Annotated in this window: 56 protein-coding genes, 2 tRNA genes and 1 pseudogene (2 of these 59 running past the window's edge); 38 read left to right on the top strand and 21 right to left on the bottom strand. The window is 71.4% G+C overall.

Annotation, left to right across the window (positions count from 1 at the left end; translation table 11 throughout):
- The 4 genes from D0D15_RS36895 to D0D15_RS04660 form a co-directional block, all read right to left on the bottom strand.
- Positions 1–245, bottom strand: the 5' end (the start) of a protein-coding gene (locus D0D15_RS36895) for a transposase (RefSeq protein ID WP_233157411.1). It extends 304 nt beyond the left edge of the window; 245 of the gene's 549 nt are visible here — the first part of the coding sequence; its start codon is at positions 243–245; its stop codon lies beyond the left edge, outside the window.
- Positions 226–636 (bottom strand): transposase, encoded by a 411-nt coding sequence (locus D0D15_RS36890; RefSeq protein ID WP_233157410.1) that lies wholly within the window; start codon positions 634–636, stop codon positions 226–228. The genes D0D15_RS36895 and D0D15_RS36890 overlap by 20 nt, the downstream gene beginning before the upstream one ends.
- 26 nt (positions 637–662) lie before the next feature.
- On the bottom strand, positions 663–1,703 hold the full coding sequence (locus D0D15_RS04665; RefSeq protein WP_094007426.1) for an MBL fold metallo-hydrolase: 1,041 nt from the start codon (positions 1,701–1,703) through the stop codon (positions 663–665).
- Between the two features lie 86 nt (positions 1,704–1,789).
- Positions 1,790–2,335: an LURP-one-related/scramblase family protein gene (locus D0D15_RS04660; protein ID WP_094007425.1), complete on the bottom strand. Its 546-nt coding sequence runs from the start codon at positions 2,333–2,335 to the stop codon at positions 1,790–1,792.
- Positions 2,336–2,514: 179 nt separating this feature from the next.
- Between D0D15_RS04660 and D0D15_RS04655 the strand changes: the two genes are divergently transcribed.
- The 4 genes from D0D15_RS04655 to D0D15_RS04640 are packed head-to-tail and all read left to right on the top strand — an operon-like array spanning position 2,515 to position 6,865.
- Positions 2,515–3,537 carry a uroporphyrinogen decarboxylase/cobalamine-independent methonine synthase family protein gene (locus D0D15_RS04655; RefSeq protein ID WP_094007424.1) on the top strand — a complete coding sequence of 341 codons (1,023 nt, stop codon included), beginning with the start codon at positions 2,515–2,517 and terminating at the stop codon, positions 3,535–3,537.
- A gap of 10 nt (positions 3,538–3,547) precedes the next feature.
- Entirely contained in the window at positions 3,548–4,249 is a 702-nt protein-coding gene (locus D0D15_RS04650) for a CBS domain-containing protein (protein ID WP_094007423.1), read from the top strand.
- An 11-nt stretch (positions 4,250–4,260) separates the two neighbouring features.
- Entirely contained in the window at positions 4,261–6,381 is a 2,121-nt protein-coding gene (gene ligA / locus D0D15_RS04645; RefSeq protein ID WP_094007422.1) for an NAD-dependent DNA ligase LigA, read from the top strand.
- On the top strand, positions 6,374–6,865 hold the full coding sequence (locus tag D0D15_RS04640) for a GNAT family N-acetyltransferase (protein WP_094007421.1): 492 nt from the start codon (positions 6,374–6,376) through the stop codon (positions 6,863–6,865). Before ligA ends, D0D15_RS04640 begins: the two co-directional genes overlap by 8 nt.
- A 66-nt stretch (positions 6,866–6,931) precedes the next feature.
- Here the strand turns inward: D0D15_RS04640 and D0D15_RS35825 are convergent, their stop codons facing one another.
- Positions 6,932–7,081 carry a hypothetical protein gene (locus D0D15_RS35825; protein ID WP_158224467.1) on the bottom strand — a complete coding sequence of 50 codons (150 nt, stop codon included), beginning with the start codon at positions 7,079–7,081 and terminating at the stop codon, positions 6,932–6,934.
- A 232-nt stretch (positions 7,082–7,313) separates the two neighbouring features.
- On the opposite strand from D0D15_RS35825, the gene D0D15_RS35820 reads away from it, so the two are divergent.
- The gene (locus D0D15_RS35820; protein ID WP_158224466.1) at positions 7,314–7,472 is read left to right on the top strand and encodes a hypothetical protein; all 159 of its coding nucleotides are present in this window, start codon (positions 7,314–7,316) and stop codon (positions 7,470–7,472) included.
- A 3-nt stretch (positions 7,473–7,475) separates the two neighbouring features.
- Here D0D15_RS35820 and D0D15_RS04635 read toward each other — a convergent pair whose 3' ends face one another.
- Both D0D15_RS04635 and D0D15_RS04630 read right to left on the bottom strand, forming a co-directional pair.
- Positions 7,476–8,351, bottom strand: a complete 876-nt coding sequence (locus D0D15_RS04635; protein ID WP_115944259.1) for an NAD(P)-dependent oxidoreductase — start codon at positions 8,349–8,351, stop codon at positions 7,476–7,478.
- Between the two features lie 32 nt (positions 8,352–8,383).
- On the bottom strand, positions 8,384–8,794 hold the full coding sequence (locus D0D15_RS04630) for a MarR family winged helix-turn-helix transcriptional regulator (protein WP_094007419.1): 411 nt from the start codon (positions 8,792–8,794) through the stop codon (positions 8,384–8,386).
- Positions 8,795–9,011: 217 nt separating this feature from the next.
- On the opposite strand from D0D15_RS04630, the gene D0D15_RS04625 reads away from it, so the two are divergent.
- Positions 9,012–11,027, top strand: a complete 2,016-nt coding sequence (locus tag D0D15_RS04625; RefSeq protein ID WP_094007418.1) for an MMPL family transporter — start codon at positions 9,012–9,014, stop codon at positions 11,025–11,027.
- On the opposite strand, the gene D0D15_RS04620 is transcribed toward D0D15_RS04625, so the two are convergent.
- Positions 11,028–11,681 carry an ACT domain-containing protein gene (locus D0D15_RS04620; RefSeq protein WP_094007417.1) on the bottom strand — a complete coding sequence of 218 codons (654 nt, stop codon included), beginning with the start codon at positions 11,679–11,681 and terminating at the stop codon, positions 11,028–11,030.
- Positions 11,682–11,896: 215 nt separating this feature from the next.
- Between D0D15_RS04620 and gatC the strand changes: the two genes are divergently transcribed.
- Genes gatC through D0D15_RS04600 form a run of 4 tightly spaced genes read left to right on the top strand, consistent with a single transcriptional unit; the run spans position 11,897 to position 15,718 of the window.
- On the top strand, positions 11,897–12,196 hold the full coding sequence (gene gatC, locus D0D15_RS04615) for an Asp-tRNA(Asn)/Glu-tRNA(Gln) amidotransferase subunit GatC (protein ID WP_017987443.1): 300 nt from the start codon (positions 11,897–11,899) through the stop codon (positions 12,194–12,196).
- Positions 12,193–13,698: an Asp-tRNA(Asn)/Glu-tRNA(Gln) amidotransferase subunit GatA gene (gatA, locus tag D0D15_RS04610; RefSeq protein WP_115944258.1), complete on the top strand. Its 1,506-nt coding sequence runs from the start codon at positions 12,193–12,195 to the stop codon at positions 13,696–13,698. The genes gatC and gatA overlap by 4 nt, the downstream gene beginning before the upstream one ends.
- Positions 13,695–15,200, top strand: a complete 1,506-nt coding sequence (gene gatB, locus D0D15_RS04605; protein ID WP_094007415.1) for an Asp-tRNA(Asn)/Glu-tRNA(Gln) amidotransferase subunit GatB — start codon at positions 13,695–13,697, stop codon at positions 15,198–15,200. The genes gatA and gatB overlap by 4 nt, the downstream gene beginning before the upstream one ends.
- 2 nt (positions 15,201–15,202) lie before the next feature.
- Entirely contained in the window at positions 15,203–15,718 is a 516-nt protein-coding gene (locus D0D15_RS04600) for a hypothetical protein (protein WP_094007414.1), read from the top strand.
- A gap of 278 nt (positions 15,719–15,996) precedes the next feature.
- Here D0D15_RS04600 and D0D15_RS04595 read toward each other — a convergent pair whose 3' ends face one another.
- Entirely contained in the window at positions 15,997–17,187 is a 1,191-nt protein-coding gene (locus D0D15_RS04595) for a PQQ-dependent sugar dehydrogenase (RefSeq protein ID WP_094007413.1), read from the bottom strand.
- 53 nt (positions 17,188–17,240) lie between these two features.
- On the opposite strand from D0D15_RS04595, the gene D0D15_RS04590 reads away from it, so the two are divergent.
- The 4 genes from D0D15_RS04590 (at position 17,241) to D0D15_RS04575 (ending at position 20,259) form a co-directional block, all read left to right on the top strand.
- A complete protein-coding gene (locus tag D0D15_RS04590; RefSeq protein WP_167481452.1) occupies positions 17,241–18,155 on the top strand; it encodes a 2-hydroxyacid dehydrogenase in 915 nt (304 codons plus the stop codon).
- Positions 18,156–18,173: 18 nt separating this feature from the next.
- Complete coding sequence (locus D0D15_RS04585) at positions 18,174–18,407, top strand: VOC family protein (protein ID WP_338024593.1); 234 nt, start codon at positions 18,174–18,176, stop codon at positions 18,405–18,407.
- 106 nt (positions 18,408–18,513) lie between these two features.
- Entirely contained in the window at positions 18,514–19,590 is a 1,077-nt protein-coding gene (locus tag D0D15_RS04580; RefSeq protein ID WP_094007410.1) for a serine hydrolase domain-containing protein, read from the top strand.
- Positions 19,591–19,638: 48 nt separating this feature from the next.
- Positions 19,639–20,259, top strand: coding sequence for a DoxX family protein (locus D0D15_RS04575; RefSeq protein WP_094007409.1), 621 nt, complete (start codon positions 19,639–19,641; stop codon positions 20,257–20,259).
- 59 nt (positions 20,260–20,318) lie between these two features.
- Here the strand turns inward: D0D15_RS04575 and ilvD are convergent, their stop codons facing one another.
- Positions 20,319–22,163: a dihydroxy-acid dehydratase gene (gene ilvD, locus D0D15_RS04570; RefSeq protein ID WP_094007408.1), complete on the bottom strand. Its 1,845-nt coding sequence runs from the start codon at positions 22,161–22,163 to the stop codon at positions 20,319–20,321.
- 315 nt (positions 22,164–22,478) lie between these two features.
- Between ilvD and D0D15_RS04565 the strand changes: the two genes are divergently transcribed.
- The 3 genes from D0D15_RS04565 to D0D15_RS04555 are packed head-to-tail and all read left to right on the top strand — an operon-like array spanning position 22,479 to position 24,847.
- On the top strand, positions 22,479–23,231 hold the full coding sequence (locus D0D15_RS04565) for a GntR family transcriptional regulator (RefSeq protein WP_233157409.1): 753 nt from the start codon (positions 22,479–22,481) through the stop codon (positions 23,229–23,231).
- Positions 23,228–24,637 (top strand): amidase, encoded by a 1,410-nt coding sequence (locus D0D15_RS04560; RefSeq protein WP_094007407.1) that lies wholly within the window; start codon positions 23,228–23,230, stop codon positions 24,635–24,637. The genes D0D15_RS04565 and D0D15_RS04560 overlap by 4 nt, the downstream gene beginning before the upstream one ends.
- Positions 24,638–24,646: 9 nt before the next feature.
- Positions 24,647–24,847 (top strand): hypothetical protein, encoded by a 201-nt coding sequence (locus tag D0D15_RS04555; protein ID WP_094007406.1) that lies wholly within the window; start codon positions 24,647–24,649, stop codon positions 24,845–24,847.
- Here the strand turns inward: D0D15_RS04555 and D0D15_RS04550 are convergent.
- Entirely contained in the window at positions 24,844–25,278 is a 435-nt protein-coding gene (locus D0D15_RS04550; RefSeq protein WP_094007405.1) for a PH domain-containing protein, read from the bottom strand. The two genes, D0D15_RS04555 and D0D15_RS04550, sit on opposite strands and share 4 nt — an antisense overlap.
- 307 nt (positions 25,279–25,585) lie before the next feature.
- On the opposite strand from D0D15_RS04550, the gene D0D15_RS04545 reads away from it, so the two are divergent.
- From D0D15_RS04545 to D0D15_RS04530, 4 genes are all read left to right on the top strand, one after another.
- Entirely contained in the window at positions 25,586–27,448 is a 1,863-nt protein-coding gene (locus D0D15_RS04545) for an acetolactate synthase large subunit (protein WP_094007404.1), read from the top strand.
- A complete protein-coding gene (gene ilvN, locus D0D15_RS04540; protein ID WP_094007403.1) occupies positions 27,445–27,951 on the top strand; it encodes an acetolactate synthase small subunit in 507 nt (168 codons plus the stop codon). The genes D0D15_RS04545 and ilvN overlap by 4 nt, the downstream gene beginning before the upstream one ends.
- 31 nt (positions 27,952–27,982) lie before the next feature.
- On the top strand, positions 27,983–28,996 hold the full coding sequence (gene ilvC / locus D0D15_RS04535) for a ketol-acid reductoisomerase (protein WP_094007402.1): 1,014 nt from the start codon (positions 27,983–27,985) through the stop codon (positions 28,994–28,996).
- A 76-nt stretch (positions 28,997–29,072) separates the two neighbouring features.
- Positions 29,073–29,315 (top strand): DUF397 domain-containing protein, encoded by a 243-nt coding sequence (locus tag D0D15_RS04530; protein ID WP_094007401.1) that lies wholly within the window; start codon positions 29,073–29,075, stop codon positions 29,313–29,315.
- A gap of 10 nt (positions 29,316–29,325) precedes the next feature.
- Here the strand turns inward: D0D15_RS04530 and D0D15_RS04525 are convergent, their stop codons facing one another.
- Both D0D15_RS04525 and D0D15_RS04520 read right to left on the bottom strand, forming a co-directional pair.
- The gene (locus D0D15_RS04525) at positions 29,326–30,150 is read right to left on the bottom strand and encodes a TIGR03620 family F420-dependent LLM class oxidoreductase (protein ID WP_094007400.1); all 825 of its coding nucleotides are present in this window, start codon (positions 30,148–30,150) and stop codon (positions 29,326–29,328) included.
- Positions 30,147–31,007, bottom strand: a complete 861-nt coding sequence (locus D0D15_RS04520; RefSeq protein WP_094007399.1) for a TIGR03620 family F420-dependent LLM class oxidoreductase — start codon at positions 31,005–31,007, stop codon at positions 30,147–30,149. The genes D0D15_RS04525 and D0D15_RS04520 overlap by 4 nt, the downstream gene beginning before the upstream one ends.
- A gap of 77 nt (positions 31,008–31,084) precedes the next feature.
- On the opposite strand from D0D15_RS04520, the gene D0D15_RS04515 reads away from it, so the two are divergent.
- From D0D15_RS04515 to D0D15_RS04490, 6 genes are all read left to right on the top strand, one after another.
- Positions 31,085–31,639, top strand: a complete 555-nt coding sequence (locus tag D0D15_RS04515) for a TetR/AcrR family transcriptional regulator (protein WP_094007398.1) — start codon at positions 31,085–31,087, stop codon at positions 31,637–31,639.
- Positions 31,640–31,711: 72 nt separating this feature from the next.
- Positions 31,712–33,310, top strand: coding sequence for a phosphoglycerate dehydrogenase (gene serA, locus D0D15_RS04510; protein WP_115944256.1), 1,599 nt, complete (start codon positions 31,712–31,714; stop codon positions 33,308–33,310).
- A gap of 110 nt (positions 33,311–33,420) precedes the next feature.
- Positions 33,421–36,729: a S8 family serine peptidase gene (locus D0D15_RS04505; RefSeq protein WP_094007396.1), complete on the top strand. Its 3,309-nt coding sequence runs from the start codon at positions 33,421–33,423 to the stop codon at positions 36,727–36,729.
- A gap of 166 nt (positions 36,730–36,895) precedes the next feature.
- A complete protein-coding gene (locus D0D15_RS04500) occupies positions 36,896–37,939 on the top strand; it encodes a 3-isopropylmalate dehydrogenase (RefSeq protein ID WP_094007395.1) in 1,044 nt (347 codons plus the stop codon).
- Between the two features lie 235 nt (positions 37,940–38,174).
- A complete protein-coding gene (cimA, locus tag D0D15_RS04495; protein ID WP_094007450.1) occupies positions 38,175–39,776 on the top strand; it encodes a citramalate synthase in 1,602 nt (533 codons plus the stop codon).
- Positions 39,777–40,147: 371 nt separating this feature from the next.
- On the top strand, positions 40,148–40,453 hold the full coding sequence (locus D0D15_RS04490; RefSeq protein WP_094007394.1) for a hypothetical protein: 306 nt from the start codon (positions 40,148–40,150) through the stop codon (positions 40,451–40,453).
- Positions 40,454–40,457: 4 nt separating this feature from the next.
- Here the strand turns inward: D0D15_RS04490 and D0D15_RS04485 are convergent, their stop codons facing one another.
- On the bottom strand, positions 40,458–40,880 hold the full coding sequence (locus D0D15_RS04485) for a GNAT family N-acetyltransferase (protein ID WP_094007393.1): 423 nt from the start codon (positions 40,878–40,880) through the stop codon (positions 40,458–40,460).
- A 64-nt stretch (positions 40,881–40,944) separates the two neighbouring features.
- On the opposite strand from D0D15_RS04485, the gene D0D15_RS04480 reads away from it, so the two are divergent.
- Positions 40,945–41,703 carry a fumarylacetoacetate hydrolase family protein gene (locus D0D15_RS04480; RefSeq protein WP_094007392.1) on the top strand — a complete coding sequence of 253 codons (759 nt, stop codon included), beginning with the start codon at positions 40,945–40,947 and terminating at the stop codon, positions 41,701–41,703.
- A gap of 397 nt (positions 41,704–42,100) precedes the next feature.
- Here the strand turns inward: D0D15_RS04480 and D0D15_RS04475 are convergent.
- A pseudogene (locus tag D0D15_RS04475) lies at positions 42,101–43,269 on the bottom strand (FAD-dependent oxidoreductase).
- Between the two features lie 138 nt (positions 43,270–43,407).
- On the opposite strand from D0D15_RS04475, the gene gltX reads away from it, so the two are divergent.
- From gltX to D0D15_RS04450, 5 genes are all read left to right on the top strand, one after another.
- Entirely contained in the window at positions 43,408–44,889 is a 1,482-nt protein-coding gene (gene gltX, locus D0D15_RS04470) for a glutamate--tRNA ligase (RefSeq protein WP_094007391.1), read from the top strand.
- Positions 44,890–45,068: 179 nt separating this feature from the next.
- Positions 45,069–45,761: an HAD family hydrolase gene (locus D0D15_RS04465; RefSeq protein ID WP_094007390.1), complete on the top strand. Its 693-nt coding sequence runs from the start codon at positions 45,069–45,071 to the stop codon at positions 45,759–45,761.
- Between the two features lie 93 nt (positions 45,762–45,854).
- Positions 45,855–45,926 (top strand) — tRNA-Gln (locus D0D15_RS04460).
- A gap of 62 nt (positions 45,927–45,988) precedes the next feature.
- Positions 45,989–46,061, top strand: a tRNA-Glu gene (locus tag D0D15_RS04455).
- 118 nt (positions 46,062–46,179) lie between these two features.
- Entirely contained in the window at positions 46,180–46,716 is a 537-nt protein-coding gene (locus tag D0D15_RS04450; RefSeq protein ID WP_094007389.1) for a GNAT family N-acetyltransferase, read from the top strand.
- Positions 46,717–46,753: 37 nt separating this feature from the next.
- Here D0D15_RS04450 and D0D15_RS04445 read toward each other — a convergent pair whose 3' ends face one another.
- Together D0D15_RS04445 and D0D15_RS04440 are read right to left on the bottom strand one after the other, a co-directional pair.
- Positions 46,754–47,353: a class F sortase gene (locus tag D0D15_RS04445; RefSeq protein ID WP_094007388.1), complete on the bottom strand. Its 600-nt coding sequence runs from the start codon at positions 47,351–47,353 to the stop codon at positions 46,754–46,756.
- A 4-nt stretch (positions 47,354–47,357) separates the two neighbouring features.
- Positions 47,358–48,068 (bottom strand): hypothetical protein, encoded by a 711-nt coding sequence (locus D0D15_RS04440; RefSeq protein ID WP_233157408.1) that lies wholly within the window; start codon positions 48,066–48,068, stop codon positions 47,358–47,360.
- A gap of 519 nt (positions 48,069–48,587) precedes the next feature.
- Between D0D15_RS04440 and D0D15_RS04435 the strand changes: the two genes are divergently transcribed.
- Complete coding sequence (locus D0D15_RS04435) at positions 48,588–49,181, top strand: Rv1733c family protein (protein WP_094007387.1); 594 nt, start codon at positions 48,588–48,590, stop codon at positions 49,179–49,181.
- 86 nt (positions 49,182–49,267) lie between these two features.
- Positions 49,268–49,582 carry an antibiotic biosynthesis monooxygenase family protein gene (locus D0D15_RS04430; RefSeq protein ID WP_094007386.1) on the top strand — a complete coding sequence of 105 codons (315 nt, stop codon included), beginning with the start codon at positions 49,268–49,270 and terminating at the stop codon, positions 49,580–49,582.
- Positions 49,583–50,563: 981 nt separating this feature from the next.
- On the opposite strand, the gene D0D15_RS04420 is transcribed toward D0D15_RS04430, so the two are convergent.
- A complete protein-coding gene (locus D0D15_RS04420; RefSeq protein ID WP_094007380.1) occupies positions 50,564–51,190 on the bottom strand; it encodes an alpha-ketoglutarate-dependent dioxygenase AlkB in 627 nt (208 codons plus the stop codon).
- A 39-nt stretch (positions 51,191–51,229) separates the two neighbouring features.
- Complete coding sequence (locus D0D15_RS04415) at positions 51,230–51,949, bottom strand: IclR family transcriptional regulator (RefSeq protein WP_027931891.1); 720 nt, start codon at positions 51,947–51,949, stop codon at positions 51,230–51,232.
- A gap of 128 nt (positions 51,950–52,077) precedes the next feature.
- Between D0D15_RS04415 and leuC the strand changes: the two genes are divergently transcribed.
- The 3 genes from leuC to D0D15_RS04400 all read left to right on the top strand — a co-directional run bounded on the left by leuC (position 52,078) and on the right by D0D15_RS04400 (position 54,960).
- On the top strand, positions 52,078–53,493 hold the full coding sequence (leuC, locus tag D0D15_RS04410; RefSeq protein WP_094007378.1) for a 3-isopropylmalate dehydratase large subunit: 1,416 nt from the start codon (positions 52,078–52,080) through the stop codon (positions 53,491–53,493).
- 16 nt (positions 53,494–53,509) lie between these two features.
- On the top strand, positions 53,510–54,112 hold the full coding sequence (gene leuD, locus D0D15_RS04405) for a 3-isopropylmalate dehydratase small subunit (RefSeq protein ID WP_094007377.1): 603 nt from the start codon (positions 53,510–53,512) through the stop codon (positions 54,110–54,112).
- A gap of 227 nt (positions 54,113–54,339) precedes the next feature.
- A complete protein-coding gene (locus D0D15_RS04400; protein WP_094007376.1) occupies positions 54,340–54,960 on the top strand; it encodes an HU family DNA-binding protein in 621 nt (206 codons plus the stop codon).
- Between the two features lie 683 nt (positions 54,961–55,643).
- Here D0D15_RS04400 and D0D15_RS04395 read toward each other — a convergent pair.
- Both D0D15_RS04395 and D0D15_RS04390 read right to left on the bottom strand, forming a co-directional pair.
- Positions 55,644–56,582: an NUDIX hydrolase gene (locus tag D0D15_RS04395; protein ID WP_094007375.1), complete on the bottom strand. Its 939-nt coding sequence runs from the start codon at positions 56,580–56,582 to the stop codon at positions 55,644–55,646.
- Positions 56,579–56,808 carry the final stretch of an RNA degradosome polyphosphate kinase gene (locus tag D0D15_RS04390; RefSeq protein WP_094007374.1) on the bottom strand. It continues 1,957 nt past the right edge of the window, so the window shows 230 of its 2,187 coding nt (coding positions 1,958–2,187); its start codon lies off the right edge, out of view — the gene reads right to left on this strand; its stop codon occupies positions 56,579–56,581. The genes D0D15_RS04395 and D0D15_RS04390 overlap by 4 nt, the downstream gene beginning before the upstream one ends.

Genomic DNA, 56,808 nt, shown 5'->3' with positions numbered 1-56,808 from the left:
GCGACGATGCCGCGGGCACGCAGATGTCCGCGGATCGCCCTGGAGGAGTAGGCCTGATCGCCGCGACCGGGCCGAGCGACCCGCAAGTGCCGCATCAGGTGTGGAAACATCGGTGCGTCCCCGGTTTGACCGGGCCCGGTCGACACCACCAGCGGCCGGCCGTTGCCGTCGACGAGGTGATGTTCTTTCGTGCTCCAGCCACCGCGGGACCGGCCGATCGCGTGATCAGGCGGCTCGGTCAGCAAATCCGTGTAATCCGACCCAGCCCCCTGCGAAGCGGGTGAGGGTGGTGGCGTGCTGATGTGCCCGGGCGATCGTGGAATCCACCGAGACCGCCCAGCCGATCTGCCCCGCGGCGTCGGCAGCGGCGAGCCGGCGCTGCAGCACAGCGTCCCAGGTGCCGCCACCGGCCCGGCGATGCCAGGTCCAGATCGTCGGCCACGGACCGAACACCGCAGGCACGTCCCGCCACGCGATCCCGCACCGATACCGATACATGATCCCCTCAACCATCGCCCGGGCATCACAGAACGGCCGGCCACGCTTACCGGTACGAACCGGAAGCAGATCGATCAACGCCCACTGAGGATCCGAGAGCAACTGAAACCGCGAAACGCCCAGCAGCGTCCCAGCCACCAGCCCCAACTTTTCTCAGACACGCCCTAGGCCACCGAGTAGCGGCGCACCCCGTCCTCGACCAGGAGCATCAGCTTGCCCTGGTGCACGAGCAGGTCGAGGTGCGCGGCGGTCTCCAGGACGGCGAGCATCTGGTTGAACACGTCCAGCTCGCCCAGCTTGCGCTGCCGCCGCGTCCAGCCCAGCCGCAGCGCCGACTCGTACGCCGTCCGCGCACCGTCCACAATGGTCGTCGCGATGACGTCCAGCCGCTGGGCGTGGTGGTCCAGCAGCTCGTCGACGCGGGCGTGCACGCTGTCGGTCACCGGGCCGTGCGCCGGCAGCATCCGCCGGTCCGGCATGCCGCGCACCAGGCGCAGCGAGTCCAGGAAGTCCCGCAGCGGCATCTCCGCCACCGCGGGCTGGAACCCGATCGACGGCGTGATGTGCGGCAGCACGTGGTCGCCGGTGAACATCAGCCCGGCCGCGCCGTCGTCGAACACCACGTGCCCGGCGGTGTGCCCCGGCGTGTGCACGACGTCCAGCGAGCGGCTCGGCAGCACGGTCCGCCGGCCCGGCGTCAGCCACTCGTCGGGCAGCTCCCAGATCGAGGCCTCCGTGTTGCGGCCGTGGATCTCGAACACCCGCACCAGCTCGTCGGCCACCGGATCGGCGCCGCACGCCCGTAGCGCGGAGATCTGGCCGATGAGCGGCACCACGTCCGGATCCGCCGTCATGCGCAACGACGGCTCCTCCAGCGAGCCCAGCGCGATCCGCCCGCCGAACTCGCGCCGCAGCGCGACCGCCTGCGTGTAGTGGTCGCGGTGCACGTGGGTGACCAGGAACTGGCTCACGTCACCGAGTTCGGCGCCCAGCCCCTTGAGCGCCGCGGCCAGCTGCTCGCGCGCCTCCGCCAGCGCCCAGCCGGAGTCGATGAGCACCAGGTCGTCGGCCTCGGTGAGGGCGTAGACGTTGACGGCCCGCAGCCCGTCGTTCGGCAGCGGCAACGGGATCCGGTGCACGCCCGGCGCCACGGTGTACAGGCCGGGCTCGCTCCACTCGGCGCTGCCTTCGGGAATTGGTTCCACGAGACCTCATCGTCCTTTCCGACCCGGGATATTTCACTTTGGAACTTCCCGGGTGGAATGTCCACCTGCCGCGGTTGAGACCCACGTCACCCTGGCCGCAGCGCGGTCTCCACGGTCAGCGCGGCGGCGATCACCAGGCTCGCCAGCGGGTCCGTGAGCTGCGCGAACACCTCGACGACGTAGCCGCGGCCGGGCTCCTCGGCCGCCCGCGCCACCTCGCTGCCCGCGGAGCCGGTGATGCGGAAGTCGCGCGGGGGCCGGTTCTCCAGCGCGCCGACCGGCCGTCCGTGGGCCGACAGGGCGAACCGGTGCGGCCCGTCGGGGGCGATCTCGCCGATCGGCGTCCCGTCGGCGCGGGTCACCAGAAAGCGTGAGTCGTGCACCCGCACTTTCAGCACGACACTTCCGCCGGAGTCGCGCACCGCGAAACAGTTCGGGCGGAACCGGGCCGATCCGGTGATCATCCGCAGCACTTTCCGGAACGTGCCGTTCTCGGCTTCCGTGACGGTTCCCAGCGGCTGTCCGTACTGGTCCCGCACGCCGGATTCGGCCGCGCCGGCACGGTGGCTGACCACCAGGAAGGGCTCGGTGAACAGGGTGCCGCCGCCCACCTGCCGCGAACCGCTCGTCATGCCGGTCAAGGTTAGCCAGCGAAAATCAAGAACGGGAGACGACCGGTGAATTACGCGGATATGTCCGGTTGACCGGATTTCCGATTGCGGCCCCTTTTCGCCAATCGCCGCCGGTGCCATTTCCCGGCCGTCGGGGCCGGGGCGCGGGTGGCCGGGCGGCCGTGGAGGAGAATCGGGGTGTGAGCGAACACGTCTGGCCACCCGGTGCGGCCACCGCGGTGGGATCGATGCCCGGTACCGACCCGGCGGAGGCGGCCTCGGTCGTCTTCGGCGAGCTGCCCGACTTCCCGCATCTGCCGGAGCTGCCGGCCCGCGGCGTCGGCGCGGACCTGATCGGGCGGACCGCCGCGATGCTGGTCGACCTCGCGATCGAGGTCGTGCCCAGCGGCTACCGGGTCGCCGCCCGGCCGGGGCGCGACCACCGGCGGGCGGTCGACCTGCTGCGCTGGGACCTCGACGCGGTCACCGAAACGGGTGGCGCCCCGCTCATCAAGACGCAGCTGGCCGGGCCGTGGACGCTGGCCGCCGGGATCGAGCTGCCGCGCGGCCACCGCGTGCTCACCGACCGGGGCGCGGTGCGGGAGTTCACCGAATCGGCGCTGGAGGGGCTGGCCGCGCACGTCGGGGAACTGAAGGCCCGCACCGGCGCCGAGGTCGTGGTCCAGTTCGACGAGCCGACGCTGCCGGACGTGCTGGCGGGCGCCCTGCCCACGCCGTCGGGCTACGGCAACGTCCCGGCCGTGCCCGAGCCGGAGGCGCGCGAACTGCTGAGCCGCGTGATCGAACGGGCCGGTGAGCTGACCGGGCAGCCGGTCGTCGTGCACTGCTGCGCCGCGCGGCCGCCGGCCGGCCTGCTGCACGCGGCCGGTGCGGGCGCACTGGCGATCGACGCGACGTTGCTGGCCGGGGCGCCCGCGACCCTGCTCGACGAACTCGGCGAGGCGTGGGACAGCGGGACCGTGTTGTTCCTGGGCCTGGTGCCGGCGCTGGAGCCCGCGCGGCGGCCGTCGCTGCGGGAGCTGGCGCAGCCCGCGCTGGCGCTGGCCGACCGGCTCGGGTTCGCCCGCTCGACCCTGGCCGACCGCGCGGTCCCGACGCCGACCTGCGGCTTCGCCGGGGCGAGCGCCGACTGGACGCGCCGCGCGCTGAAGCTGACCACGGATCTGGGCAAAGCGTTCGTGGAGCCACCGGAAGGCTGGTAGGACTTCGGCGATGCGATGGTTTCGACGACGCCGCGAGGACGACCTGCCCGACCCGCGCACGGCGTGGCCCGAGCAGGCGGTGCCGGACGATCCGGTGGCGGCCGCGGAGCGGTTCTGGCGCCGCTGGGCGGAGATGCTGCTGGAGATCAGCGCGGCGCTGGGCGACCGCGAGCCGCAGCGCGTCGAGGGCGAGCTGGCCGCCGCGGTCGCCGAGCTGCACCCGAACCTGCACGTGTCACTCGAACGAGGCCAGCGGGCCATCTACGCCCTCGTGGTGAGCGGCCAGGAGGACCCCGCGCTGCGGCCGTTCACCGACGCGTGGAAGGCCGCGGCGCCGCCCGAGGACGCCATCTGGGAGTACCACGACTCGGTGCCGCCGGTGCCCGATCCGACCGGCGTGACGGTGAACCTCGGGACGCGGTCGGTCGCGCTGGCCGACGTCCGGGTCGCCGCGCAGGTCGACGAGGCCGACGGGGTCGTCGACGTCGCGGTCCACCACCCGCTGCTGGGTGAACTCGACGCGGCCACCCGGGCGGCGATGACCTTCCTGCCGCTGGACGCGACGCTCGGGGAACGCCTCGCGGCCAAACGGTTACGCAGGGTGGAGGCGGCCGAGACCGAGCCCGCCGGCGCCATCACGCTCCTGGAACTGCGTGACCTGGTCCGCGGTCTGGACGAGGAACGCCCGGAAACTGTCGGGGGTGCTGACTAAGCTGACCGACTGTGAGTGAGACTCCCGCCGCACAGGACGTCACCGAGGTTCCCGCCGAGGTCCGCGAGCGCCACGGCGCGCTCGCGGAAGAGGTGCGCGGGCACCAGTTCCGGTACTACGTGCTGGACTCGCCGGTCATCACCGACGGCGAGTTCGACGAGCTGCTCAAGGAACTGGAGCGGCTGGAGTCGGAGTACCCGGGCCTGGCCACGCCCGACTCGCCGACCCAGAACGTGGGCGGCACGTTCTCCACCGACTTCGTCGCGGTCGACCACCTCGAACGCATGATGAGCCTGGACAACGTCTTCGACGAGGAGGAGTTGCAGGCGTGGGTGGACCGGGTGGAACGCGAGGTCGGCGGGGCCACGCAGTACCTCTGCGAGCTGAAGATCGACGGGCTGGCCATCAACCTGCTGTACGAGAAGGGGCGGCTGGTCCGGGGGCTCACCCGCGGCGACGGCCGCACGGGTGAGGACGTCACGCTCAACGTCCGCACGCTGGAGCAGGTGCCGGAGACGCTGACCGGCACCGACGAGTACCCGGTGCCCGACCTCGTCGAGGTGCGCGGCGAGGTGTTCTTCCGCGTCGAGGACTTCGCCGAGCTGAACGCCCGGCTGGTCGAGGCGGGCAAGCCGCCGTTCGCGAACCCGCGCAACACCGCGGCCGGGTCGTTGCGGCAGAAGGACCCGAAGGTCACGCGCAGCCGCAAGCTGCGGCTGATCTGCCACGGGCTGGGCAAGCGCGAGGGTTTCGAGCCGGCGCGGCAGTCGGAGGCCTACGAGGCGCTGGCGGCGTGGGGGCTGCCGGTGTCCGGCCACACCAAGGTGGTCGACAAGGCGTCCGAGCTGCTGGACCACATCCGGTACTGGGGCGAGCACCGGCACGACGCCGAGCACGAGATCGACGGCATCGTGGTGAAGGTCGACCAGGTGTCGCTGCAGCGGCGGCTGGGCAGCACCTCCCGCGCGCCGCGGTGGGCCATCGCCTACAAGTACCCGCCGGAGGAGGCCACCACCCGGCTGCTCGACATCCAGGTCAACGTCGGCCGCACCGGCCGGGTCACGCCGTTCGCGGTGATGGAGCCGGTGAAGGTGGCCGGGTCGACGGTGGCGATGGCGACGCTGCACAACGCGCAGGAGGTCAAGCGCAAGGGCGTGCTGATCGGTGACCGCGTGGTGATCCGCAAGGCGGGCGACGTGATCCCCGAGGTGCTCGGTCCCGTGGTCGACGTGCGCACCGGGGACGAGCGCGAGTTCGTCATGCCCACGTTCTGCCCGGAGTGCGGCACGAAGCTGGCGCACCAGAAGGAGGGCGACGTCGACATCCGCTGCCCGAACGCGCGGTCGTGTCCCGCGCAGTTGCGGGAGCGGCTGTTCCACCTGGCCGGGCGGGGCGCGTTCGACATCGAGGTGCTCGGCTACGAGGCGGCGACGGCGCTGCTGGAGTCCGGTGTGGTCGTCGACGAGGGCGACATCTTCGATCTGGACGAGGAGAAGCTGGGGCGGGTCGAGCTGTTCCGCACGAAGGCGGGGGAGCTGTCGGCCAACGGGCGCAAGCTGCTGGCCAACCTGGACAGCGCGAAGGACCGTCCACTGTGGCGGGTGCTGGTGGCGTTGTCGATCCGGCACGTCGGCCCGACGGCGGCACAGGCGCTGGCGCGCGAGTTCGGCTCGCTGGAGGCGATCGAGAACGCCGACGAGGCCGCGATGGCCGATGTGGACGGTGTGGGCCCGACGATCGCGAACGCGCTGCGCGAGTGGTTCGCCGTCGACTGGCACCGCGAGGTGGTGGAGAAGTGGCGCCGCGCGGGGGTCCGGATGGCGGAGGAGCGCGACGAGTCGGTGCCGCGCACGCTGGAGGGCCTGTCGATCGTGGTGACCGGTTCGCTGAACACGTTCTCCCGCGACGAGGCCAAGGAGGCGATCATGTCGCGCGGCGGCAAGGCCGCGGGATCGGTGTCGAAGAAGACGGCGTTCGTCGTGGTCGGCGACGCGCCGGGCTCCAAGTACGACAAGGCGGTCCAGCTGAAGGTCCCCATCCTCGACGAGGCCGGTTTCCAGGTGCTGCTGGACCGGGGCCCGGAGGCCGCCGCCGAGGTGGCGCTACCGACGGAGGAGCCGGGCGGTGAGTGAGGTGTCGGTGCGGCGGGCGCGGCCGGAGGAGTTCGCGGCCGTGGGGGCGCTGACCGTGTCCGCCTACGTGGCCGACGGCCTGATCGCCGCGGACGACGGCTACGTGCGCGAACTGAGCGACGCCGCTCACCGCGCCGCGCACGCCGAACTGCTGGTCGCCACGGATGACGATGGCCTGCTCGGCTCGGTGACGATCGTCCGCCCGGGCACGCACTACTCGGAAATCGCCCGCGAGGGCGAGCTGGAGTTCCGCATGCTGGCCACCGCACCGGCCGCCCGGGGCCGCGGCGTCGGCGAACTCCTGACCCGCACGGTCGTCGAGAAGGCCCGCGAGATCGGCGCATCGGCGGTGGTGATGTCCAGCCTGGACGCCATGAAGACGGCCCACCGGCTGTACGAACGCCTGGGTTTCAGCCGCCTCCCCGAGCGGGACTGGGAGCCGCTGCCGGGCCGGTGGCTGCGTGCTTTCCGGCTGGCCCTGTGAGGAAACCCGCAGGAGTGTGCGCCCGTCAGATCGCAGTTGGACGACGCGCCAGGGTGGATCACGGTCTCATGTACGGCGGCGCATCACAATCACGCCGATGCCGAGGGTGAGGAAAGCTCCTGCGAAGCAGAAGTACATGCCGATTCCGTTTTGTCGTTCGTTGGGTACAGCGCACGCGAGGGGCAAGCTGATCAGGCCGATGCTGACGAAGATCACAGTCCTGTGCCGTAGCTGAGGCAGCAGTCGTCGTCTTGTTGCGAACGTGACGGTCAAAGCGCGGCGGCGCCCATCAACGCCAGTCCCGGAACGGCGCCTGGCCAGTTGCTGCCCTGTGCCCAGGCTTCGCCTGTCAGGACACAGACGAGTCCGGCGACAGTCATCCCCCATATCCGCCGGCCGCCATGACCAGGAGGCCAAGAAGGGAGAAACGCCTCCGGATTGTGTGCGGGTGATCGACATACACGATGTGCTGGACGGTGTGGGATTGATCGAATCGCACGTCGCCATTGATCGTGTGAGCCTGGACGACCGATCCTCGAACCGTTCCTTCGACCAGGTTCCGGCATTCTGGGCGCGGTCCCTCGTCCGGCGCAAAAAACCCGCGTAGCGACTACAAACCCGAACCCCGCGCCTGAATAGCGCGGACCACCGCGGCCATGTCTTCCCTGCCGTACCCCAGCGCCACAGCCTCGCCGTAGAGGGCGTGGCACACGTCCAGCAGCGGTGACGCCAGCCCCGCCGCGCGGGCGGCCTCCGCGACCAGCCGGTTGTTCTTCAGCACGTCCGCGATGGCCGCCTGCACCTCGAAGTCCCGCGCCACCAGCTTCGCCACCTTCACCCGGGACACGTCGCTCGCCATCGGGCCCGCGTTCAGCACCTCCACGAACCGCCCCAGGTCCAGGCCCCGCCGCTCGGCGAAGTGCGTCGCCTCGGCCAGGCCCGTCACCATCGTGATCAGGTACAGGTTCACCGCGAGCTTCATCAGCAACCCGCCCGGCACCGGCCCGAACTCGACCACCTCAAGGCACATCGGCGCCAGCAACGGCCCCACCTCGGCCACCGCGCCCGGCTCGCCCGCCAGCATCGCCACCAGCTGACCCGCCTCGGCCGGCTTGCGCGACCCCGACACCGGCGCCTCGACGTACCGGCCACCCGCCGCCGCCAGCTCGGTCGCCAGCCCGCGTGAATACTCCGGCGACGTCGTCCCCATGTGCACGACGATCCGCCCGCCGACGTTCGCCGCGAACTCGCTCCCGCCACGGCCCAGCGCGGCATCCACCGCGGCGCCGTCGGCCAGCATCAGGAACACGACGTCCACCCGGCGGCACACCTCGGCCGCGCTCCCGGCCACCTCCGCGCCCGCCGCCCGCAGCACCTCGGCCTTCGCCGCGGTCCGGTTCCACACGACGAGCGGCGTCCCCGCGCGGACGAGGTTGAGCGCCATCGGCGTGCCCATCACGCCCAGCCCCAGGAAACCCAGCTTCATGCGAGCACCCTAGCGCGCGATTATGACACTTGTCATGACCCGCTGAGGTGGGCGATCAGCTCGATCAGCTGCCGCCGGAAGGCCGCGTCGCCGCCGAGCGCGCCGATGACGGAGGAGTCGTCCCGTGCGATCTGCTCCGAGGTCGCCAGGACGTCCTCGCCCGCCGGGGTGAGCCGCGCCAGGGAGCGGCGGCCGTCCAGCGGATCGGGCACGCGAGTGACGTACCCCGACCTGGACAGCCGGTCGAGCGTGCGGCTCATCGTCTGGTCGGTCACCTGGCACCGGCGGGCCAGCGCCCGCTGCGACAGCGGCCCACCGCGCAACGTGTGCAGGGCGATCAGCCCGGCGTGCGACAGCCCGAGCGTCTCGAGCCGCGCCGTCCACCGCTGCTCGACGAGCCTCGCCGCGGCCGACAGCAAGCGCCCGGTGGGCCAGGACGCCATCCCTTCCTCGCCCGGCGCTGGCGCTCCGCCGCCCGGAGGCTGCCCCGGAATCGGGGATCCCGCTGGGGATCGCGGTGCCGCGCCCTGTCCCATGCGGCCCGCCACCGCGTCGCCGCGCCGTGCCCGTTTTGCCCCGCCTTCCTCTGCGGCCAACCGCACCTCCCGGTAATGTTCAGCCTGCTGAACAATTCTCCGATCCCTAGGACTGTATTAGCCCATGAGGACCGCACGCTGGCTCGTCCCCGCCCTGCTCGTCGTCGCCTGGCTGGTGCTCGGGGGACTCGGCGGCCCCTACGCCGGCAAGCTCAGCGACGTCTCCACCAACGACAACTCGGCCTTCCTCCCGGCCTCCGCCGAATCCACCCGCGCCCTTGCCGAACAGCGCACCTTCTCCACCGACGAGACCCTGCCGGCGATCGTCGTCGCCGAGCGGGCCACCGGCGTCACGCCCCAGGACAGCGCCTTCCTCACCGAGGCCGCGGGCCGCATCCAAGCCATCCCCGGCGTCACGAACGCCGCGAGCCCGCAACCCTCCCGGGACGGCCAGGCCCTCGAACTCACCGTCTCCGTCCGGGTCGGCGGCGAACCCGGCGAGGTCGTCGAGCAGATCCGCGCCCAGCTCGAAGCCGCACCCGAGGGGCTCACCGTCCTCGTCACCGGCCCGGCCGCCCAGATCACCGACCTGGTCACCGCGTTCGGCGGCATCGACGGCCTCCTCCTGCTGGTCGCCGGCATCGTCGTGGCGTTGATCCTCGTCGTGGTCTACCGCAGCCCGCTGCTACCGCTCGTCGTCCTGCTCTCCGCCGTCTTCGCGCTCGGCCTGGCCAGCCTGGTCGTCTACGTCCTCGCCGACCACGGCGTGCTCACCCTCAACGGCCAGAGCCAGGGCATCCTGTTCATCCTCGTCTTCGGCGCGGCCACCGACTACGCGCTGCTGCTGGTCTCCCGGTTCCGCGAGCAACTCCGCGACACGGAGAACCGCTACGAAGCCGTCAAACTGGCCTGGCGCGCCACGCTCCCGCCGATCGCCGCCTCCGCCGGGACCGTCGTGCTCGGTGTGCTCTGCCTGCTGTTCTCCGACCTGCAGTCCAACCGCGGCCTCGGCCCGGTCGCCGCGATCGGCATCGCCGCCGCGTTCGGAGCCTCGGTCACCTTCCTGCCCGCCGCGCTCGCCCTGCTCGGCCGCGCCGCCTTCTGGCCGATCCGGCCCGAGCTCGGCTCACCGCACCCGGAGTCGAGCGGCATCTGGGGCCGCATCGCCGAGGCTGTCGCGCGCAAGCCCCGCGCGGTCTGGATCGGCACCACCGTCCTGCTGCTGGCCGGTGCGGCGTTCGTGCCACAGCTCAAGGCCGGCGGGGTCGCCCAGTCCGACCTCTTCCTCACCCCGGTCGACTCGGTCGCCGGTCAGGAGGTCCTGGTCGAGCACTTCCCGGGCGGCTCCGGCTCACCGACCACCATCATCACCAACGCCGGCCAGGCCGAGGCGGTCGCGCGGGCCGCGCGGGTGGACGGCGTCGCCCAGGTCGCCGCGGCGCCCAACGTGGTCAACGGCCGCGTTCAGGTCGTCGCGATCCTCACCGACGCCGCCGACTCCGAGGCCGCGCTCGGCACGGTCGGCCGCATCCGCCAGGCCGTGCACGCCGTGCCCGGCGCGGATGCGCTGGTCGGCGGCACCACCGCGACCCAGCTGGACACGCAGGAGACCTCCGAACGGGACCGCGCGGTGATCATCCCGATCGTCCTCGTGGTGATCTTCGGGGTGCTCGCGCTCCTGCTGCGGGCCCTGCTCGCGCCGTTGCTGCTGATCGCGACCGTCGTGCTGTCCTTCGCCGCCACCATGGGCGTGTCCGCGCTGGTGTTCAACCACCTGCTGGGCTTCCCGGGCGCGGACCCGGCGGTGCCGCTGTTCGGGTTCGTCTTCCTGGTGGCGCTCGGGATCGACTACAACATCTTCCTGATGACCCGGGTCCGCGAGGAGGCTCTCCGCACGGACACGCACGACGGCACGCTGCGCGGCCTCACGCTCACCGGCGGCGTGATCACTTCGGCGGGGGTCGTGCTCGCGGCGACGTTCGCGGCGCTGGCGGTGATCCCGATCCTGTTCCTGGCCCAGATCGCGTTCATCGTCGCGTTCGGCGTGCTGCTGGACACCCTGATCGTGCGGTCGCTGCTGGTGCCGGCCCTGACGCTGGACGTCGGGCGGCGGATCTGGTGGCCCTCGACGGTGCCGTGATCAGCCGTCGAGCACGACGGCGACGATCCCGGCCAGGTGGGCCAGGCGCGCGACCTCGGCCGCCCGGAACATCGGCCCGCCGGGGCGGCCGACGAGCAGCGCCTTGTCCGGCTTCCCGAGCGGCGTCGCGGCCAGCTCGGTGCCCAGTTCCTGCCAGGTCTCCGGCACCCACGAGTCCTCGGAGTCCAGGATCGTGGCGCGCTCCAGCGGCAGCCACGGCAGGTCGGTGATCGGCGCCTCGGGCGACGCGCTCGAGGACGCCAGCCGGTCCACACCCGCGTCGCTGACCGACACCACGATCGCCCAGCCCGCGCGGATGATCCGCGGCACGCCCTCGACCAGCACCGACAGCCCGGAGGCCGGCTGCGCGGCGATCTCCTCGACCAGTTCCAGCTCGCGGTGGGTGTCCAGCACACCGGCGTACGGCCGCACCGCGTCGACCTCGACGCCCTCCACGCTCTCCGCCGCGGTGATCACCGCGTCCGGCAGCCGCCCGGAGGGGAGTTCGACGACCATGTCGTCGATCGCGACGCCGCCGCCGCGCTCGACCACGTCCACCGAGAGGATGTCCGCCCCGATCATGCCGAGAGCCGTCGCGACCGCTCCGAGGGTTCCTGGCGTGTCCGGGAGCTGCACCCGGATCAGGAAGGACAACGTGAACCCCTCTCGGGTCCGGCGCTCCCGCCTCGCCGGGGAGCGCAACCGGCCGCTGATTGTGACAGACGAAAGCCGTCACGGGGAGCCATCGTCTGCCTACCGAGACCGGATCGCGCGCCCGCCGTGAACAACCCGGTCGAGGTCGCAAGGCCCGCCGCCATAGACTTGGAACTCACCGAAACACCGATCCGCACACCCCGGGAGTCACCCGCGTGCCCAACATTTCCCGCGACGAGGTCGCGCACCTGGCCAAGCTCGCCAGGCTCGCGGTCACCGACGACGAGCTGAACGTTTTCGCAGGTCAGCTCGACCAGATCCTGGACGCGGTGGCCAAGGTCAGCGAGGTCGCCGCCGACGACGTGCCGCCGACCTCGCACGCCGTGCCGCTCACGAACGTCTTCCGCGAGGACGTGGTCCGGCCCGGGCTCACCCAGCAGCAGGCCCTGGCCGGTGCGCCGGCCGCCGAGGAGGGCCGCTTCCGGGTGCCGCGGATCCTGGGGGAGGAACAGTGACCGACCTAACACGTCTGCCGGCCGCCGAGCTGGCCGAGAAGATCCACGCGCGCGAGGTGTCCTCGGCGGAGGTCACGCAGGCGCACCTGGACCGCATCGGCGAGGTCGACGACCACGTCCACGCGTTCCTCACGGTCGACGCCGAGGGCGCCCTCGCGGCCGCCCGCGCGGTCGACTCCGCCCTGGCCGGCGGCCAGGCCCCGGCCTCGCCGATCGCCGGTGTCCCGCTCGCCCTCAAGGACGTGCTGACCACCCGGGGCCTGCCCACGACCTGCGGGTCGAAGACCCTGGAGAACTGGATCCCGCCGTACGACGCGACGGTCACGCGCAAGCTGCGCGAAGCCGGCGTGCCGATCCTGGGCAAGACCAACATGGACGAGTTCGCGATGGGCTCCTCCACCGAGAACTCGGCGTTCGGCCCGACGCACAACCCGTGGGACCACGCCCGCATCCCGGGCGGCTCCGGCGGTGGCTCGGCCGCGTCGCTGGCCGCGTTCGAGGCGCCGCTGGCGATCGGCACCGACACCGGCGGCTCGATCCGCCAGCCGGGCGCGGTCACCGGCACGGTCGGCGTGAAGCCGACCTACGGCGGCGTGTCCCGGTACGGGCTGGTGGCGTTCTCGTCCTCGCTCGACCAGGCCGGGCCGTGCGCCCGCACCGTGCTGGACGCGGCGCTGCTGCACGAGGTCATCGCCGGGCACGACCCGCTCGACTCGACCTCGATCGACGCCACGGTGCCGCCGGTCGTCGCCGCCGCGCGCGAGGGCATGCGCGGCGACCTCAAGGGCGTCAAGGTCGGTGTGGTCAAGGAGTTCAGCGGCGAGGGCTACCAGGCCGGGGTGCAGCGTTCGTTCGAGAACGCCGTGGACCAGCTGCGCGCGCTGGGCGCCGAGGTCGTCGAGGTGTCCTGCCCGAACTTCGTCTACGCGCTGCCGGCGTACTACCTGATCGCGCCGAGCGAGGCCTCGTCCAACCTGGCCCGCTTCGACGCGATGCGCTACGGCCTCCGCGTCGCCGACGACGGTTCGCACAGCGCCGAAGAGGTCATGTCGCTCACCCGCGAGGCCGGTTTCGGCCCCGAGGTCAAGCGCCGCATCATGCTCGGCACGTACGCGCTGTCCTCCGGCTACTACGACGCCTACTACGGCTCGGCGCAGAAGGTGCGCACGCTCGTCAAGCGCGACTTCGACGCGGCCTTCGAGAAGGTGGACGTGCTGGTCTCGCCGACCACCCCGACCACCGCGTTCAAGATCGGCGAGCGCGTCGACGACCCGATGGCCATGTACCTCGCCGACCTGTGCACCATCCCGGCGAACCTGGCCGGCAACGCCGCCATGAGCGTGCCCAGTGGACTGTCCGATGAGGACGGTCTGCCGGTCGGCCTGCAGATCATGGCCCCGGCGCTGGCCGACGACCGGCTCTACCGGGTCGGCGCCGCCTACGAGGTCGCGCGCGGCTCGATCATCGACCGGGTTCCGGAGCTGAAGGGAGTCTCGGCGTGACCGCCGTTGCCGAAGTGATGGACTACGCCGAGGTCGTCGAGCGGTTCGACCCGGTGCTCGGGCTCGAGGTCCACGTCGAGCTGAACACCAAGACGAAGATGTTCTGCGGCTGCGCCAACGAGTTCGGCGGCGAGCCCAACACCCACGTGTGCCCGACCTGCCTCGGCCTGCCCGGTGCGCTGCCGGTGCTCAACGGCAAGGGCGTCGAGGGCGCGATCCGCATCGGGCTGGCGCTCAACTGCGAGATCGCCGAGTGGTGCCGGTTCGCCCGGAAGAACTACTTCTACCCGGACATGCCGAAGAACTTCCAGACCTCGCAGTACGACGAGCCGATCGCGGTCAACGGCTACCTGGACGTGACGCTGGACGACGGCGAGGTCGTGCGCGTGGAGATCGAGCGCGCGCACATGGAGGAGGACACCGGCAAGTCGCTGCACGTCGGTGGCGCCACCGGGCGCATTCACGGCGCGGAGCACTCGCTGCTCGACTACAACCGCGCCGGCGTGCCGCTGATCGAGATCGTCACCAAGCCGATCGTCGGCATGGGTTCGCGGGCGCCCGAGGTGGCGCGCGCGTACGTGACCGCGCTGCGCGACCTGCTGCGTGCGCTGGACGTGTCCGACGTGCGGATGGACCAGGGCTCGTTGCGCTGCGACGCCAACGTGTCGCTGATGCCCAAGGGCACGACCGAGTTCGGCACCCGCACCGAGACCAAGAACGTCAACTCCTTCCGCAGCGTCGAGCGCGCCGTGCGGTACGAGATGACGCGGCAGGCCGCGGTGCTGGTCGCCGGTGGCAAGGTCACCCAGGAGACCCGGCACTTCCAGGAGTCCGACGGCACGACCTCGCCGGGCCGTACCAAGGAGACCGCCGAGGACTACCGGTACTTCCCGGAGCCCGACCTGGTGCCGATCGCGCCGTCGCGCGAGTGGGTGGAAGAGCTGCGCGGGACGCTGCCGGAGATGCCGGCCGCGCGCCGCAAGCGCATCCAGACCGAGTGGAACCTGTCCGCCGAGGAGCTGCGCGACCTGTTCAACTCGGGCGCGGTCGAGCTGGTCGAGGCGACGGTGGCCGAGGGCGCGAAACCGAACGAGGCCCGCAGCTGGTGGGTCAACTTCCTGGCGCAGGAGGCCAACGCCCGCGAGACCGAGATCACCGCGCTGCCGATCACCCCGGCGCAGGTCGCCCGGGTGGCCGCGCTGGTCGACTCCGGCGAGCTGACCAACAAGCTCGCGCGCGAGGTCGTCAAGGGCGTGCTGGCCGGTGAGGGCGAGCCGGACGAGGTCGTGGAGAAGCGGGGCCTGAAGGTCGTGTCCGACGACTCGGCGCTGCTCGCCGCGGTCGACGAGGCGCTGGCCGCGCAGCCGGACATCGCGGACAAGATCCGCGGCGGCAAGGTGCAGGCCGCGGGCGCGATCGTCGGCGCGGTCATGAAGGCGACCAAGGGCCAGGCCGACGCCAAGCGCGTGCGGGAACTCATCATCGAGCGGGTGGGCGCCTGAGGATGCCGTCGAAGGTGTCCGCGGAGCCCGAGCGGTTCTCGCTCGCGCGCGTCAGCTGGCGCGAGTGGACGGGGCTGGGGGCGGGCGTGGTGGCCACGCTCGCCCTGTTCCTGCCCTGGACGAACCTGGCGGCGACGAACCAGGTCGTCGACGAAGCCCTGCGTGACCTGCCGTCGTCGGACGTCGCGCGGGACGCCTGGACCACCGGTTTCCTGGCGTGGTGCGGGCCGTTGCTGCTGCTGGCGGCCGGGCTGGCCGTGGCGGCGTTCGGCCAGTTCCGGAAGGTGCGGGTCGCCGGGCTGCCGCACCTGTGGCTGATCTTCGCCGTGGTGGCGCTGCTGCTGATGGTGCTCGGCTGGTTCGCGATGGGCTGGCAGTTCGACGAGGACACCCGCGGCCTGCTCGACGAAGGTGGGATCGGGCTGTACGCCGGCATCGGCCGGTACCTGGGGATGCTCGGCGCGCTGGCCTCCGTGGTGGCGGCCGTGCTGGACGTGCGCGCGTTGCGGCGCCGCTGAATCGGAGACGGTCACGGCGTTCGACGCCGACGTGGCGGTGGCCGGGCTCGGCACGATGGGCGCGATGGGCGCGTGGCAGCTCGCCCGCGCCGGGGGACGTCCTCGGTTCTCGCAGTCCGGCATCGGGCACGACCGGTCGGCCGCCGGTGGCGTCGCGGGGCTTCCGCACCGCCTACCTGGAGGGCCCCGAGTGTGCGTCCGCGAGTCCCACGTTCCTGCGCGCGAGTTCTGCGTTCCCGTGCGCGAGTTCTGCGTTCCCGTGCGCGAGTTCTGCGTTCCTAGTCCTTGCCGCTGCCGCCGCTCGGGCTGGCTTGCAGTGAGATCAGCACGACCCGGTCGTCGCTGGAGATGGGGTTTCCGCCGTCCTTGTTGACGGTTCCCACGAGTGCGAACTGGCTGTCGATCTGGTCCAGGCCGCCGTACCGGCCGTAGGCCGTGCCGTTCTTGCCGTCCATCAGCGCCTTCGGCTTGCCGCCCACCGAGCCGTCCAGCGTGATGGGCAGTTCCTGCAGGTTGGCGCCCACCGAGGTGGCGACGACGACCGCCGTGCCGCTGTCCGCGCAGCCCGCCAGCGCCGGCTTCTCCGGCCACGTCCACGTCGGCACCGCGAGGGACGCGCCCGGCACGATCGGGTACAGCGCGTCCACGGAGGTGCCCCGATCGGTGATCCACATCCGGGAACCGTCCGTCGCCTTGCACAGGCCGCCGGGGGAGTGCACGCCGCTCGCGTACACCCGTGAACCCGGCGTCGGGTTGCCCTGGGCCGCATTGCCCGCCGTGTCGATGCGCAGCACCTTGCCGGCCAGCGAGTTCGGGTCGGCCGCCGCCGACGGGTTGCCCGCGTCGCCCGTCGCGACCAGCAGGGCGCCCTTGCCGTCGGTCATGATCGCGCCCCGGTTGCCGGTCGCGCCCTTCGGGATGCCCGTCAGCACCGCCTTCGGCTGCTGGCCGCGCGTGAAGCGGACGACGCGGTTGTCGGTGGCGGTGGTGAGGTAGGCGAACACCAGCTGGTCCTCGGCGAACGTCGGGGACAGCGCGAGCCCGGTCAGGCCGCCGTCGCCGGTCGCCTGCACGTCCAGCCGGATGACCTCGGCCGGTGCGTTGCCGCTGGAAACCTGCAGCACGCGGCCCGTCCGGCGCTCGGCGGCCAGCGCGCCCGGCGCGCCGCCGGTGTTCGGCAGCGCCGCGAGCGCGGACACCGTGTCCAGGCACGTCGCGATCACCGACTGGTCGTAGTCCGTGCAGCCCTGCGGTGGCGGGATCGATGTCTGCGGCGAGCTGGGCCGCGCCTCGTCGTCACCGCCGTCGGCCTCGGGCAGCTCGGGCTGCGGACCGGCCGGGGCGGTCAGCTCCGGGGCCGGTTCGAACGTCTGGTTCGCGGCCCGGTCGTCGAACTGGGCGCAGCCGGTCAGCAGCAGCCCGCAGGCCGCCACCAGCCACCCCCGCGCCTTCCCGGTCCCGACACGCACGCCTGCCAGCCTAGGTGCCGGTGGGTGAACGACGGGTAAGTACCGTGGTGATCATGCCCGTCACCGTTCTGGTCCCCGACGAAGACGGCCTGCGTGCGCTGGGTGAGGTGGCCGGGGTGCGGCCCGTCCGCTACAGCTGGCGCGAGCCGCTGCCGCCCGAGGCCGCTGACGCGGAGGTCCTCGTCCCCGGCGCCCACCGGCCCGAGGAACGCGACGCCGTGCTCGGCGCGCTGCCGAACCTGAGGCTGATCCAGCTGCTGTCGGCGGGCGCGGAGAACTGGATCGGCACCGTGCCGGACGGGCGGCTGCTGTCCACCTGCCGCGGCGCGCACGGCGGCAGCACGGCCGAATGGGTGGTCGCGGTGCTGCTGTCGATCTACCGCGAGCTGCCCGGGTTCGCCGCCGACCAGGCCGCGCACCGCTGGAACCTGCACGCCACCGACACCCTGCAGGACAAGCGGGTGCTCGTCGTCGGCGCCGGTGACCTGGGGAAACAGCTCCAGCGCCGCCTCACGGCGTTCGACGCGCGGGTCACCCTGGTCGGCGTGAGCGGGCGGGCGGGCGTGCATCCGGTGGACGAGCTGCCCGGGCTGCTGGGCGGGCACGACGTCGTCGCGCTGATGGTGCCGCTCACCTCGCGCACCCGCGGGATGGTGGACGCGAAGTTCCTCGCCGCGATGCCCGACGGCGCGATCCTCGTCAACGCCGCCCGCGGCCCGGTGGTCGACACGGACGCGCTGCTCGCCGAGCTGACCGCAGGCCGCCTGCGGGCCGCACTGGACGTCACCGATCCCGAGCCGCTGCCCGCGGACCATCCACTGTGGACGGCGCCGAACGTGGTGCTGACCCCGCACGTCGCGGGCTCGGTGAGGGGCAGCAAGCGGCGCTCGTACGCGGTGGTCGCCGCGGAGATAGCCCGCTATGCCGGCGGGGAGCTGCCGCAGAACCTCGTGCACGGGGAGTACTAGACGATGATCCTCCGCCACGTGACGATCGACTGCGCCGAGCCGTACGGGCTGGCCCGGAAGAACCGCGTCCACTTCGACTGGATGCCGGACGAACGGTCCCGTGACGCGGAGGTCGCGCGCCTCCTCGGGCTCGGCGCGCGCGTGCACGAGGACCACCGGACACCCGACGGGCTCGGCTGGGTCACGCTGCTCGATCCCGAAGGAAACGAGTTCTGCATCGAGCGCAGCGCGGGCGAGCGCCAACCCGCCTGACAAACCCCGGGGCGTGTCAGCCGCCGTGTCAGCGCGGAGGCGGTCCGGTGTCAGGCCGGCGGGCGAACGTAGTCGCATCAAGCCGGACCGAACACAGGAGCGCACGATGCAGCACACCGCCACCACCACCCACCGCCCCGAGTTGCAGCAGGCCGTCCAGGCCCTCGTCGACGCCGGGTTCACCGCCGCCGAGCTGTGCGTGCACGACGGGCAGGGCGACTGGACGGGCCGCGCCGGGGTGCGCGAGCTGGGCTCGGCCGACGAGGCGCCGGTCAACGGGAGGGCCTGGGCGGGCAGCGTCATGAAGACCTTCACCGCGACGCTGGTGCTCCAGCTGGTCGCCGAGGGCCGGATCGAGCTGGACGGCCCGGTGGCCGGTCACCTGCCCGGGTTCGGGCTCGACGAGCGGATCACCGTGCGGATGCTGTTGCGGCACACCAGCGGCCTCTACAACTACACCGGTGAGCTCGACGCCGACGGCACGTTCGTGATGGGGCTCCCGTCGCAGGGCAAGGCGTGGGTGGACAACCGCTTCCACGCCTACCAGCCCGAGGAGCTGGTGCGGTTCGCGCTGTCGCGGCCGCCGCGGTTCGAGCCGGGCGAGGGCCAGAGCTACTCCAACACCAACTACACCGTCGCCGTGCTGCTGATCGAGGCGGTCACCGGCAACACCTACGCCGAGGAGGCCCAGCGGCGCATCCTCGGGCCGCTCGGGCTGGCGGACACCGTGGTGTCCGCGACCTCCCCGGACCTCCCCGGCCCGCACGCCCACGGCTACTACCGCTACGAGGACGGCGGCGAGTGGCACCTCGTCGACGTCAGCCGCCAGAACCCCACCATGCTGGCCGGCGCCGGTGACCTGATCTCGACCGCCGAGGACCTGAACACCTTCATCTCCGCGTTGCTCGGCGGCCGGCTCCTGCCCACCCCGCTGCTGACCGAGATGATCACGCCGCACGGCGAGCTCAACCTCGGCCTCGGCCTGTGGGTGCAGGACCTCGGCCCGGCGGGCACGATCGTGCACCACAACGGCGGCGCCCCGGGCGGCTACGGCGCCCTGATGATCAGCACGCCGGACGGCAGCCGGACCCTGACGGCGACGCTGACCACCGGCGAGGCCGACCCGGCAGAGGTGTTCCCCGCGGCGCTGGGCGCGCTCATCATGTCGGTGTTCGGCAGCTGAACACCGGAACCTGTCGCGCTTCCGACACGGATGGCCTACCCTGCGCGGGTGACCAGCCCTCAGGACGAGCCGAAGACCCAGAACCTGTTCACGGAGTCCGGGTACTACGAGGCCACGGACACCGGCGCCACCAGCTTGCTCTCCGACGTCGAGGACCGGCCGTCGCCGCCGGTCAACCGGTACCACGGCGGGATCGACTTCGGCCTGCTCGTGCTGCGGCTCGTGCTCGGGGCGATCGTGGGCGCGCACGGGCTGCAGAAGGTGTTCGGGCTGTTCAACGGCCCCGGCATCGACGGCACGGCGCGGATGCTGGAGTCGATGGGTTACACGGCCCAGCCGACGCTGCTCGCGTGGGTCACCGGGCTGAGCGAGCTGATCGGCGCCGTGCTGATCGTGCTGGGCCTGTTCACGCAGATCGGGGCGGCCGCGCTGCTCGGCGTCACCGCGAACATCGTGTACGTCCAGTGGAGCGGCGGGTTCTTCGAGCCGCGTGGCTTCGAGTTCGAGCTGCTGCTGGCGGCCGTGGCGTTCACCCTGCTGTTCACCGGATCCGGCCGGATCGCCCTGGACGTCAACACCCCGTGGCGCCGCCGCCCGGTGCCGTTCGGGGTGTTCTTCCTGCTGATCGCCGCCGCGGCGGCCGTCGTGGTCATCGTGCTGGCCCGCTGAACCCGGACGACGAAAAAGGGCCCCGGCTGCTCGCAGCCGGGGCCCTTTTCGCGTCAGGCCTACTTGTCCGGGTTGCGGACCGCGCCCGTGTCGGCCGAGGTGGCCATCCGGGCGTAGGCGCGTAGTGCCGCGGTCACCGGGCGCTGGCGGTCCACCGGCTGCCACGGGCGCTCCGACGCCTCCATCTTCGCGCGGCGTTCGGCCAGCACCTCGGCGCCCACCAGCAGCTCCAGCTTCCGTTCGTGCACGTCGATCAGGATCTGGTCGCCGTTTTCCACCAGGCCGATCGTCCCGCCGGACGCGGCCTCCGGCGAGATGTGCCCGACCGAGATGCCCGACGAGCCACCGGAGAACCGGCCGTCGGTGATCAGGGCGCACTTCTTGCCCAGCCCGGCACCCTTCAGGAACGCCGTCGGGTGCAGCATCTCCTGCATGCCCGGCCCGCCGGCCGGACCCTCGTAGCGCACCACCAGCACCTCGCCCGGCTGGATCTGCTTGCCCAGGATGACCGAAACGGCCTCCTCCTGGCTCTCGACCACCCGCGCCGGGCCCTGGAACCGCCACAGCTCCTCGTCGATACCGGCGGACTTGATCACCGCGCCGTTCTCGGCCAGGTTGCCGCGCAGCACCGCGAGCCCGCCGTCCTTGGTGTAGGCGTGCTCGATGTCGCGGATGCAGCCGTTCGCCGCGTCCGTGTCCAGCTCGGTCCACCGGTTGGACGTGGAGAACGCCTCCGTGGTGCGGACCCCGCCGGGCGCGGCGTGGAACAGCTCGATCGCTTCCGCGGACGGCGACCCGCCGCGGATGTCCCACGTGGACAGCCACTGCTCCAGCGACGGCGAGTGCACGGCGCGCACATCGGTGTTGAGCAGCCCGGCCCGGTTCAGCTCGCCCAGGATCGCCGGGATGCCACCGGCCCGGTGCACGTCCTCCATGTGGTAGTCGGAGTTCGGCGCGACCTTCGACAGGCACGGCACGCGGCGGCCGATCTCGTCGATGTCGGAGATCGTGAAGTCGACCTCGCCCTCCTGCGCCGCGGCCAGGATGTGCAGCACCGTGTTGGTCGAGCCGCCCATCGCCATGTCCAGCGCCATCGCGTTCTCGAACGCCTTGCGGTTGGCGATCGAGCGCGGCAGCACGCTGTCGTCGTCCTCGCCGTACCAGCGCTTGCACAGCTCCATCACGGTGCGGCCGGCGTCCTCGAACAGCTTGCGGCGCGCGGCGTGCGTCGCCAGCGTCGAGCCGTTGCCCGGCAGCGACAGGCCCAGCGCCTCGGTCAGGCAGTTCATCGAATTCGCGGTGAACATGCCCGAGCACGACCCGCACGTCGGGCACGCGGACCGCTCCACAATGGACAGGCCCTCCTCGTCGACAGCGGGGTTGGCCGAGGCGGAGATGCTGGTGATCAGGTCGGTCGGCGCGTGCGCGACACCGTCGACCACGACCGCCTTGCCGGCCTCCATCGGCCCGCCGGAGACGAACACCACCGGGATGTTCAGCCGCATCGCGGCGTTGAGCATGCCCGGCGTGATCTTGTCGCAGTTGGAGATGCAGACCAGCGCGTCGGCCTGGTGCGCGTTGACCATGTACTCGACGGAGTCGGCGATGATCTCGCGCGAGGGCAGCGAGTAGAGCATGCCGCTGTGCCCCATCGCGATGCCGTCGTCCACCGCGATCGTGTGGAACTCGCGCGCCACGCCACCGGCCTCGCGGATCGCCCCGGCCACGATGTCACCGAGGTCCTTGAGGTGTACGTGCCCGGGCACGAACTGGGTGTAGGAGTTGGCGATCGCGACGATCGGCTTGCCGAAGTCGCCGTCGGTCAGCCCGGTGGCCCGCCAGAGGGACCGGGCGCCCGCGGCGTTGCGGCCATGGGTGGTTGTTCGGGAACGCAGAGCAGGCATGTCCGCCAGATTACGCCCGGCCGCGCAGGTTTCGATCAACCGGCGGCGCATCCCACACCGAATTCGGCGCATCCCGCACCGGCCGGGGTGAAACCGCAGTTCAGCGCGGGTGTCCACGGAGTGAGAAGCGGCGTAACCGGGCGCAACGGCATCGGATACCCGGCCGAAATACGCGATTCCTAGCTTTCCGGCACCCGAGCGAAAGGATCGGATATGGGCCTCGCCGAAGTTCGCCCCCGTCACGGAACCGGCGGTAACACGCCGGTGATGCCGTGGAGACCGCCCGGCAAAGCGCGCTGCCTAGCGTCGCCGGGAATGAGCACCCAGTACCGGCGCGGCGAAGCGCGGGCCCACGACGTGCGGCGCCTGCGGGACATGATCCGCGCGGCCGTCCAGGGCGGCCGCTACCCCGGCGGGCAGCTGCCCGCCGAGGCCGCGCTGATGGCCGCCCACGGCGCCTCCCGCGCCACCGTCCGCGAGGCGCTGTCCCTGCTTCGCGCCGAGGGGCTCATCGAACGCACCCAGGGCATCGGCACGCACGCGGTCGTCCGGCCGGCCGACGAGAAGCTGGTCGAGGTCCACGGCGTCATCCGGCCGGACCAGCACAGCCTGCTCAACCGCCGGACCCGGCCCCGGCTGCTCGACCGCTCCGAGATCGCCGCGCCCGCGCTGGTCGCCGACCGGCTCGGCGCGCCGGCCGGAACCCCGTGCCTGCGCCTGGAGTACGTCGCGCTGCACCAGGAGGAGCCGATCTGGCTCGCCACCAACTACGCGCTCTTCCCCGAGGCCGCGCGGCTGCGGGACACCCCGTTCGTCACCGACTGGTACGCCCTCCTGGCCGACGCCGGAGTCGAGTTCGGACAGTCGGAGTTCATCATCGGCGCCGAGCCCGCCGACCCGTTCGTCGCCGCGGCGCTGGGCATCGCGCCCGGCGCGCCCGTCCTGGTCACCGAGCAGACCATCGCCGACCCCGCCGGGCGCCCGTTCGACCTGGCCTTCATCCACATCCGCGCCGACCGGTTCCGGTTCGTCTCGCGCGGCACCCGGCTCCACGGGAGGGAAGCATGATCCAGACCGTCACCGACGCGGCCGCCGCGCTGCGCGCGGGCACCACCACCTCCGTCGCGCTCACCGAAGCCGCGATCGCCGCCGCCGACCGGCACGACGCCGAGATCGGCACCTACCTGCACCGCCTCGACGACTACGCGCTGGAGCGGGCCGCGGCGGCCGACGCCGAGCTGGCGCGCGGCGTGGACCGCGGCCCGCTGCACGGGATCCCGTTCGGCGTCAAGGACATCATCGCGATGGCCGAGGGCCCGACCACCGCGCAGAGCCTGGTCCTCGACCCGGCGTGGGGCGCGGGCCGGGACGCGCCCGTCGTCGCGCGCCTCAAGGCCGCCGGCGCGGTGATCACGGGCAAGACCTCGACGATGGAGTTCGCCTGCGGCATGCCGGACGACACCAAGCCGTTCCCGGTGCCGCGCAACCCGTGGAACCCGGACACCTGGCCGGGCGGGTCCAGCTCCGGCACCGGCAGCGGGATCGCGGCCGGGATGTTCCTGGCCGGGCTGGGCACCGACACCGCGGGCAGCATCCGCATCCCGGCGGCCTTCTGCGGGGTCACCGGCCTGATGCCGACGTTCGGCCGGGTGCCCAAGTCCGGGTGCGTGCCGCTGGGCTACAGCCTCGACCACATCGGACCGCTCGCCCGCTCGGCCCGGGACTGCGCGGCCGTGCTGGAGGTGCTCGCCGGGCTCGACACCAGCGACCCGGACTGCGTCGACGCGCCGTTCACCGCGCCCGACTTCGACGGCGACCTGACCGGGCTGCGGATCGGCGTGGTGCGCGAAGGGCATTTCCCGGACCACGCCGACCCGGCGCTGGCGCCGGCGTTCGACGCGGCGGTCGCGGTGCTCGCCGAGCAGGGCGCGACGGTCGTCGAGGTCACGCTGCCGTACTGGAGCGAGATGATCACCGCCGACCTGGTGACGATGGGCTGCGAAGCACTGGCCTACCACCGCAACGACCTGGGCGGCCGCTGGGACGACTACTACCCGGCCACCCGCGCGATGCTGGTGACCGGCGCGATGGCCTCCGGCGCGGACTACGTGCAGGCCCAGCGGGTGCGCCGGGTCGCGCAGGACGCACTGGCCCGGCTGTTCGAGACGGTCGACGTGATCGCCGCACCCACAGCCGCGGTCGGCGCGCCGGCCTTCGCGAGCCTCACCACGCCGGGCGGGGGAGTGGACGTCGGCGAGCTGTTCTCGCTGATCTTCACGCCCTACTGGGACAGCGTCGGCAACCCGGCGCTGGCCGTGCCGATGGGGTTCACCGCCGACGGGATGCCGTTGTCGCTGCAACTGGCCGGCCCCGCGTTCGGCGAGGCGGCGATCCTGCGTGCCGGCGACGCGTTCCAGCAGAGCACCGACTGGCACCTGCGCGTGCCGCGGCCGGCCGGCGTGGCCGCGGCCTGAGGGGAGACCATGGACGACCTGACGATGGTGCGCGGCCTGCTCGCCGCCGCCGGCCTCACCGCGACCGAGGCGGAACTCGCCGCCTACGTCCCGGCCTACACCGGGCAGCGCGCGTCGCTCGACGCCCTCTACGACGTGCCCGAAGCCCGCTACGCCGATCCCGCGTTGCGCTTCCGCGCCGGCGCCCGGACCGAGGACTGGGCCCGCTAGTCCGCCGCCTCGTCCGGAGTTTCCTCGCGGTCGTCGGTCAGGCCGCTCGGGTCCTTCATGCGGCCCTCGCTGACCAGGGAGATCACCGGCAGGTGCCGGGTGCGCACCGACGGCAGCGCGACCTCGCTGCCGTCGGTCAGCACGGCCCGCACCTTCGCCTTGTCATTGATCGCCAGGCCCTTGAGCGCCGACCACGGCATCTCTCGGTGGCCGAACACCGTCCGCACGCTCAGGCCGCGGGCCGAGGCGACGGTGCGGGTGCGCAGCACGTACACGAACAACGCGATCGGGATGACGTACATCAGCCACAGCCCCGGCACGTCGGCGAAGGCGGCGGGGATCATGCAGACCGCCAGGAACACGACGGCGAGCAGGGTGATCAGCGGGACCCGGAAGATCGCCTTCCGGCCCTCGTGCTCGGTTTCGGCCACGACACCATGGTGCCTTCCGCGGACTGGGACGCCTCCGCCGGGTGTTGCCCAGTATCCGGGATCACGATCCCGCAGAGTTGACACCATCTGTAGCGAACCGTTAACGTCAGCGCCGTGACACCGCAGATTGGCCTCGTACTTTTCCCGCGCGTCGACGCGTAGGGACCGATCGAGCCCGCCTGCGTCGACGCGCGACCCTCGTGCGACCTACCAAGGTCGGCGGGGGTTTTTTGTTGCCCACGCCGTGCCAGATTGCCAAACCCGACCACCTGACGAGAAGCCCGACGAGACCCACGAGGCAGAACTGATGACAAGCGCCACGTCGCGATCGGAAACGAAACCCGGAGCAACTCCGGCCGCCGCGTCGCCCGCCCAGCTCGGCAACCGCCCCAAGCCAGCCCCGCCCGCCGGCACGCCGGTCCGGGTGACCGGCGCGCAGTCGCTGGTGCGGTCGCTCGAGGCGATGGGCGTGGAGGTGGTCTTCGGCATTCCGGGTGGCACGATCCTGCCGGCGTACGACCCGCTTCTGGACTCGACGAAGGTGCGGCACGTCCTCGTCCGCCACGAGCAGGGCGCGGGGCACGCGGCCACCGGGTACGCGCAGGCGACCGGCAAGGTCGGGGTCTGCATGGCGACCTCCGGCCCCGGCGCCACCAACCTGGTCACCCCGCTGGCCGACGCGAACATGGACTCCGTCCCGGTCGTCGCGATCACCGGCCAGCAGACCCGGGCGCTGATCGGCACCGACGCCTTCCAGGAAGCCGACATCTGCGGCATCACGATGCCGGTCACCAAGCACAACTTCCTGGTCACCGACCCGATCGACATCCCGAGGGTGATCGCGGAGGCGTTCCACCTGGCCTCCACCGGCCGTCCCGGCCCGGTCCTGGTCGACATCCCCAAGGACGTCCTGCAGGAGACCACGTCGTTCTCCTGGCCGCCGGAGATGCACCTGCCCGGCTACCGGCCGACGCTGCGCCCGCACGGCAAGCAGGTCCGCGAGGCCGCGCGGCTCATCGCGCAGGCCCGCCGCCCGGTCCTCTACGTCGGCGGTGGCGTGATCAAGGCGCAGGCCCACGAGCAGCTCAGGCAGCTGGCCGAGCTGACCGGCATCCCCGTGGTGACCACGCTGATGGCGCGCGGCGCGTTCCCCGACTCGCACCAGCAGCACCTGGGCATGCCCGGCATGCACGGCTCGGTCGCCGCGGTCGCCGCGATGCAGCGCGCCGACCTGCTGGTGGCGCTGGGCGCCCGCTTCGACGACCGGGTGACCGGCCAGCTGTCGTCGTTCGCGCCGGAGGCCAAGGTCGTCCACGCCGACATCGACCCGGCCGAGATCTCCAAGAACCGCAAGGCCGACGTGCCGATCGTGGGGGACTGCGCGGAGATCATCACCGAGCTGATCGACGCGGTGAAGGCCGAGACCGACCGCATCGGCGAGCCGGACCTGGCCCCGTGGTGGACCCAGATCGACGCGTGGCGCCAGACCTTCCCGGCCGGTTACGAGTGGCCCTCCGACGGCACCCTGTCGCCGCAGTACGTCATCGAGCGCATCGGCCAGATCGTCGGCCCGGACGCCGTCTACGCCGCGGGCGTGGGCCAGCACCAGATGTGGGCCGCGCAGTTCATCAAGTACGAGCACCCGCGCACCTGGCTCAACTCCGGCGGCCTCGGCACCATGGGCTACGCGGTGCCGGCCGCGATGGGCGCCAAGTTCGGCGTGCCGGACAAGCAGGTGTGGGCCATCGACGGCGACGGCTGCTTCCAGATGACCAACCAGGAGCTGGCCACCTGCGCCATCGAGGGCGCGCCGATCAAGGTCGCCGTCATCAACAACGGCAACCTGGGCATGGTCCGCCAGTGGCAGAACCTCTTCTACGCCGAGCGGTACTCCAACACCGACCTCGGCACGCACAAGCACCGCATCCCGGACTTCACGCTGCTGGCCGAGGCGCTGGGCTGCGCCGGCCTGCGGTGCGAGACCAAGGACGAGGTCGACGACGTCATCCGCCGCGCGATGGAGATCAACGACCGGCCCGTGGTGATCGACTTCGTGGTCGGCAAGGACGCCCAGGTGTGGCCCATGGTGGCGGCAGGCACCGGCAACGACGAGATCATGGCCGCGCGCGGCATCCGCCCGCTGTTCGAAGACGACGAGGTTTCGCAGTGACCACGCATACGCTGTCCGTGTTGGTGGAGAATGTCCCCGGGGTGCTCGCCAGAGTCGCCGGGTTGTTCTCCCGCCGCGGTTTCAACATCGAGTCCCTCGCCGTCGGGCCCACGGAAAATCCCGAGGTGTCCCGGATGACGATCGTGGTCGCAGTTGAGGAGCTACCGCTCGAACAGGTGACCAAGCAGCTCAACAAGCTGGTCAACGTCATCAAGATCGTGGAGCTCGAGCCCGCCGTCTCCGTGCAGCGTGAACTGCTGCTCGTCAAGGTGCGGGCCGACGCCACCGTGCGCAGCCAGGTCCTCGAGACCGTCCAGCTGTTCCGTGCGAAGGTGGTCGACGTGTCGCCCGAGGCGCTCACCATCGAGGCCACCGGCACCGGTGACAAGCTCAGTGCTCTCCTGCGCATGCTGGAGCCGTATGGCGTGCGTGAGATCGTGCAGTCCGGCATGGTCGCGGTCGGCCGGGGTCCCCGGTCGATCACCGCCTCCGCGCCTCGCTAAATTTTAGAACCGAAAGGAATTCATCCCCCTCATGTCTGTCGAAATCTTCTACGACGACGACGCCGATCTCAGCATCATCCAGGGTCGCAAGGTCGCGGTGATCGGCTACGGCAGCCAGGGCCACGCGCACGCGCTGAGCCTGCGCGACTCCGGGGTCGATGTGCGCATCGGTCTTCCGGAGGGGTCGAAGTCGCGCGCGAAGGCCGAGGAGGAGGGCCTGCGGGTGCTCACCCCGGCGGAGGCGTCCGCCGAGGCCGACCTGATCATGATCCTCGCGCCGGACACCAAGCAGCGCTTCATCTACAGCGAGGACATCGAGCCGAACCTCAAGGACGGCGACGCCCTCTTCTTCGGCCACGGCTTCAACATCCGCTACGAGCTGATCAAGCCGCCGGCCAATGTGGACGTGGCGATGGTCGCGCCGAAGGGCCCGGGCCACCTGGTCCGCCGCCAGTTCGTCGACGGCAAGGGCGTGCCCGCCCTGATCGCGGTCGAGCAGGACGCCTCCGGCAACGCGCAGGCGCTGGCGCTGTCCTACGCCGCCGCCATCGGTGGCGCCCGCGCCGGCGTCATCAAGACCACCTTCAAGGAGGAGACCGAGACCGACCTGTTCGGTGAGCAGGCCGTCCTCTGCGGTGGTGCCTCCGCGCTGGTGCAGACCGGGTTCGAGGTGCTGACCGAGGCCGGTTACGCGCCCGAGATCGCCTACTTCGAGGTGCTGCACGAGCTCAAGCTCATCGTCGACCTCATGTACGAGGGTGGCATCGCCCGGATGCGTTACTCGATCTCCGACACCGCCGAGTACGGCGACCTCACCCGCGGCCCGCGTGTCATCACGCCCGCGGTGAAGGAGGAGATGAAGAAGATCCTGGGCGAGATCCAGGACGGCACCTTCGCCCGCGAGTGGGTCGGCGAGGACGAGACCGGCCGCGCCACCTTCCGCAAGCTGCAGGAGGCCGGCGAGCAGCACCCGATCGAGGAGACCGGGAAGAAGCTGCGCGGCCTCATGTCGTGGGTGGACCGGCCGATCACCGAGACCGCCTGAGTTCTCCGCGGGAGGGACCGCTCCGGGGTGCGCCCCCGGAGCGGTCCCTTTTTCCATCCGGAGTTACCGTGATCGCGTGGACGACAAGGTGCGGGTTCGCGAGGAACTGGATCTCACCGGCGCCCGGTGGCAGGCGACCGGAGGTGAGCTGGAGTTCGCGCACGTCGAGCACACCGACGGCCTCGTCTACACGGCGCTGCGCAAGGCGACGGACCCGGACGGCACGGTGCTGGTCTTCACACCGTCCGAATGGGACGCTTTCGTGGCCGGCGCCCGCGACGGCGAGTTCCACGACCTGGCGGGCCTGACCGCCGACTGACCGGCCGCCGTCAGAGCACGAGTTCGGCCAGTCGCCGCCAGCCGTCCAGGGGCAGGCCGGGTTCGCCGGTGATCACCTGCACGCACACGTGGTCCGCGCCCGCGTCGAGATGGGCCTTGACCCGGCCGGCGATCGCCTCCTCGCCGACGGCGATGACCGACTCGACCAGCCGGTCGCTGCCCGCGAGGTCGTCGTCGGTGAAGCCGAGGCGCTTCAGGTTGACCCGGTGGTGCTCGGTCCGTTCGAGGTAGAAGCCCACTTCCGCGCGGGCGATGTCCAGGCCGCGCGCCCGGTCCAGCACCACGCCCTGCTCCACCGCGAGGTAGGCGTCCGGCCCCATGATCTCCCGTGCCAGCGCGGTGTGCTCGGGTGGCACGAAGTACGGGTGGGCGCCGTCGGTGCGTTCGGCGGCCAGCCGCAGCATGCGCGGTCCCAGGGCGGCGAGCAGCTTGCGCGGCGGTGGCACGGGCTCGGGGCTGGTGAACTCCGCGGCGTCCATTTCGTCCAGGTACGCCCGGATGCTCTCGACGGGACGCGCGCCGCGCGCGTGCCCGCCCAGGCCCAGGGTGAACCGGCCGGGATGGGCCTCGGCCAGGGTGCGCGCCCCGCCCGCGACACCGGCCGGGCTGCGCCGGTCGAAGCGGGCGACGCCGGTGGCGACCGTGATGCGGGACGTCGCACCCAGCAGCAGTGCCGCCTGGGTGAGCGCCTCGCGGCCCGGGTACTCGCCGAACCACAGGCTGTCGAACCCGAGTTCCTCGATCTCGGCGGCGGCCTCGCGCACCTGGCCGATCGGCGCGGCGTCGAAGGAGAAGGTCCAGATGCCGACGCTCACGCGGCCACCCCCAGCAGCGCCGGCGCGAGCCGCGTCAGCTGGTCCACCGCGCCGGGCAGGTCCGTCCCGGTGGGGGCGATCAGCACCTGATCGGCCCCCGCGTCCAGCTGTTCCCGCACCCGCCGCGCGATCGCCTCCTCGTCGCCCCAGGCGACGGCCGCGTCCAGCAGCCGGTCGGACACCTCGTCGTAGCCGGAGTCCCGCCACCCACGGGCATAGGCCTCGACCTGCAGGATCTGGCTCACCGTCGCCCGCGCCTTCGCGCGCGCCACCGCGGGATCGGTCTCCAGCAGCACCGACTGGTGCGGGATCAGCAGCTTGCCCGGCCCGAGGATCTCCCGCGCGAACGCCGTGTGCTGGACGGGCATCGCGAACGGGTGCGCGCCGTCGGCGGCGTCCCGGGCCAGCTCCAGCATCCGCGGCCCGATCGCCGCCAGTACCCGGGGGAACGGTTCGGCCGGCGGGTTCGCCGCCGCCTCTTCGTCCATCCGCGACAGGTAGTCCCGCATCCCGCGCAGCGGTTTCGCGAACGACTGCCCGAGGTTCGCGGCCTGGAAGGGGTGCCCGATCCCCAGGCCGAGCACGAACCGCCCGGGATGGGCCTCGGCCACGGTGCGCGCCGCGGCCTGCGCGGTCACCGCGGGCCGCGACCACACGTTCGCGATCCCCGTACCCACGGTGATCCGCCCGGTCGCGCCGAGGAAGACCGCGGACCGCGCGAACGCGTCCCGCCCGCCGACGGTCTCGCCCATCCACACCGAGGCGTAGCCGAGCGCGTCGAGCCGCGCCAGCTGCTCCCGTTCCACCTCGGCGGTCGCCGGGCGACCGCCGTAGAGCCAAACACCGACTGAAGTCATCGGAATCCTTTCGGAGGGGTCCTCCGGTTCACTCTACGGAGGCAGCCTCCGGATTGTCACGCCTAAAGTGGATCGTGATGAACAGCACCCGTCCCCTCCGCGCCGACGCCCGCCGCAACTACGAGCGGCTGCTGGCGGAGGCGCACACGGCGTTCGCCGAGTCCGGCGTGGACGCCTCGCTGGAGGAGATCGCGCGCCGGGCCGGGGTCGGGATCGGCACGCTCTACCGGCACTTCCCGACCCGGGAGGCGCTGCTGGTCGCCCTGCTCGGCGAGCGGTTCGACGCGCAGGCCCGCACCGCCGAAGAACTCCTCGAAGACCGGGACCCGCTCGCCGCCCTGCGCACCTTCGCGCGGAGCCTGCTCGACGCCGCCACCACGTTCCGCGGCCTCGCCGACGCGACCGCCGGCGCGCTCGACGACGAGACCTCCGACCTGCACGCCGCCTGTGCCGGGATGCGCGCGGCCGTCGCCCGGCTGGTCGCCCGCGCGCAGGAATCCGGTCAGCTGCGCGCGGACCTGAAGCCCGACGAGGTGTTGCTGATGGTGCACGCGGCGGGCTGGGCCGGTGAGCACGCCGGTGACCCGGACCGGCTTCTCGATCTCGTCTTCACCGGCTTGCGCTCCCGTTGAGAACCCCGGTGAGCAGCGCGACTAGACTCGCGGGCGTCGTTTGAGCCCAGCCGCGTCCACGGGAGCCCCATCGTGACCAACCCCAGCAAGCCGGTCGTCCTCATCGCCGAAAAGCTCGCTCCGTCCACGCTGGCCGTGTTCGGCGACGAGGTGGAGGTCCGGCACGTGGACGGCACCGACCGCCCCGCGCTGCTGGAGGCCGTGAAGGCCGCCGACGCGCTGCTGGTCCGCTCCGCGACCAAGGTGGACGCCGAGGTGCTGGCCGCGAGCACGCGCCTGAAGGTCGTCGCCCGGGCCGGGGTCGGCCTGGACAACGTCGAGGTCCCGGCCGCCACCGAGCGCGGTGTGCTCGTGGTCAACGCGCCGACCTCGAACATCGTCTCGGCCGCCGAGCACGCCGGGGCGCCGCTGCTGGCCGTGGCCCGCCGCATCCCGGCCGCCGACCAGAGCCTGCAGGGCGGCGCGTGGAAGCGCAGCTCGTTCAGCGGGGTCGAGCTGAACGGCAAGACCGTCGGCGTGGTCGGCTTCGGCAAGATCGGCCAGCTGTTCGCCGCGCGCCTGGCCGCGTTCGACACCAAGATCGTCGCCTACGACCCCTACGTCTCGGCCGCCCGCGCCGCCCAGCTCGGCGTCGAGCTGGTGAGCCTGGACGAGCTGCTCCAGCGCGCCGACGCGATCTCGATCCACCTGCCCAAGACCCCGGAGACCAAGGGCCTCATCGACGCCGAGGCGCTGAAGAAGACCAAGCCCGGCGTGATCATCGTCAACGCCGCGCGCGGTGGCCTGGTCGACGAGGAGGCGCTGGCCGAGGCCATCCGCAACGGCCACGTGGGCGGCGCCGGCATCGACGTGTTCGTCACCGAGCCGACCACCGAGAGCCCGCTGTTCGGCCTGCCCAACGTCGTGGTCACCCCGCACCTGGGCGCCTCGACCGCCGAGGCGCAGGACCGCGCGGGCACCGACGTCGCCCGGTCGGTGCTGCTCGCGCTGCGCGGCGACTTCGTGCCGGACGCGGTCAACGTCGCCAGCGGCGGTGTGGTGGGCGAGGAGGTCCGCCCGTACCTGCCGCTGACCCAGAAGCTGGGCACCGTGCTGGCCGCGCTGAGCCAGAAGGCGCCGTCGGCGGTGACCGTCGAGGTGCGCGGCGAGCTGTCGTCGGAGGACGTCAGCGTGCTGTCGCTGGCCGCGCTGCGGGGCGTGTTCTCCGGCGTGGTCGAGGACCAGGTCACGTTCGTCAACGCGCCGCGCCTGGCCGAGGAGTTCGGCGTGCGCACCGAGATCGTCACCGAGCCGGAGAGCCCGAACTGGCGCAGCCTGGTCACCGTGCGCGCGGTGCACGACGACGGCAGCGTGCTGTCGGTGTCGGGTTCGGTCACCGGCAACAACCAGGTGGAGAAGCTGGTCGAGGTCAACGGCCGCCACTTCGACCTGCGCGCCGAGGGCCACATGCTGCTCCTGGAGTACCCGGACCGCCCGGGCATCATGGGCCGCGTCGGCACCCTGCTGGGTGAGGCTTCGGTCAACATCGAGGCGGCGCAGATCAGCCAGACCACCGACGGGTCGGACGCGGTGATGATCCTGCGCGTCGACCGCGAGGTCGACTCCCACCTGTTGGAGCCGATCGCGGCGACCGTCGGCGCCCGCACGATCCGCGCCATCACGTTCGCGTAACGCGGAGTACCTCCCAAAGTCGGATTACTCCGATCCGCTCTAGGCTTTCCGCCGGGGCACGGGCTAAGTTCGCACCCTCGCCTTGATCCGGAGTGAGGGTGCGAACAAGCATGAGAAACAGGACCCGGCGGTCGCTCGCCGCCGTCTTCGCCGCCGCGCTCGCCGCGACCGGTTTCGCGTCGGGCAGCGCGGCGGCCCAGGACGAACCGCTCGCCGCGGGCAAGCCCGCGGCCAAGGTCGCCGACGACGGCCTGCGCGGCAAGCTGTCCCCGCGTCTGGCGTCGGCCTCGGGCCGGACGACCGCGTTCATCGAGCTGACCCACCAGCCCGCGGTGGACGCCTTCAACGCCGAGCTCGGCGCCGGCAAGGACCGCGCCAAGCAGGCGGCGAACAACGCCAAGGCAGGGGTCGCCGGGGTGGTGAACTCCGTGCTCGGCCAGCTGCGTTCGCTGGACGCCGGCACCGAGGTCCTGTACTCGACCGCGAACGCGGTGCCCGGTGTGGTGGTGACCGCCGACGCCGCGAAGATCCGCGAACTGGCCGCCCGGCCCGACGTCGCGTCGATCCGCACGGTCGTGCCGAAGACGCGCAGCAACAACAGCGCCGCCCAGCTGACCAACACGCTCACCGCGTGGCAGCAGACCGGCCGCCTCGGCGACGGCATCAAGGTCGGTGTCATCGACGACGGCATCGACTACACCCACGCCGACTTCGGCGGCCCCGGCACGAAGGCGGCCTACGACTCGGTCGACCGGGCCGCGCCGACGCCGCTGTTCCCCAACGCCAAGGTGGTCGGCGGCACCGACCTCGTCGGCGACGACTACGACGCCGGCACCGAGGGCGCGGACACCCCCAAGCCGGACCCGAACCCGATCGCGTGCGGTGAGCACGGCACGCACGTCGCCGGCACCGTCGCCGGGTACGGCGTCAACGCCGACGGCAGCACCTTCACCGGCGACTACTCGAAGCTCACCGCCGACTCGCTGAACGCGATGAAGATCGGCCCGGGCATGGCGCCCAAGGCCTCGCTGTACGCGATCAAGGTGTTCGGCTGCGAAGGCTCCACCGACGTCACTTCGCAGGCTCTGGACTGGGCGCTGGACCCGAACGGCGACGGTGACTTCGACGACCGCCTCGACATCGTCAACCTGTCGCTGGGCAGCGACTTCGGCGCGCCGGACGACCCGGACTCGCTGTTCGTGCGCAAGCTCGCCGCGAACGACGTCCTGTCGGTCATCGCCCAGGGCAACGGCGGTGACCTCTACGACGTCGGCGGTTCGCCGGGCAACACGCCGGAGGCGCTGACCGTGGCGTCCAGCCGGGACGTCTCGGTCCTGCGGGACGCGGCGGACGTGACCGCCCCGGCCGGGATCGCCGGCCCGAAGGGCGGCCAGTACAGCCAGAACTACACCGGCTACGACACCCTCGACCGGACCGCCGCGGTGGCGAAGCTGTCGTCGGCCAACGCCGATGGCTGCGCGCCCTACTCCGACGCCGACAAGGCCGCCGTCGCGGGCAGGTTCGCGTGGCTGGAGTGGGACGACAACGACGCCACCCGCGCCTGTGGTTCGGCCGTGCGCGCCAACAACGCGCAGGCCGCCGGCGCCGCCGGGGTCCTGCTGTCCTCGGGCCTGGAGCACTTCGCCGCCGGCATCGCGGGCAACTCGGCCATCCCGATGTTCCAGTTCACCGCCTCGGCGACCAGCCAGATCCGCCCGGCGCTGGACGCGGGCACGCTGACCGTCCGCCTCTACGGCGCCGGCCGCGCGAGCCTGCAGACCTACGACCCGGCGATCGTGGACACCCCGAGCTCGTTCACCTCGCGCGGCGTGCGCGGCCCGGCCGTCAAGCCGGACGTGTCCGCGCCCGGTGACACGATCTCGTCGGCCCTGCGCGGCAGCGGCAACAACCGCACGGTCCTGTCCGGCACGTCGATGGCCACGCCGCTGACCGCGGGCGTCACCGCGCTGCTGCGGCAGGCGCACCCGGACTGGTCCGTCGAGGAGATCAAGGCCCTGGTGATGAACACCGCCGGGCACGACATCGTCGCCGACGGCAAGACCTACGCGCCGCAGCGCGTCGGCGCCGGCCGGGTGGACACCCAGGCCGCGCTGAACGACCAGGTGCTGGCCTACTCGCGGGACGACCGGGGCGCGGTCAGCGTCACCTTCGGCACCGTCGAGGTGGACCGGCCGACCACGCTCACCAAGACCATCCAGGTGGTCAACAAGGGCACCAGCTGGGCCCGCTACAACGTGGCGTACGAGGGCATCACCAACCTGCCCGGCGTGCAGTACCAGCTGTCGGACCGCTCGGTGACGGTGCCGCCGCGGGGCACCGCCTCGGTGCGCGTCACGCTGCGGATCACCGATCCCACGGCGCTGCGCAAGGTCATCGACCCGACGGTCGCGACCGAGCAGGCCGGGATGGCCCGTCAGTTCGTCGCCGACGCCTCGGGCCGGGTCGTGCTCAGCCCGCCGCCCGGCGGCAACACCCCGTCGCTGCGCGTGCCGGTCTACGCGGCGCCGAAGCCGGTGTCGTCGATCGACACCCCGCGGTCGCTGAACTTCACCGGCGACACCGCGCGGTTCACGCTCACCGGCCGCGGCGTCGACCAGGGCACCGGCAGCCAGCGCTACGAGTCGCTGATCAGCGTCCTGGAGCTGCAGGGTTCCTCGCCGCGGCTGCCCGAATGCCGGGGCAGGCTGACCGACGGCTGCACCATCAACGAGACCGCCAAGGGCGGTGACCTGCAGTACGTCGGCGCCGCGTCGACCATCGCCCAGTCGCGGCGGGAGGGCCACGCCGACCAGGCGCTGCTCGCCTTCGGGATCTCGACCTGGGGCAACTGGGCGAACCTGGGCAGCAACACGATCCCGTTCGTCGACATCGACACCACCGGCGACGGGGTGCCGGACTTCGAGTCCTACGTCACCAAGGCGAGCGGCACCGACGTCTGGCTGGTCAACACCGTCGACCTGAACGCCGCGGGCTTCCCGAGCGTGGACATCCAGGCGGTCAACGGACAGCTCGGGGACGTGGACACCAACGTGTTCGACACCAACGTCGTGCTGCTGCCGGTCAGCATCGCGGCGCTGGGCATCGATCCGGACGCGGCCTCGCACAAGATCAGCTACACCGTCGGCACCACCGGGTACTACGTGGCGCCCAGCAGTGCGAACGGGCTCATCGACGCCATCAGCACGCCGATGACGTTCGACGCGCTCGCGCCGGGCTACTCGGTCTCCGGCGCCGTCGGCGCCGCGCTGAGCTACTCGGCGAAGCCGGGCACTGTGCTGGAGGTCACCCGCAACCCGGCGTCGACCGACACGGTGCTCGGGCTGCTCGCGCTCAAGCACCACAACGGCAACGGCAACCGGGTGAGCGTGATCCGGGTGAACGGGGGGTCGTTGGGCTGACGACCGGGGCGAATCCACCGTCCGGGTGTCTCACTTGTCGGGAGATTCCGTCATAAGGGTGGTGCCGCTTCGGCTCGTTGGCGACAGCCGGTAACCTGCCGTCGCTGGAGTATGTGGGCAAACGGGTGCGAACGAGCCCCGTGGCCCTGATCGACGGAGGTGTCTGATGCGGCTGGCGGTGATCCCAGGTGATGGGATCGGACCCGAAGTGATCACCGAGGCCCTGAAGGTACTCGGCGAGGTCGCTCCGACAGTGGAGTACACGAACTACGACCTCGGCGCGGCCCGCTGGCACGCCACCGGCGAACTGCTCCCCGAGTCGGTTCTGGGCGAGCTCCGGCAGCACGACGCGATCCTGCTGGGCGCGGTCGGCGACCCGACCGTGCCCAGCGGGATCCTGGAGCGCGGCCTGCTGCTGCGCCTGCGGTTCGAGCTGGACCACCACGTGAACCTGCGCCCGGCCAAGCTGTACCCGGGTGTGCGCGGCCCGCTGGGCGACCCGAACGCCGAGATCGACATGGTGGTCGTGCGGGAGGGCACCGAGGGCCCGTACGCGGGCAACGGCGGCCTGCTGCGCAAGGACACCGAGCACGAGATCGCCACCGAGGTGAGCGTCAACACCGCGTTCGGCATCCGCCGCGTGGTGGCCGACGCGTTCAAGCGGGCCGAGGAGCGGCCGCGCAAGCACCTCACGCTGGTGCACAAGACCAACGTGCTGCTGCACGCCGGGTCGCTGTGGTCGCGGATCGTCGAGGAGGTGTCGCTGGAGCACCCGGAGGTCACGGTCTCCTACTCGCACGTCGACGCCGCCACGATCCACATGGTCACCGACCCGGGCCGCTTCGACGTGATCGTCACCGACAACCTGTTCGGCGACATCATCACCGACCTGGCGGCCGCGGTCACCGGCGGCATCGGCCTCGCGGCCAGCGGCAACCTCGACATCACGCGCCGGAACCCGAGCATGTTCGAGCCGGTGCACGGCAGCGCGCCGGACATCGCCGGGCAGGGCATCGCCGACCCGACCGCCGCCGTGCTGTCGGTGTCGCTGCTGCTGGACCACCTGGGGCAGCGCGAGGCGGCCCGCCGCATCGAGGCGTCCGTCGCCTTCGACCTGGCCACGCGCGACCAGGCCAACCCGGGCACCACCCAGGCGATCGGCGACCGCCTGGCCGCCCTGGTCTCGTCGAACGCGCGACCGGTCGCCTGACCGGTTTTTCCGCCGTGGCGGCCATTCCCGATCCGGGGGTGGCCGCCACGGCGTTTTTTGCCCTTTCGCGCGCCGGTGTGGCATGATGCGGGTATGGCTTCATCTTTCGCCGTGATCATTATCGGCAGGCGCGCCGGGTAGTGTCCGCATCGGACACCTGGCGCGCAGACCTCTCGCATCCGCGGGAGGTTTTTTTGTTGCCCGTGAAGCCTCCCACCACGCATAGGAGATGACCGTGACCCGCACGGAGCCAGCCGGACTGCCGCTCGGTGACGACTTCCACCTGTACGACACGACGTTGCGGGACGGTGCCCAGCGTGAAGGCATCTCCTACTCGGTGGCGGACAAGCTCGCGGTCGCGCGTCTGCTGGACGAGCTGGGTGTGGGCTTCATCGAGGGCGGCTGGCCGGGCGCGCTGCCGAAGGACACCGAGTTCTTCGCCCGCGCCGCCGAGGGCGAGCTGATCCTCAAGCACGCCGCGCTCGTCGCGTTCGGATCGACCCGCAAGGCCGGCGCGAAGGCGTCCGAGGACGCCCAGGTGCGCGCGCTGCTCGACTCGCGGGCGCCGGTGGTGACGCTGGTCGCGAAGTCCGACCGGCGGCACATCGAGCGCGCGCTGCGCGTCGACGTCGACGAGGCGTGCGCGATGGTGGCCGATACGGTGTCGTTCCTGGTCGGCGAAGGCCGTCGCGTCTTCCTCGACGCCGAGCACTTCTTCGACGGTTACGCGTTCGACCCGGACACCTCCCTGCGGGTGCTGCAGGCCGGGTACACCGCGGGCGCGGACGTCGTCGTGCTGTGCGACACCAACGGCGGTCAGCTGCCGCTCGGGATCGCCGACACCGTGCGGGAAGTCGCCGCGCGCACCGGCTTCCGGCTCGGCATCCACTGCCAGGACGACACGTCCTGCGCCGTGGCCAACAGCATCGCGGCGGTCCAGGCCGGCGCGACGCACGTGCAGTGCACCGCGAACGGGTACGGGGAGCGGGCCGGCAACGCCGACCTGTTCGCCGTGACGGGGAACCTCGTGACCAAGCTCGGCATGGACGTGCTCCCGACCGGGGCCGAGGCCGAGCTGACCCGCGTCTCCCATGCCCTTGCCGAAATCGCGAACATCGCCCCCGACACCCACCAGGCCTACGTCGGGTCGTCGGCCTTCGCCCACAAGGCGGGGCTGCACGCGAGCGCGATCAAGGTGGATCCGTTGTTGTACAACCACATCGATCCGTCTTCCGTCGGCAACGACATGCGGGTCCTGGTCACCGAGATGGCCGGCAGGGCCAGCCTCGAGCTCAAGGGACGTGAGCTCGGGGTGGACCTTGCCGGCCGGCCGGACGCGGTCACGAGCGTGGTGGCGAAGGTGAAGGAGCTGGAGGCCGAGGGCTGGTCGTTCGAGGCCGCCGACGCCTCGCTGGAACTGCTGCTGCGCAAGGAGGTCGACGGCCCGGCCGAGCCGCCGTTCACGCTGGAGTCGTACCGGGTCGTGCTGGACCACCGCGGTGACGGCGAAGTGGTCTCCGAGGCGACGGTGAAGGTGCACGTGGCGGGGGAGCGGGTGATCGCCACCGCCGAGGGCAACGGCCCGGTGCACGCGCTGGACGCGGCGCTGCGGAAAGCGCTGTCCCCGTCGCTGTCCTGGTTGGACAGCGTCGAGCTGGCCGATTACAAGGTCCGGATCCTGCCCAGCCACCCGGGCTCCGACGCGGTCACCCGGGTGCTGCTGAAGTCCAGCGACGGCGACCAGGAGTGGACGACGGTCGGCGTGCACGGCAGCATCGTGGAAGCCAGCTGGCTCGCGTTGTGCGACGCGCTGGCGCACAAGAGCTCCCGCTGCTGAGGCGGGACTCGCCTCCCTGCGCTCGTCGTGCGTGAGCCGCCACGGTGGTGCCGTGGAGCCGTGGCGGGCAATCCTCGACGACCTCCCGGACAACGCCACGCGGCTCACGGACGAGCCACTCGTGCTGACCGAGAAGTTCGACCCCGTGACCTTCTTCGCGGGACGGGGAGGTGTGGCTCCGCGCGCCGGATGCGCGGCTACCGGGGTGGTCCAGCGAGTTCGCCGCGCGCTGGCGCTGACCGCGGCGCGTTCCCCGTCATGGCAAGCGGTTCCCGGCAGGCGCACCGCCGCGCTCGACGCCCTCGTGGCGGCCTGGCCGGCGGTCGCCGAGGGGGTGCCGTTCGAGGAGTGGCGCCGCATGCGACACCGTCGTGGCCACCAACACCGTCCACTGCGCCGCGGACAAGGAGATGGCGCTGCGCCGGCTGGGTGACATGATCACCGGCGGCGGCCGGCTGGTCCTGGCCGAGGGCACGAGCCCGACGACGTCCGAGGGCATCCCGTGGGCGCTCGACGTGCTCTTCGCCGCCGCCGACGGCTGGTGGGACCGCGGCGGCTTGCGCAGCCGGTGGGAGTGGCTGGACCTGTTGCGCGCTGCCGGCTTCCGCGAGCCGGGTTTCGCCGTCCTGCACGCGGGCCACCACGACCTGGGTGGCGTGGTGTGGGCGTCGAAGTGAGGTGTCAGTCGAACCGGACGAACGAGCGGAGGGTGCCCGGGCCGTAGTCGCGGATCTCGGTGTAGCCGAGGGATTCGTAGAACGCGCGCTGGGCCGGTTCGTCGTCGGTGAGCAGCACCTTCTGCCGGACCGCCGCGTAACGGTCGAGCACGGCCCGCACCAGGAGCCGACCGATGCCGCGGCGGTGTTCTCCCGGGTGCACCAGCACGTCCTGCAGGTAGCAGATCGTCGCGTCGTCGGACAGGGCGCGGGCCAGGCCGACCAGGCGTCCGGCGCGGCGCGCGGTGACCACATAGGACGAGCCGGCGATCGCGGCGCGCAGCAGCTCGGGATCCCGGGTGTAGGCCGACCAGCCCACGGAGTCGTACAACGCGAGCAGTTCGGCGGCGGCCGGGCCCGGTTCTTCCGCGACGAGGAGGTCTGCCACACCTCGATCATGGCGGTTCCCAGGCCGCCGTGCCCGGGTGGGGGCGGCTGACTAGGCTGGGTGCGTGCGTCTAGCTCGAGTTGCTCATGCCGGTGGGGTCGCCTTCGCTTCCGTCGACGGCGACGAGCTCCTGGAAATCGCCGACCACCCCTTCGGACAGCCGAACTACACGGGCAAGCGGTTCTCGCTCGCCGACGTGCGGCTGCTCGCGCCGATCCTCCCGTCGAAGGTGATCGCGATCGGCCGGAACTACGCCGAGCACGCGGCCGAGTTCGGCAACGAGGTGCCGGAGTCGCCGATGATGTTCCTCAAGCCGTCGACCAGCGTCATCGGGCCGAACGCCGCCATCAAGCTGCCCGCCGCGTCGCAGCGGGTGGACTTCGAGGGCGAGCTCGCCGTGGTCATCGGACAGCCGATCCGCAACGTGAAGGCCGCCCAGGCCCCGGCGGCGATCCTCGGCTACACGATCGCCAACGACGTCAGCGCGCGGGACCTGCAGAAGTCGGACGGCCAGTGGGGCCGTGCCAAGGGCTTCGACACGTTCTGCCCGCTCGGCCCGTGGATCGAGACCGCCGTGGACGCGTCCGACCTGGCCATCCGCACCGAGGTCGACGGTGAGCTCAAGCAGGACTCGCGGACTTCGCTGCTGATCCACAAGATCCCGGAGCTGGTGGAGTTCGTGTCGGGCGTGATGACCCTCCTGCCCGGGGACGTCATCCTCACCGGCACGCCGGCCGGGGTCGGGCAGATCACGGACGGACAGACGGTGTCGATCACGATCGAGGGCATCGGAACGCTGACCAACCCGGTGCAGAACGCCTGAGCAAGGCCCAAAAGTGGAGCCGGATGGTCGTCCCGGAGATCTTTCCCTGCGCTTCGCGCGGGGGGCGCCTACGGCGCCGGAAGGTCGCCTTGGGTGCCGACCTCCCCCGCCCCCGATTCCGGATTGTGTTTCGGTCGCCGAGCAGGCGTGTCAAGGCGGGAAAGAGTACCTTGACACGCCTGATCGGCGACCAAAGATCGGCTGTGGATCGGGGGCGGGGGAGGTCTGGGGCGTGGTCGGTCTTCTTGCGTTGCCGGCCGGCGGTTTGTTGGGCTGCCGCGCGGTCAGCCGGGTGCCGGGCCGCTTGCGTTGCCGGCTTGAGGTTCGCAGGGCTGCCGCGCGGTCAGCCGGGTGCCGGGCCGCTTGCGTCGCCGGCCGCCGGGTTCGCGCTCCTGCCTCAATCCCGCCGGGCCCACTTCGGTGCGTGTTCCGGCAGCAAGCCCACCCCGATGACGTAAGCGGGAATCCGCCGCGCGACCGGGATCGCGTTCATCACCGCCACCAGGGCGCGCGGCGGCCCGTTTCGCCGTCCCTCGATCACCGGGCGGATCACCATCCGGTGCATCGTCCGCTGGATCGCCTGCACCACCAGCGTCGGCAGCAGGCGGCGTCGCCGGATGCGTTCCAAGTCACGTCCGCTGACCCGGCCCCGCCGCAACGGTCCCGCCAGCAACCGGGCCGTCGCGACCGCGTCCTGCACCGCCAGGTTGATCCCCACGCCCCCGATCGGCGACATCGCGTGCGCCGCGTCCCCGATGCACAGCACCCCCTCGCGGTGCCAGCGCGGTAGCAGGTTGAGCCGCACGTCCAAGTGCTTCACGTCGTCCATCGACGTGATCGCGTCCACCCGGTCCGCCTGCTGCGGCAGCACCTTGCGGATCCGGTCGCGGAACGCCTCCACCCCCTCCGCGCGCAACCGGCCGTCGAGGCCCTTCGCCGCGAGGTACGCGATCTGGAAGTAGCCCTCCCGCGGGATGACCACCGCGAAGTGCCCGTCACGCATCCCGGGCGTCAGCTCCGCCTTCTCGTCCCCGTCCCGCGGCAGCCGGAACCACCACGTGTCGATCGGCACCGGGAACTCCCGCGGCCGCAGCCCCGCCTCCCGCCGCACCACCGACCAGCGCCCGTCGCACCCCACCGTCAGGTCCGCCCGGATCTCACCCGTCGTCCCCTCCGCCGTCCGGTACCGCACCCCGGCGACCCGGCCCGCCTCCGAGATCAGCGACGTCACCTCGGTGTTCATCCGCAGGTGGAACGTGGGCTCGGCCCGGCCCGCCTCGGCCAGGAGGTCCAGCAGGTCCCACTGCGGAACCATCGCGACATAGGGTGCGCGACCTTCAGCTTGCGGAAATCCGCGATCGTCAGCGCGGGCGGCCCCGGCACCGACACCGTGTCCAGCCTGCTCTGCGGCAGCTTGCCGAACCGCTCGCCGAGCCCCAGCTCGTCCAGCAGCGTCAGCGTCGACGGGTGCACCGTGTCGCCCCGGAAGTCCCGCAGGAAGTCGGCGTGCTTCTCCAGCACCGTCACCTCGACCCCGGCCCGCGCGAGCAGCAGCCCGAGCACCATTCCAGCCGGTCCGCCCCCGGCGACGAGGCAGGTCGTGCGCTCGCTCATGGCCACCATCCCCTTAATTCATCTCATGTTGAATAAGACCAGCATGGCGCTCTCCGAACGCCTGGTCAAGCGGGATAGGCTGAACGGGTTATGACTGAGACAGTCCGCGCCCGCTTCTGCCCGTCGCCCACCGGAACCCCGCACGTGGGGCTCATCCGCACGGCGCTGTTCAACTGGGCCTTCGCCCGGCACCACGGTGGCAGCCTGGTGTTCCGCATCGAGGACACCGACGCCGCCCGGGACAGCGAGGAGTCCTACCAGCAACTGCTGGAGGCGCTGCGCTGGCTCGGTCTGGACTGGGACGAGGGTCCCGACGCCGGTGGCGAGTACGGCCCGTACCGGCAGAGCGAGCGCCGCGACATCTACGCCGACATCGCGCGCCGCCTGCTCGAAGCCGGCGAGCTGTACGAGGCGTTCTCCACCAACGAGGAGGTCGCCGAGCGCCGCCGGGCCAAGGGGCAGGACCCGCAGCTCGGCTACGATAACTTCGACCGCGACCTCACCCCGGAGCAGCGCGCGGCCTACCGCGCCGAGGGCCGCGTCCCGGTGCTGCGCCTGCGCATGCCGGACGAGGACCTGGCCTGGGACGACCTGGTGCGCGGCGAGATCAGCTTCCCGGCCGGCTCCATCCCGGACCCGGTCCTGGTGCGCGCCAACGGCGACCCGCTCTACACGCTGACCAACCCGGTCGACGACGCGCTGATGCGGATCACGCACGTCCTGCGCGGCGAGGACCTGCTCCCGTCCACGCCTCGCCAGATCGCGCTGTACCGCGCGCTGGAGCGGATCGGCGTGGCGGAGTTCACGCCCGAGTTCGGCCACCTGCCGTACGTGATGGGCGAGGGCAACCGCAAACTGTCCAAACGCGACCCGCAGTCCAACCTGTTCAACTACCGCGACCGCGGCTTCATCCGCGAGGGCCTGCTGAACTACCTGGCCCTGCTCGGCTGGTCGATCGCCGACGACCGGGACACCTTCACCGTCGACGAGCTGGTGCGGGCGTTCGAGATCTCCAAGGTGAGCGCCAACCCGGCCCGTTTCGACGTCAAGAAGGCCGAGGCGATCAACGGCGTGCACGTCCGCGCGCTGGACGCCGAGGACTTCGCGCAGCGCGTGGTGCCCTACCTCCAGGCGGCCGGGGTCCTGCCCGCCGAACCGTCCGAAGAGCAGCTCACCACGTGGCGCACCATCGCGCCGCTGGTGCAGGAGCGGGTGACCGTCCTGGGCGACGCGGCGCCGCTGGTGCGGTTCCTGTTCGTGCCGGAGGCGGAGTTCGCGCCCGAGGAGGACGCGGCCGCCAAGAACCTCAAGCCGGACGCCGAACCCGTGCTGCGCGCGTCGATCGAGGCGCTGGAGGCGCTGCCGTCGTGGGAGACCGCGGCCATCGAGCAGGCGCTCAAGGACGCCTTGGTCGAGGGCCTGGGCCTCAAGCCGCGCAAGGCTTTCGCCCCGGTTCGCGTCGCCATCACCGGTCGCACCGTGTCGCCGCCGCTGTACGAGTCGATGGAGCTGCTCGGGCGGGAAGTTTCACTCGGACGTCTGCGTAACGCTCTGCCCGGCAACGCAGAGTAGAACCGATCGCGGTCGAATCGACGCGTTGAATCACCTTGTCGGCCGAACCGCTCAGCGTAGTTCTCGCCTAGCCTCGCTGGGTGGATTTTGCGCGTCCCGGCACACCTACCCGCGTCCGTGTCCCCGAGCCCGGTCTGGGGGATCCGGCGGATCCGTGGAGACCGTCCAGCCTGCGGCTGGTGTGCCTGGACATCGACGACACGTTGATCGACTTCACCTCCGCGGGCAAGCGCGCGCTGTCGCTGCTCATCGGCCGCGGCGACCTGTGGCCGCTGTGGGAGCGCATCACCGACTGGCACGTCGCCCGCGTGGTCGCGGGTGAGATCGACTACGCGTCCATGCACCACCGGCGCACCCAGTGCTTCCTCGCCGAGATCGGCATCGTGCTGGAAGCGGAGGACGTGGCCCGGTTCGAGTGCCGCCGCAAGGAGGTGCTGCGCACCTCGTGGCGCCTGTTCGACGACGTCCTGCCGTGCCTGGAGTGGCTGCGCGCGGCGGACGTCCTCATCGCCGCTGTGACCAACGCCTCCGGCGCCCACCAGCGGGCCAAGCTCGCCGACCTGGGGCTCACCCGCTTCTTCGACCACGTCGCCATCGCCGGGGAGGTCGGCGCCGCCAAGCCCGATCCGGTGATGTTCCACTCCGTGTGCGCGGTGCTCGACTGCGACCCGAGCGAGGCCGCCCACGTGGGGGACAAGCTGCACACCGACGCCGTGGGCGCCCGAGACGCCGGCCTGGAGGGCGTCTGGCTCGATCGCACCGGGGGTGACACGGCGGTGCCGGAGGGTGTGCACGTCATCGGCGGCCTGGACGAGCTCCCGCAGCTGCTGGTCAGCGAGTTCGCGCGGATCGGCGTGCCGGCCCAGCGCTGAACCCCACCCCCCGGTTACGCACCGCTGACGGGGCTAGGCTATATTTCTTCCCAGCGGAGCTGCTCCGAGTCGCGAATCGGAGTGGCAAACCGTTGGGGTATGGTGTAATTGGCAGCACGACAGATTCTGGCTCTGTTAGTCTAGGTTCGAGTCCTGGTACCCCAGCTGCAAGAGGAAAAACCCGCTCTGGTAAGGTTCCTCTCGCAACACGGAAGACCAACTTCCTAGCCCCCGTCGTCTAGCGGCCTAGGACGCCGGCCTCTCACGCCGGTAGCGTGGGTTCGAATCCCATCGGGGGTACACCGAAGGACCGCTAGCCACCAGGCTGGCGGTTTTTTCTTGTCCTGGCACGAAAAGCGCTCGTCCACCTTGGACAACTCACGTGACAGGCCGCCGGGGCGGCGCTTAACCTCCGGGCATGGCCGAGATCACGAACCTCCGGATCGCCCACACCGCCGATCTCGGCGCACCGGCCCTCCGCGCGGCCCACGACCTCTTGTCCGAGGTGTTCGACGGCGACCTGACCGAACACGACTGGGAGCACGCCCTGGGCGGCGTGCACGCGCTGCTGTGGGAGGGGCCGGAACTGGTCGCCCACGCGTCCGTGGTGCAGCGCCGGATGGTCCACCAGGGGCGTGCCTGGCGCACCGGCTACGTGGAGGCCGTCGGAGTGCGTGCCGACCGCCGCAGGCGCGGCTACGGCGGCCTGGTGATGGCGCCGCTGGAGCGTGTGATTCGCGAGGCGTACGAGGTGGGTGTGCTCAGCGCGTCGGATGAGGCGATCCCGTTCTACCGCGCACGCGGCTGGATGTGCTGGCGCGGGCCGCTGTCGGCGCTGACGCCGTCCGGGATCACGCCCACGCCCGAAGAAGCGGGCGGGGTCTTCGTGTTCGGGGGGTCGCTCGACCTCGACGGGGAGCTGACCTGCGACTGGCGCGACGGGGACGTCTGGTGAGCCGGTGGCACCGCGGCGGGCCGCGGTGCCACCGGAGTCACCCCAGGTTCGCGTAGACGACGATGTTGTCGGTGTAGCTGTGCTCGGCGTGGTCGAACACGCCACCGCACGTGATGAGCCGCAGCTGCGGCTTGTCGGTGTTGCCGTAGACCGCGTCCTGCGGGAACTGGTCCTTGGGCACCTGCGTGGTGTGGTCGACCACGAACCTCAGCTGCTGGCCGTCGCTGCGGTCGACGAAGATCTCGTCACCCGGCCGGACGTCCTTGAGCTTGTAGAAGATGCCCGGCTGGCGGTTGCCGTCGACGTGACCCAGGATGATCGCCGGGCCGACGTCGCCGGGCACGGGGGACAGGCGGTACCAGGCGGCCTGCATCGGCTTGTCGACCGAGGGCACCGCGATCTCGCCGTCCTTGTTCACCGCGACCGAGATGAGCGAGGACTCGGCGCCGATCTTCGGGATCCGCACCTGGGTCGGCCGCAGCTTGTCGTACGGCTTGGTCACCGGGACCGACGTGGTGGGCGCCGCCGTCTGCGTGGGCTGGGGATCGGAGCCGCAGCCGGTCAGGACGAGGGCGAGCAGAACCGCCGGGGCGGCCGCGAGAACGCGACCGCCCCGGCCGGCGAACGGGTTGCGCATGGCGTCAGAACCGGGCGGTGCCGCCGGCGCCGGTCTCCACGCCCTGCTTGGGCGCGAACGAGACCTGGGCGTCGCCACCGTTGCTCTGCTGCCACTCGTCGGCCTCGCCCGAGCCGGGGACCGGAGCCACGCCGCCACCGGAGGACCCGCCGCCCTGCGGGGCGCCCGCGCAGGTCCAGTCGGCGGTGACGTTGCCGGCGTCGAAGGACTTGCCCTCGTGCAGCTGCACCAGGTAGTCCCAGTACCGGCCGTCCTGCTCCTCCTGGTACGGGCCGTCGAGGATGTCGAAGTCCGGCGACCACACGTCGGTCGGCTGGCCGGCGGCGCACGCGATGATCAGCACGCCGGTGCCGTCGCCGAGGTCGATGCCGTAGGCGACGTCGTCCTGGTACGGCGGCTCCTCCGGGGTGCTGCTCTCGGAGGTCGACGTCGGCTGGCTCGACTCCGTCGTGCCGGGCGATGTCGTGGTGGACGTCGTGGCCGGGCTGCTGGTGAGGCTCGGCTGGCTGGTCGCCGTGGCGGCCGAGGACGTCTCGCTCGTCGTCTCGGCGGCCGAGCTGGGCGCGGAGGTTTCGGTGCTCTCCGGCGCCGCGGAGGTCGTGGTGGTGACCTCCGGGGTCGTGCTCTCCTCGGCGAGCGCGGCCGGAGCCATGGTGAGGCTGATCAGCGCACCGCTGATCACGGCCGCCGCGAGGCGGCCCAAGGGCTTACGCAAAGTGACTCCACTGGTGTTTTCGAGACGCGCGGTGACCCCGACCGCCCCCGGCGCGCGCGTCATCACTCTTCTGGCTGAGGCGCACGCGTGATCCTGCCCGATTCCGATCACGGGGAGAAACGAAAATGGGTGTGATGAAAATTGTCGCGGAAATGTGTAACGCGAACGCCCTAATCGACGATCGCGAATCAGCGCGTTACATCAACGGACGATAACAGTCCGTCGCCGTCGTGACCAGGCTCGCTCCGCTGGAAAATATCCCACGAGATCGGCCGGGATCGTGGATCGCCAGGTCCAGGCGATCACTGAGCGTGTCCTCCCGTGCTGGGGGAAAGCCCTTTCGGTCGATGTCGTGAACCGTTCACCGGTGCCAGCATGGAGACATCCCGATCTTGTTCCGCTGTGAGGGGTGGCTCACAGCGGTCTTGGTCTCGTTTCAGTGCCAATTCGGGTACGTGCGCGGCACAGTGGGTATCGCGATTGTGCCTGCCGAGGTAGCAGAGGAAGGGGGATTCGACCGTGACCGGACCAATCGGGCGTTTCTGGCGGCGCCTGCACATCGGTCGCAACCCGTTGGCCAGAACGTCCGACCGGGTCGAGGCTGCGCTGCTGTTCGTGGTGATGCTGGGGCTGCTGGTCGCGATTCCGCTGGCGTTGTTCGCCGGGTCCCAGACGTACGGGGGTCAGCTGGCGGTGTCCGAGGAGCAGCGCGCGTCGCGCCACCTCGTGACCGCGACGCTGATCGAGGACGCGCCGACGCCGGTGCCGGCGACGGAGGGCGCGTTCTCGACGAGCGGCTCGGCCGGGGTCCACGCGACGTGGACGTACAACGGCGGGGAGCCGAAGACGGGCATCGTGGCGGCCGACCCGGGCGCGACCGCCGGGACGACGGTCCCGGTGTGGATCAACGAGGCCGGGGACCCGGTGCCCGCGCCGATCAGCTCCACGGACGCGGCCACGACCGGCGCGCTGGCGGGAATCTTCGCCTGGCTCGTGACGGCTCTCGTGCTGACCGCGACGTACTGGATCACGCGCTTCGTGCTGGACCGCAGGCGTGCCGCGAGGTGGGAAGCCGAATGGGCCGCGCTCGGCGACCGCTGGGCGCGTTCCTGACTGTTCACTGGGGTTTCCTGAGGTGGCGTGTGTTCTCCGTCTCGCCCCGTTGATCTCCAGCGCGGTCGAGGTTCCAGAATTCAATCATGGTTGAAAACGGGGTCACGTTCATCAACGTCATCGAACTGCCCGCCGGCGAGGTGGACGCGTTCGTCGAGCAGTGGCGGGAACGCGCGAAGCTGATGCGGGACGCGCCGGGGTTCCGGGACTCCCGGTTGCACCGGGCCAAGCTGCCGGATGCGCGTTTCCAACTGGTCAACGTGGCGCACTGGGACAGCGCCGAGGCGTGGCGAGCGGCGACCACGAACCCAGCCTTCCAGGCGGCGATGGGGGACGTGCCGGGAAGCGTTGCGCCGAACCCGGCCCTCTACGACGTGGTAGTGGAGTACGGACAACCCTGACCGCGCAGACGGAATCCTTCGTGGCGGAGGGCGCGGGCGGCATGATTTCTGGCGGGCCTGTGCGGTCCCTCCGCGGCGTGGTGGGTGGTGTTCGCCGCTGTCTGTTGCCGAGTGGTGAGCGCACACCGTGCGGTCGGTGTCGTCCTCGTGGTGTGGGGCGCGGTGTTCGCCGCTGTCTGTTGCCGAGTGGTGAGCGCACACCGTGCGGCCGGTGTCGTCCTCGTGGTGTGGGGCGCGGTGTTCGCCGCTGTCTGTTGCCGAGTGGTGAGCGCACACCGTGCGGCCGGTGCCGTCCTCGTGGGGTGGGCCGCGGTGTCTGCCGCTGCGCCCGGGAGTTCAGCGCACCCTGCGCGGTCGGCGTGATTGCCTGGCGGGTCCGCGCCGTCCCTCCGTGGGGTGGGGCGCGGTGTCTGCCGCTGCGCTCGGAAGTTCAGCGCACCCTGCGCGGCCAGCGTGACTGTCTGGCGGGCCTGTGCCGTCCCTCCGTGGGGTGGTGGGTGGTGTTCGCCGCTGTCTGTTGCCGAGCGGTGAGCGTTCCGCCGTGGCCGGCGGCCTTCGCCGCTGCCCGCCGCCGGCCCCGAAGAGTTCAGCGCACGCCGCGCGGCCGGTGCCGTCCTCGTGGTGTGGGGCGCGGTGTCTGCCGCTGCCCCTGGGAGTTCAGCGCACCCTGCGCGGCCAGCGTGACTGTCTGGCGGGCCTGTGCGGTCCCTCCGCGGCGTGGTGGGTGGTGTTCGCCGCTGTCTGTTGCCAATGGTGAGCGCACACCGTGCGGCCGGTGCCGTCCTCGTGGGGTGGGCCGCGGTGTCTGCCGCTGCCCCTGGGAGTTCAGCGCACCCTGCGCGGTCGGCGTGATTGCCTGGCGAGTCCGCGCCGTCCCTCCGCGGCGTGGGGCGCGGTGTCCGCTGCTGGTCGTTGCCGAGCGGTGAGCGTTCCGCCGTGGCGGGCGGCCTTCGCCGCTGCCCGCCGCCGGTCTCGAAGAGTTCAGCGCACCCCGCGCGGCCGGAACTGGATGCTGATCCTCGGCCCGGCCGGGCGGCTCGTCTTCGGGATCGCGTGCTCCCACGTCCGCTGGCACGAACCGCCCATCACGATGAGGTCGCCGGGGCCCAGCAGCTGCCGCACGGTCGCTCCGCCGCCGCGGGGGCGCAGCAGCATGCTTCGCTGCGCGCCGACCGACACGATGGCCACCATGGTGTCCTCGCTCGAACCCCGGCCGATCGTGTCCCCGTGCCACGCCACGCTGTCCCGGCCGTCGCGGTAGAAACACAGCCCCGCCGTGCGGAACGGCTCACCCAGCTCGTCGCCGTAGTGCCGGCTCAGCGCCTCCCGCGCCTCCTCCAGCACCGGGTCCGGCAGGCGCTCGCCCTCGCCGTAGAAGCACAACAGCCGCGGCACGTCGACCACCCGGTCGTACATCCGGCGCCGCTCCGCGTGCCACGGCACGTCCGCCGCCAGGCGCTCGAACAACAGGTCCGCGCCCGTCAGCCAGCCCGGCCGCAGATCGATCCACGCGCCGTCGCCCAGTTCCGTCCGCCGCGTCGCGGTCAGGGACCCGAGCGAGCATTCCTCGGCCTGACCGAACAGCGACCCCTGCAGCCCTGCGGTCATCCCGCAAGGCTACCCCAAATCGAACGTCTGTTCTAGTCGCTACAGCCGTTCCTGCAACGCCTCCGCCGCCGCCAGCAGATCCGCCGCCCACCGCGCGCCCGGCTTGCGCCCGATCCGTTCCACCGGACCGGAAACCGACACCGCCGCGATCACGTTGCCCGCGGAATCCCGCACCGGCGCGGAAACGCTCGCCACGCCCGGCTCGCGCTCGGCCACGCTCTGCGCCCACCCGCGGCGCCGCACCTCGAGCAGGGTCCGTTCCCCGAACACCGCGTCCGCCAGGATCGTGCGCTGCGTGTGCGGATCCGACCACGCCGCGAGAACCTTCGCACCCGAGCCGGCCGTCATGGACAGTCGTGTGCCGATCGGCACGGTGTCGCGCAGGCCACTCATCGGCTCGGCGGTCGCCACGCACACGCGCTGGACCCCGTCGCGCCGGTACAACTGCACGCTCTCCCCGGTGATGTCGCGCAGCTTCGGCAGCACCGAACTGGCCGCGTCCAGCAACGGATCCGCTGTCCCGCCCGCGAGTTCGGCGAGCGCGGAACCCGGGCGCCAGCGGCCGTCCGGCCCGCGCCGGAGGAGGCGGTGCACCTCGAGCCCGACGGCGAGGCGGTGCGCGGTCGCGCGCGGCAGCCCGGTCCGGGTGCACAGTTCCGCGAGCCCGCACGGATCCTCGGCCACGGCCTGCAGCACGGCCACGGCCTTGTCCAGAACGCCGATACCGCTCTGCTGGTCAGAAGAGCTATGCTGTCCCACGACGCGATACTAGCTTCCCGGGATTTGGGAAGTCCAGAATCTGGGAAAATCGAACCCGAGGTCGCTGACGTTCCCGCGACGGTCCCCGGGTTCCTTTGCTCCCAATCAACCTCGTGGGAGGAGCACACATGACCACCACGCGGCCGCGGACACTGGCCGAGAAGGTGTGGGAGGCGCACACGGTGCGCCGCGGTGAAGGAGCGGAACCCGACCTGCTCTACATCGACCTGCACCTGGTGCACGAAGTCACCAGCCCGCAGGCGTTCGACGGTCTCCGCCTGGCGGGGCGCAAGGTGCGCCGCCCGGATCTGACCATCGCGACCGAGGACCACAACGTCCCGACCGTCGACATCGAACTCCCGATCGCCGACCCGGTGTCCCGCACCCAGGTCGAGACGCTTCGGAAGAACTGCGCGGAGTTCGGCGTCCGGCTGCACCCGATGGGCGACGCCGAGCAGGGCATCGTGCACGTCATCGGCCCGCAGCTGGGCCTGACCCAGCCCGGTATGACGGTCGTGTGCGGTGACAGCCACACCTCCACCCACGGCGCCTTCGGCGCGATGGCGTTCGGCATCGGCACCTCCGAGGTCGAGCACGTGCTGGCCACCCAGACCCTGCCGCTGCGGCCGTTCAAGACGATGGCGATCAACGTGGACGGACAGCTCCGCCCGGGCGTCACCGCGAAGGACGTCATCCTCGCTGTCATCGCCAAGATCGGCACCGGCGGCGGCCAGGGCTACGTCCTGGAGTACCGGGGCAGCGCGATCGAGGCGCTGTCGATGGAAGCCCGGATGACCATCTGCAACATGTCGATCGAGGCGGGCGCCCGCGCCGGCATGATTGCCCCGGACGAGACCACCTTCGCCTACCTGAAGGGCCGCCCGCACGCCCCGAAGGGCGCCGACTGGGACGCCGCGGTCGAGAACTGGAAGTCGCTGCGCACCGACGAGGGTGCCGAGTTCGACGCCGAGGTCCACCTCGACGCCGACACCCTGACCCCGTTCGTGACCTGGGGCACCAACCCCGGCCAGGGCCTGCCGCTGAGCGAGTCGGTGCCGGACCCGGAGCAGATCGCCGACGAGAACGAGCGGTACGCCGCCGAGAAGGCCCTGTCCTATATGGACCTGAAGCCGGGCACGCCGCTGCGGGAGATCAAGGTCGACACCGTCTTCCTCGGCTCGTGCACCAACGGCCGGATCGAGGACCTGCGGGCCGCCGCGGACGTGCTCCAGGGCCGCAAGGTGGCGCAGGGCGTCCGGATGCTCGTCGTGCCCGGCTCGATGCGGGTGCGCCAGGCCGCCGAGGCCGAGGGGCTGGACAAGGTCTTCCTCGACGCCGGCGCCGAGTGGCGGCAGGCGGGCTGCTCGATGTGCCTGGGCATGAACCCGGACCAGCTGGCCCCCGGCGAGCGCAGCGCCTCCACCTCCAACCGCAACTTCGAGGGCAGGCAGGGCAAGGGCGGCCGCACCCACCTCGTCTCGCCGCTCGTCGCGGCCGCCACGGCCGTCCGCGGCACGCTGTCCAGCCCCGAAGACCTGAACTGAAGGAGCCCACACCACCATGGAGCCGTTCCAGAAGCACACCGGCATCGGAGTGCCCCTGCGCAGGTCCAACGTGGACACTGACCAGATCATCCCGGCCGTCTACCTGAAGCGGGTCAGCCGCACCGGTTTCGAGGACGGCCTGTTCGCCGCCTGGCGGAGCGACGAGTCGTTCATCCTGAACCAGGAGCCGTTCAAGGCCGGCAGCGTGCTGGTCGCCGGTCCGGACTTCGGCACCGGGTCCTCGCGCGAACACGCTGTCTGGGCATTGATGAACTACGGCTTCCGCGTCGTCATCTCCTCCCGCTTCGCCGACATCTTCCGCGGCAACTCCGGCAAGCAGGGTCTGGTGGCCGCCCAGTGCGAGCAGTCGGACGTCGAGCAGCTGTGGAAGATCCTCGAGAACGACCCCGGCACGGAGGTCACGGTCGACCTGGAGGCGAAGACCGTGCGGGCCAAGGACTTCCAGACGACCTTCTCGATCGACGACTACACCCGCTGGCGGCTGCTGGAGGGGCTCGATGACATCGCTCTCACCCTGCGACACGCCGAGGACATCGACCGGTTCGAGGCCGGCCGTCCCAGCTGGAAGCCGGTGACCACCCCGGTGGCCGCCGGCTAGCACGAATTCCCTGCTCAGCAAGGGATTCGCACCCGGCCATCGGCCGGGCACACCACGCCGAACGGCGCGCGGAAGGGCCCGCGAGGGTCGCTCAGGAGGCGGAAACCACGCCCCGCCTGCAGAAAAATTCCGCGCGCCGTTTGGAATTTTGGGCGAGTTGGTAATACCGTGTGCGTGAAGTCGGCCGATGTGGCCGTGTGACACGTAGTTCTTCATGGAGGACTGGAATGGCCAACAAGGCCCAGCTGATCGAGGCGCTCTCCGAGCGTCTGGGCGACAAGAAGGTTGCTTCCCAGGCGGTCGACAACCTGGTGGACATCATCATTCGCACCGTGCAGAAGGGCGAGAAGGTCAACATCACCGGTTTCGGGGTGTTCGAGAAGCGCGCCCGCGCGGCCCGCACCGCTCGCAACCCGCGCACCGGTGAGACGGTCAAGGTGAAGAAGACCAACGTCCCGGCCTTCCGCGCCGGTACGACCTTCAAGGACGTCATCAGCGGTGCCAAGAAGCTGCCGAAGGCCACGGCGGCGAAGCGCACGACGACGACTTCGACCCGCAGCGCTGCCGCTTCGACCCGCAGCACCGGCACCACGACCCGTGCCGCGTCGTCGCGGTCCACCACCGCGAAGGCGACGACCACGCGTCCCACCGCGACCCGCAGCACCAGCACGCGCACCCGCGCCGCGGCCGCCACCAAGACCGCCGCGCCGAAGGCCACGGCTTCGAAGACCACGGCGGCGAAGTCCACCGCGGCGAAGAAGACGACCGCCACGAAGGCGGCCCCGAAGGCCACCGCCGCGAAGACCACCGCGGCGAAGAAGAGCACCACGACCCGGAAGAAGAAGTAAGAGCTATCGCGATTGCTTCTCGGCAGGGCCCCCGCGGATCCGCGGGGGCCCTGCCGCGTTCCGGGAGCGGCGCGCCAGCGCCGTGCAGTGAACCCAGCGAAGCTGGGTGGTCATCCCGTCGCCTGACACGGGACGATCACCTTGAGCCAGGGCCGCAACCCGGGCCGCCAACCGGCGGCCGACCATGCCAACCTTGCGGCCCTGGCTCAAGGTGATATGCACAAACCGGAAGGCGACGGGATGACCACACAGCGACCACCTGCATGAGGTGAGAGAACCGCATTTCCCCGTCATCCCGGAGCCTGCCCGTCCGGCGAGGACATCTCTTGATCTTTAGTCTTGCGCCTTGGGCAGACGAAGAGTCCGCCCTGCGGGCGGACACGCCCTTCGGGCGGAAGCGCCTCACGGCGCCGAACGGTCACCTCGGGTGCCACCTCCCCCGCCCCCTCTCCTTGAGTGTGTATTGGTCGCCGAGCAGGCGTGTCAAGGCGGGAAAGAGTACCTTGACACGCCTGATCGGCGACCAAAAGCAGGCTGGGGATCGGGGGCGGGGGAGGTGTGCGGCGTGGTCGGTCCGCTTGCCTTGCCGGCCGCCGGTTCGTTGGTTGGAGCGGGCTGGCTTGCGTTGCCGGCCGACGGTTGCTGACCGGAGAAAGGAGCACCACCGTCGCGGCCGGACGGGACTACACCCGGCTCGTCACCGGCTTCGGGAGTGCGGTCGGCAGGTAGTCAGCCGCCACCAGCTGGGGGCCTCCGTTGCCGGGCGCCGCCCGGAACGACAGCACCCACACCGAGCCCTTCTTGCTCGGCACCTTCTCGCCCTCGTCGACCGGCAGGCGCACGCCGTCCCGGACAGCCAGCCGCTCCACGAGGTCCGGGATCACCCCGCCCTGGCTGCACACCACGGGCGTCCCACCCGCCGACACCAGCGCCAGCAGCCGGGCCAGTCCCGCCGCCCGGTCGTTCCAGTAGTGCTCCTCGGCCATCAGGTCCTCGTGCTCCACCGGGACCCCGAGGTCGTCCGCCAGGCCGCGCACCGTCTGCTCGCACCGCAACCGCGGCGCGGCCACCACCCGGTCCGGTCCGAACAGTGGCAGCAGCACCCGCAGCGCCGCCGCCTGGCGAAGGCCGCTCGGGGACAGCGGGCGCAGGTCGTCGTCGCCGCGCCACTCGTCCCGTTTCCCGGCCTTCGCGTGCCGCACGAGCAGCAGTGTCGTCAACCCCGCGGGCAGCGCCTCGAATTCGTCCAGCACCGACCGGTCGCCGTCGTACGTCAGCAGCCCCGCCGCCTCCGCGGGCGGGAGCCACCGCAGCTCGTCGACCTCCTCGTTGGGCTCGAAGGCGCCCGAGACGACCGCCGCGCTGTAGTAGTCGACGGTCTTCGGCCCGGCCTCCACCGTGTACCGCACCGTCTTCAGGTGCCGCCCCAGACGCGCCCGGAACCCGGTCTCCTCCGCGATCTCCCGCACCGCCGCGGCCGGGAGGGTCTCCCCGTCGTCGAGCTTCCCCTTCGGCAGCGACCAGTCGTCGTACCGCGGCCGGTGGGCCACCGCCACCTCGACCCCGCCCGGACCGGTCCGCCACAGCACCGCACCCGCGGCGCGGACACGAACAGAACTCACCCGTTGGCCCCGTGCTTCTTCAACAACTCGTTCTGGTGGTCGCGGACCTGCGAGGTGTCCGCGGGCGAGGGCTGCCACTCGCCGTTGTCGGTCAGCACCCAGCAGCGCGTCGCCGGGTCCAGCGCCGAGTCCAGGATGTCGTCCAGTTGCCTGGTCAGCCGCACGTCCTTGACCTGCACCATCGCCTCGATCCGGCGGTCCAGGTTGCGGTGCATCATGTCCGCGC

Source organism: Amycolatopsis thermalba (assembly GCF_003385215.1).
Taxonomy (GTDB): domain Bacteria; phylum Actinomycetota; class Actinomycetes; order Mycobacteriales; family Pseudonocardiaceae; genus Amycolatopsis_E; species Amycolatopsis_E thermalba.
This window is presented reverse-complemented; position numbering and strand designations above follow the sequence as displayed.

Coding starts and splice junctions, on each gene's coding strand:
- D0D15_RS04660 (WP_094007425.1), bottom strand. CDS start 2,335: ATGACGAGCGGTTCGCGGCAGGTGGGCGGCGGCACCCTGTTCACCGAG.
- D0D15_RS04650 (WP_094007423.1), top strand. CDS start 3,548: ATGCGATGGTTTCGACGACGCCGCGAGGACGACCTGCCCGACCCGCGC.
- D0D15_RS04635 (WP_115944259.1), bottom strand. CDS start 8,351: ATGAAGCTGGGTTTCCTGGGGCTGGGCGTGATGGGCACGCCGATGGCG.
- D0D15_RS04630 (WP_094007419.1), bottom strand. CDS start 8,794: ATGGCGTCCTGGCCCACCGGGCGCTTGCTGTCGGCCGCGGCGAGGCTC.
- D0D15_RS04625 (WP_094007418.1), top strand. CDS start 9,012: ATGAGGACCGCACGCTGGCTCGTCCCCGCCCTGCTCGTCGTCGCCTGG.
- D0D15_RS04600 (WP_094007414.1), top strand. CDS start 15,203: ATGCCGTCGAAGGTGTCCGCGGAGCCCGAGCGGTTCTCGCTCGCGCGC.
- D0D15_RS04590 (WP_167481452.1), top strand. CDS start 17,241: ATGCCCGTCACCGTTCTGGTCCCCGACGAAGACGGCCTGCGTGCGCTG.
- D0D15_RS04580 (WP_094007410.1), top strand. CDS start 18,514: ATGCAGCACACCGCCACCACCACCCACCGCCCCGAGTTGCAGCAGGCC.
- ilvD (WP_094007408.1), bottom strand. CDS start 22,163: ATGCCTGCTCTGCGTTCCCGAACAACCACCCATGGCCGCAACGCCGCG.
- D0D15_RS04565 (WP_233157409.1), top strand. CDS start 22,479: ATGAGCACCCAGTACCGGCGCGGCGAAGCGCGGGCCCACGACGTGCGG.
- D0D15_RS04560 (WP_094007407.1), top strand. CDS start 23,228: ATGATCCAGACCGTCACCGACGCGGCCGCCGCGCTGCGCGCGGGCACC.
- D0D15_RS04555 (WP_094007406.1), top strand. CDS start 24,647: ATGGACGACCTGACGATGGTGCGCGGCCTGCTCGCCGCCGCCGGCCTC.
- D0D15_RS04545 (WP_094007404.1), top strand. CDS start 25,586: ATGACAAGCGCCACGTCGCGATCGGAAACGAAACCCGGAGCAACTCCG.
- ilvC (WP_094007402.1), top strand. CDS start 27,983: ATGTCTGTCGAAATCTTCTACGACGACGACGCCGATCTCAGCATCATC.
- D0D15_RS04520 (WP_094007399.1), bottom strand. CDS start 31,007: ATGACTTCAGTCGGTGTTTGGCTCTACGGCGGTCGCCCGGCGACCGCC.
- D0D15_RS04515 (WP_094007398.1), top strand. CDS start 31,085: ATGAACAGCACCCGTCCCCTCCGCGCCGACGCCCGCCGCAACTACGAG.
- D0D15_RS04505 (WP_094007396.1), top strand. CDS start 33,421: ATGAGAAACAGGACCCGGCGGTCGCTCGCCGCCGTCTTCGCCGCCGCG.
- D0D15_RS04500 (WP_094007395.1), top strand. CDS start 36,896: ATGCGGCTGGCGGTGATCCCAGGTGATGGGATCGGACCCGAAGTGATC.
- gltX (WP_094007391.1), top strand. CDS start 43,408: ATGACTGAGACAGTCCGCGCCCGCTTCTGCCCGTCGCCCACCGGAACC.
- D0D15_RS04450 (WP_094007389.1), top strand. CDS start 46,180: ATGGCCGAGATCACGAACCTCCGGATCGCCCACACCGCCGATCTCGGC.
- D0D15_RS04445 (WP_094007388.1), bottom strand. CDS start 47,353: ATGCGCAACCCGTTCGCCGGCCGGGGCGGTCGCGTTCTCGCGGCCGCC.
- D0D15_RS04430 (WP_094007386.1), top strand. CDS start 49,268: ATGGTTGAAAACGGGGTCACGTTCATCAACGTCATCGAACTGCCCGCC.
- D0D15_RS04420 (WP_094007380.1), bottom strand. CDS start 51,190: ATGACCGCAGGGCTGCAGGGGTCGCTGTTCGGTCAGGCCGAGGAATGC.
- leuC (WP_094007378.1), top strand. CDS start 52,078: ATGACCACCACGCGGCCGCGGACACTGGCCGAGAAGGTGTGGGAGGCG.
- leuD (WP_094007377.1), top strand. CDS start 53,510: ATGGAGCCGTTCCAGAAGCACACCGGCATCGGAGTGCCCCTGCGCAGG.
- D0D15_RS04400 (WP_094007376.1), top strand. CDS start 54,340: ATGGCCAACAAGGCCCAGCTGATCGAGGCGCTCTCCGAGCGTCTGGGC.